General features: G+C 41.4%; 45 protein-coding genes and 3 tRNA genes (2 of these 48 cut by a window edge). 15 read left to right on the top strand and 33 right to left on the bottom strand.

What is annotated here, in order from left to right; genetic code table 11:
- From IQ13_RS09505 to IQ13_RS09490, 4 genes are all read left to right on the top strand, one after another.
- Nucleotides 1-588: the 3' portion of a DNA adenine methylase gene (locus IQ13_RS09505; RefSeq protein WP_144886106.1), read on the top strand. The gene continues 336 nt to the left of window position 1, outside the view; only the last 588 of its 924 coding nucleotides appear in the window; the start codon falls outside the window, past its left edge; its stop codon occupies nt 586-588.
- Nucleotides 589-700: 112 nt separating this feature from the next.
- Complete coding sequence (locus tag IQ13_RS09500; protein WP_144886105.1) at nt 701-1,084, top strand: hypothetical protein; 384 nt, start codon at nt 701-703, stop codon at nt 1,082-1,084.
- A gap of 130 nt (nt 1,085-1,214) precedes the next feature.
- Nucleotides 1,215-1,409, top strand: a complete 195-nt coding sequence (locus IQ13_RS09495; RefSeq protein ID WP_144886104.1) for a hypothetical protein — start codon at nt 1,215-1,217, stop codon at nt 1,407-1,409.
- Between the two features lie 10 nt (nt 1,410-1,419).
- The gene (locus IQ13_RS09490) at nt 1,420-1,704 is read left to right on the top strand and encodes a hypothetical protein (RefSeq protein WP_144886103.1); all 285 of its coding nucleotides are present in this window, start codon (nt 1,420-1,422) and stop codon (nt 1,702-1,704) included.
- A gap of 89 nt (nt 1,705-1,793) precedes the next feature.
- On the opposite strand, the gene IQ13_RS09485 is transcribed toward IQ13_RS09490, so the two are convergent.
- The 9 genes from IQ13_RS09485 to IQ13_RS09445 form a co-directional block, all read right to left on the bottom strand.
- Nucleotides 1,794-2,999 (bottom strand): hypothetical protein, encoded by a 1,206-nt coding sequence (locus tag IQ13_RS09485; protein WP_144886102.1) that lies wholly within the window; start codon nt 2,997-2,999, stop codon nt 1,794-1,796.
- Between the two features lie 4 nt (nt 3,000-3,003).
- Nucleotides 3,004-5,868 carry a glycoside hydrolase family 2 protein gene (locus tag IQ13_RS09480; protein ID WP_144886101.1) on the bottom strand — a complete coding sequence of 955 codons (2,865 nt, stop codon included), beginning with the start codon at nt 5,866-5,868 and terminating at the stop codon, nt 3,004-3,006.
- 321 nt (nt 5,869-6,189) lie between these two features.
- Nucleotides 6,190-7,752, bottom strand: coding sequence for a sulfatase family protein (locus IQ13_RS09475; protein ID WP_144886100.1), 1,563 nt, complete (start codon nt 7,750-7,752; stop codon nt 6,190-6,192).
- Nucleotides 7,753-7,947: 195 nt separating this feature from the next.
- The gene (locus IQ13_RS09470; protein ID WP_144886099.1) at nt 7,948-9,726 is read right to left on the bottom strand and encodes a RagB/SusD family nutrient uptake outer membrane protein; all 1,779 of its coding nucleotides are present in this window, start codon (nt 9,724-9,726) and stop codon (nt 7,948-7,950) included.
- A 10-nt stretch (nt 9,727-9,736) separates the two neighbouring features.
- Nucleotides 9,737-13,099: a TonB-dependent receptor gene (locus tag IQ13_RS09465; protein WP_158637361.1), complete on the bottom strand. Its 3,363-nt coding sequence runs from the start codon at nt 13,097-13,099 to the stop codon at nt 9,737-9,739.
- A 232-nt stretch (nt 13,100-13,331) separates the two neighbouring features.
- Nucleotides 13,332-14,534 (bottom strand): FecR family protein, encoded by a 1,203-nt coding sequence (locus IQ13_RS09460; RefSeq protein ID WP_144886097.1) that lies wholly within the window; start codon nt 14,532-14,534, stop codon nt 13,332-13,334.
- A gap of 88 nt (nt 14,535-14,622) precedes the next feature.
- Nucleotides 14,623-15,855 (bottom strand): hypothetical protein, encoded by a 1,233-nt coding sequence (locus IQ13_RS09455; protein ID WP_144886096.1) that lies wholly within the window; start codon nt 15,853-15,855, stop codon nt 14,623-14,625.
- Between the two features lie 61 nt (nt 15,856-15,916).
- Nucleotides 15,917-16,522: an RNA polymerase sigma factor gene (locus IQ13_RS09450; RefSeq protein WP_144886095.1), complete on the bottom strand. Its 606-nt coding sequence runs from the start codon at nt 16,520-16,522 to the stop codon at nt 15,917-15,919.
- Nucleotides 16,523-16,916: 394 nt separating this feature from the next.
- Nucleotides 16,917-17,315 carry a hypothetical protein gene (locus IQ13_RS09445; protein ID WP_144886094.1) on the bottom strand — a complete coding sequence of 133 codons (399 nt, stop codon included), beginning with the start codon at nt 17,313-17,315 and terminating at the stop codon, nt 16,917-16,919.
- Between the two features lie 433 nt (nt 17,316-17,748).
- Here IQ13_RS09445 and IQ13_RS09440 point away from each other — a divergent pair, with 433 nt between their 5' ends.
- The 4 genes from IQ13_RS09440 (at nt 17,749) to IQ13_RS09425 (ending at nt 24,089) form a co-directional block, all read left to right on the top strand.
- Nucleotides 17,749-18,210: a hypothetical protein gene (locus IQ13_RS09440; protein WP_144886093.1), complete on the top strand. Its 462-nt coding sequence runs from the start codon at nt 17,749-17,751 to the stop codon at nt 18,208-18,210.
- Between the two features lie 122 nt (nt 18,211-18,332).
- Nucleotides 18,333-19,418 carry an efflux RND transporter periplasmic adaptor subunit gene (locus IQ13_RS09435; protein ID WP_144886092.1) on the top strand — a complete coding sequence of 362 codons (1,086 nt, stop codon included), beginning with the start codon at nt 18,333-18,335 and terminating at the stop codon, nt 19,416-19,418.
- Nucleotides 19,419-19,444: 26 nt separating this feature from the next.
- Nucleotides 19,445-22,684, top strand: coding sequence for an efflux RND transporter permease subunit (locus IQ13_RS09430; protein ID WP_144886091.1), 3,240 nt, complete (start codon nt 19,445-19,447; stop codon nt 22,682-22,684).
- A complete protein-coding gene (locus IQ13_RS09425; RefSeq protein WP_242009519.1) occupies nt 22,662-24,089 on the top strand; it encodes a TolC family protein in 1,428 nt (475 codons plus the stop codon). The genes IQ13_RS09430 and IQ13_RS09425 overlap by 23 nt, the downstream gene beginning before the upstream one ends.
- 58 nt (nt 24,090-24,147) lie before the next feature.
- Here the strand turns inward: IQ13_RS09425 and IQ13_RS09420 are convergent, their stop codons facing one another.
- From IQ13_RS09420 to IQ13_RS09405, 4 genes are read right to left on the bottom strand one after another with little or no spacing between them, the layout of a single operon-like run.
- On the bottom strand, nt 24,148-25,812 hold the full coding sequence (locus IQ13_RS09420; protein WP_144886090.1) for a SulP family inorganic anion transporter: 1,665 nt from the start codon (nt 25,810-25,812) through the stop codon (nt 24,148-24,150).
- Nucleotides 25,813-25,822: 10 nt separating this feature from the next.
- Nucleotides 25,823-26,107 (bottom strand): hypothetical protein, encoded by a 285-nt coding sequence (locus tag IQ13_RS09415; protein WP_144886089.1) that lies wholly within the window; start codon nt 26,105-26,107, stop codon nt 25,823-25,825.
- A gap of 18 nt (nt 26,108-26,125) precedes the next feature.
- Nucleotides 26,126-26,761 (bottom strand): class I SAM-dependent methyltransferase, encoded by a 636-nt coding sequence (locus tag IQ13_RS09410; RefSeq protein WP_144886088.1) that lies wholly within the window; start codon nt 26,759-26,761, stop codon nt 26,126-26,128.
- Nucleotides 26,758-27,156, bottom strand: a complete 399-nt coding sequence (locus IQ13_RS09405; protein ID WP_144886087.1) for a biotin/lipoyl attachment domain-containing protein — start codon at nt 27,154-27,156, stop codon at nt 26,758-26,760. Before IQ13_RS09405 ends, IQ13_RS09410 begins: the two co-directional genes overlap by 4 nt.
- A 96-nt stretch (nt 27,157-27,252) precedes the next feature.
- Here IQ13_RS09405 and IQ13_RS09400 point away from each other — a divergent pair, with 96 nt between their 5' ends.
- From IQ13_RS09400 to trxA, 3 genes are all read left to right on the top strand, one after another.
- Nucleotides 27,253-27,960 carry a Crp/Fnr family transcriptional regulator gene (locus tag IQ13_RS09400; RefSeq protein ID WP_144886086.1) on the top strand — a complete coding sequence of 236 codons (708 nt, stop codon included), beginning with the start codon at nt 27,253-27,255 and terminating at the stop codon, nt 27,958-27,960.
- Nucleotides 27,961-28,108: 148 nt separating this feature from the next.
- A complete protein-coding gene (locus IQ13_RS09395) occupies nt 28,109-28,876 on the top strand; it encodes an SDR family oxidoreductase (RefSeq protein ID WP_144886085.1) in 768 nt (255 codons plus the stop codon).
- 66 nt (nt 28,877-28,942) lie between these two features.
- A complete protein-coding gene (trxA, locus tag IQ13_RS09390; RefSeq protein WP_144886084.1) occupies nt 28,943-29,323 on the top strand; it encodes a thioredoxin in 381 nt (126 codons plus the stop codon).
- 38 nt (nt 29,324-29,361) lie between these two features.
- On the opposite strand, the gene IQ13_RS09385 is transcribed toward trxA, so the two are convergent.
- Genes IQ13_RS09385 through IQ13_RS09375 form a run of 3 tightly spaced genes read right to left on the bottom strand, consistent with a single transcriptional unit; the run spans nt 29,362 to nt 35,024 of the window.
- Entirely contained in the window at nt 29,362-33,117 is a 3,756-nt protein-coding gene (locus IQ13_RS09385) for a sensor histidine kinase (protein WP_144886083.1), read from the bottom strand.
- A 2-nt stretch (nt 33,118-33,119) separates the two neighbouring features.
- Nucleotides 33,120-33,902, bottom strand: a complete 783-nt coding sequence (gene mazG / locus IQ13_RS09380) for a nucleoside triphosphate pyrophosphohydrolase (protein WP_144886082.1) — start codon at nt 33,900-33,902, stop codon at nt 33,120-33,122.
- A 3-nt stretch (nt 33,903-33,905) separates the two neighbouring features.
- Nucleotides 33,906-35,024 carry a DUF3667 domain-containing protein gene (locus IQ13_RS09375; protein WP_144886081.1) on the bottom strand — a complete coding sequence of 373 codons (1,119 nt, stop codon included), beginning with the start codon at nt 35,022-35,024 and terminating at the stop codon, nt 33,906-33,908.
- A gap of 192 nt (nt 35,025-35,216) precedes the next feature.
- On the opposite strand from IQ13_RS09375, the gene IQ13_RS09370 reads away from it, so the two are divergent.
- Entirely contained in the window at nt 35,217-36,053 is an 837-nt protein-coding gene (locus IQ13_RS09370) for a hypothetical protein (protein WP_144886080.1), read from the top strand.
- Between the two features lie 58 nt (nt 36,054-36,111).
- Here IQ13_RS09370 and IQ13_RS09365 read toward each other — a convergent pair.
- The 4 genes from IQ13_RS09365 to IQ13_RS09350 all read right to left on the bottom strand — a co-directional run bounded on the left by IQ13_RS09365 (nt 36,112) and on the right by IQ13_RS09350 (nt 37,738).
- Nucleotides 36,112-36,197 (bottom strand) — tRNA-Leu (locus IQ13_RS09365).
- Nucleotides 36,198-36,240: 43 nt separating this feature from the next.
- Nucleotides 36,241-36,313: transfer RNA gene (locus IQ13_RS09360), tRNA-Gly, on the bottom strand.
- A gap of 148 nt (nt 36,314-36,461) precedes the next feature.
- Nucleotides 36,462-36,665 carry a hypothetical protein gene (locus IQ13_RS09355; RefSeq protein WP_144886079.1) on the bottom strand — a complete coding sequence of 68 codons (204 nt, stop codon included), beginning with the start codon at nt 36,663-36,665 and terminating at the stop codon, nt 36,462-36,464.
- 53 nt (nt 36,666-36,718) lie between these two features.
- Nucleotides 36,719-37,738, bottom strand: a complete 1,020-nt coding sequence (locus IQ13_RS09350; RefSeq protein WP_144886078.1) for a glycosyltransferase family 2 protein — start codon at nt 37,736-37,738, stop codon at nt 36,719-36,721.
- 60 nt (nt 37,739-37,798) lie between these two features.
- Here IQ13_RS09350 and IQ13_RS09345 point away from each other — a divergent pair, with 60 nt between their 5' ends.
- Both IQ13_RS09345 and IQ13_RS09340 read left to right on the top strand, forming a co-directional pair.
- A complete protein-coding gene (locus IQ13_RS09345) occupies nt 37,799-38,947 on the top strand; it encodes a sensor histidine kinase (RefSeq protein ID WP_144886077.1) in 1,149 nt (382 codons plus the stop codon).
- 111 nt (nt 38,948-39,058) lie between these two features.
- Nucleotides 39,059-39,142 (top strand) — tRNA-Leu (locus IQ13_RS09340).
- 59 nt (nt 39,143-39,201) lie between these two features.
- Here the strand turns inward: IQ13_RS09340 and IQ13_RS09335 are convergent.
- The 3 genes from IQ13_RS09335 to IQ13_RS09325 form a co-directional block, all read right to left on the bottom strand.
- Nucleotides 39,202-40,719: a glycoside hydrolase family 32 protein gene (locus IQ13_RS09335; RefSeq protein WP_144886076.1), complete on the bottom strand. Its 1,518-nt coding sequence runs from the start codon at nt 40,717-40,719 to the stop codon at nt 39,202-39,204.
- A 117-nt stretch (nt 40,720-40,836) separates the two neighbouring features.
- Nucleotides 40,837-41,676: a hypothetical protein gene (locus tag IQ13_RS09330; RefSeq protein WP_144886075.1), complete on the bottom strand. Its 840-nt coding sequence runs from the start codon at nt 41,674-41,676 to the stop codon at nt 40,837-40,839.
- A gap of 135 nt (nt 41,677-41,811) precedes the next feature.
- Entirely contained in the window at nt 41,812-42,549 is a 738-nt protein-coding gene (locus tag IQ13_RS09325; protein WP_144886074.1) for a hypothetical protein, read from the bottom strand.
- A gap of 464 nt (nt 42,550-43,013) precedes the next feature.
- Between IQ13_RS09325 and IQ13_RS09320 the strand changes: the two genes are divergently transcribed.
- Nucleotides 43,014-43,421 carry a hypothetical protein gene (locus IQ13_RS09320; protein ID WP_144886073.1) on the top strand — a complete coding sequence of 136 codons (408 nt, stop codon included), beginning with the start codon at nt 43,014-43,016 and terminating at the stop codon, nt 43,419-43,421.
- Nucleotides 43,422-43,565: 144 nt separating this feature from the next.
- Here IQ13_RS09320 and ftsZ read toward each other — a convergent pair whose 3' ends face one another.
- The 10 genes from ftsZ to IQ13_RS09270 all read right to left on the bottom strand — a co-directional run.
- Complete coding sequence (gene ftsZ / locus IQ13_RS09315; RefSeq protein ID WP_144886072.1) at nt 43,566-45,446, bottom strand: cell division protein FtsZ; 1,881 nt, start codon at nt 45,444-45,446, stop codon at nt 43,566-43,568.
- A gap of 110 nt (nt 45,447-45,556) precedes the next feature.
- A complete protein-coding gene (ftsA, locus tag IQ13_RS09310) occupies nt 45,557-46,957 on the bottom strand; it encodes a cell division protein FtsA (RefSeq protein ID WP_144886071.1) in 1,401 nt (466 codons plus the stop codon).
- Nucleotides 46,958-47,137: 180 nt separating this feature from the next.
- Complete coding sequence (locus IQ13_RS09305) at nt 47,138-48,295, bottom strand: cell division protein FtsQ/DivIB (protein WP_144886070.1); 1,158 nt, start codon at nt 48,293-48,295, stop codon at nt 47,138-47,140.
- 7 nt (nt 48,296-48,302) lie between these two features.
- Nucleotides 48,303-49,673 carry a UDP-N-acetylmuramate--L-alanine ligase gene (murC, locus tag IQ13_RS09300; protein ID WP_144886069.1) on the bottom strand — a complete coding sequence of 457 codons (1,371 nt, stop codon included), beginning with the start codon at nt 49,671-49,673 and terminating at the stop codon, nt 48,303-48,305.
- On the bottom strand, nt 49,670-50,764 hold the full coding sequence (gene murG, locus IQ13_RS09295) for an undecaprenyldiphospho-muramoylpentapeptide beta-N-acetylglucosaminyltransferase (protein ID WP_144886068.1): 1,095 nt from the start codon (nt 50,762-50,764) through the stop codon (nt 49,670-49,672). Before murG ends, murC begins: the two co-directional genes overlap by 4 nt.
- Nucleotides 50,761-52,002 carry an FtsW/RodA/SpoVE family cell cycle protein gene (locus tag IQ13_RS09290; protein WP_144886067.1) on the bottom strand — a complete coding sequence of 414 codons (1,242 nt, stop codon included), beginning with the start codon at nt 52,000-52,002 and terminating at the stop codon, nt 50,761-50,763. The genes murG and IQ13_RS09290 overlap by 4 nt, the downstream gene beginning before the upstream one ends.
- A 33-nt stretch (nt 52,003-52,035) precedes the next feature.
- Complete coding sequence (gene murD / locus IQ13_RS09285; protein ID WP_144886066.1) at nt 52,036-53,376, bottom strand: UDP-N-acetylmuramoyl-L-alanine--D-glutamate ligase; 1,341 nt, start codon at nt 53,374-53,376, stop codon at nt 52,036-52,038.
- A 234-nt stretch (nt 53,377-53,610) separates the two neighbouring features.
- Nucleotides 53,611-54,888, bottom strand: coding sequence for a phospho-N-acetylmuramoyl-pentapeptide-transferase (mraY, locus tag IQ13_RS09280; protein ID WP_144886065.1), 1,278 nt, complete (start codon nt 54,886-54,888; stop codon nt 53,611-53,613).
- A gap of 69 nt (nt 54,889-54,957) precedes the next feature.
- Complete coding sequence (locus IQ13_RS09275; RefSeq protein WP_144886064.1) at nt 54,958-56,424, bottom strand: UDP-N-acetylmuramoyl-L-alanyl-D-glutamate--2,6-diaminopimelate ligase; 1,467 nt, start codon at nt 56,422-56,424, stop codon at nt 54,958-54,960.
- Nucleotides 56,424-57,671, bottom strand: the 3' portion of a protein-coding gene (locus IQ13_RS09270; protein WP_144886063.1) for a PASTA domain-containing penicillin-binding protein. It continues 858 nt past the right edge of the window; the window shows 1,248 of its 2,106 coding nt (coding positions 859-2,106); its start codon lies off the right edge, out of view; it ends in the stop codon at nt 56,424-56,426. The genes IQ13_RS09275 and IQ13_RS09270 overlap by 1 nt, the downstream gene beginning before the upstream one ends.

Below are 57,671 nucleotides of genomic sequence, written 5' to 3'. Positions count from 1 at the left end.
CCCTACGATTTTATTTTCCTTTCAAGAGCGGGTTTCAACGGAATGATGCGATTTGGCAGCAAGGGAAATTGGAACATTCCATTTTGCAAAAAACCAGACCGTTTTGCACAAGCGTACATCACTAAAATAACAAATCAGGTTTCGACAGTTTCACAAGTCATACAGCCAGAACCAAAATGGACTTTTCACAATAAATCGTTTGCTAACATTATTCCTCTTGCGACAGGGAACGACATTATCTATTGCGACCCACCGTATTTCGGCAGACATGTTGACTACTATAACGGCTGGACAGAACAAGACGAAGAACTTTTATTCAATTTACTTTCCGAAACAAAAGCAAAATTTATTCTTTCTACTTGGCATCACAACGACTGGAGAGAGAACGAAATGATAAATAAGTTTTGGAGCCGGTTCAACATTGTAACTAAAGACCATTTTTATCATAACGGTGGCAACATTGAGAACAGGCGGACAGTTGTTGAAGCTTTAGTTTGCAATTTCGATACTGATAATTTTGAAACCCACAATCACGGAATGAAAGTGCAAACCCCACCTGAACAATTAGCAATACACTGGGGCGAATGAGAAGAAGAGCTACCTCCAACATAAACTGTTTAAAAAAGCAAGTGAAATCTTGTTTTTTCCTTCGCAGGCGAGTCTGGTACAACCGACTCGCCTTTTGACAAACAAAAAGTAAATGAAAAGCAAAAAGAGCATCTACCTCATTGTAGCCATCTCATTGTTCGTGGGGCTTTTGCATTTTGTGACCGGGCCCGGTTACCAGGGGCCTTTCAAACAATTTGTGCACGGTTATTTAATTGATCTGTTACTTCCCCTCAATCTTTACCTGTTACTGCAGCTGTCGTTACGGAAAAAACTTTCTGTTCTTCACTCCAGAGCTATTGCAGCAGTTGCTACTTTTTCATTCGGTGTTTTTGTTGAGTTGCTGCAATTGAACAATATTCATTTGTTTGGAAACACGTACGATCCATTGGATATTTTCATGTACGGAGCCGGCGTGGGCCTTGGTCTTCTTCTTGATCTCACAATTACCAGCAGGTTTGAAAAACTGGAAAAATAACTGACCTGTTTTTACACTGCAGCGTCTCCCCAGCAGTACAGCTGCATCTTTTGTCCCTCAACTAAAAATATTTTGAAATTCAGCTTCTATGCATTTACTTTGTATTTCAAAGTACTTTTAATTTAAATTCATGCAATCGAAAATTCTTTCCAGGCTAAAAACATTCAGGTTGCTTTCCATCATCTTATTGCTGCTGGGCGCCGCCCTGTTAGCATTTATGGTTACAGTGGAAGGAGAACCCGGAGCAATCCCTTTGTTTTTATGCTTAACAGGAATTCTATCCTTTCTATTTATTCAAAAGAAAATCAACGCTCATGCCGGTTAATTCTGCCATAATGAAACACAAAAGATTACTTATCATTTTCACCACTGCAGCAATACTGTTAACAATTCCGTTTATCGGTATGCAGTTTACAAACGAAGTCAACTGGAGCATCGCCGATTTCGCCCTTATGGGTGTAATGTTATTTGGAACGGGAGCACTCATTGAACTTACATTGAGAATGGTAAAGACAACGAGAAACAGATTGATTGTTTGTGCAGTTCTTGTCATCCTGTTTTTACTCACCTGGGCAGAACTGGCAGTGGGTATTTTCGGGTCGCCGTTTGCAGGTAATTAAAGCTACCGGTTGCACAGTCATCATGTTGATGTGCTGACTAAGAGCAGGTTTAAAAACCGTCCACAATAAAGCGCAAGCCGCAAAAAAAATCACAACGCATCCAATACTTCCAATGCTTTTTTGCGGAACACTTCTGTAGAAGGGGCAGACTTGTTGCTTGCTTTATAGTTGATCAAAAAGCGATTCATCTGCTGATAATATGTTTGATGCAGAAAGTACAAGGGCATTCTTTCGCCCTGCTCGTTAATGAGCGACATTTGTTTGGACTCACCGTTGGTTTCGTATTCGTTGTTATACATCTGCCAATGCAAGGCGAAGGGCAAGTTGAGTTCCAATGAAATCTTCATGATCTCTTTTGTTTCATTGTACTGCTTGGTAAATGATTCGGGCTTATTGCTGTTGGCATGATAACCGTATTCGCCGATATACACTCTGCGTGAAAACGGCAGTCCTTCTTTCGGCTGCAATTGTTTTTCGAGGTAGTTGAAAATACTCTTCAACTGTTCTTGCTTTTCACTGTAGGTTCTGTTCTTGATGGCTTCGTAACTGCTGTACGAAACCAGGTCCACATTTACATACGGCAATACGCTGCTGGCAATGCAAGGCTCACCTTTCATACCTTTCAGCACCAGGTTTACTTCGATGTAGTGATAGAGCTGAACATTTTTTGATGCAACTGCTTTCTTTGCATCATCAACTGATTTTTGTCTTATCTGAAACCACTTCGTCATGTTTTGCAGGTGCTCCTGTGGTGGAGCTGCTGTGCGGTTGTAATCGGGCAATAAAAGCCAATCGCCTTCCCAGTTGCCGATCAAAAATGTTTTACCGGAATTGTTGTAGGTCTTCAACAGGTAGGTAGCAAAATCAAACATCTCATCATACAAACGTTTCTCCTGTTCGGCATTAATACCTTTCTTCCAATTGATACCGGTGATGGTATGTACCCACATAAAAATGTATTTGAAATCCATATCAACTACTTTCTTATATTCCGGCGAAGCATTGAATAACTGTAATGTAGTAGACGGTTGCTGATCGATGGTTAATCCATAACTTTTCGGAGAGTTGGCGCCCAACGAAATTTTCAGCATATTCGAACCCATACCCCGCACATGCTTTGCCTGTTCCAGCAGTTTAGAGTCGTTTGTAAACTGGTACTTGCCGCCAATGGTATTCGTGCCCAAAATAAAATTATAAGGCTCCATCGGTTTAATGCTATCGTATTGAATTGTCTTCTGGGCTTGTGTAACAGTAAACAGCAATACGAAAAGAGAAGTTATAACAGACTTGATCATGTGATTAGTTTTTAATGGATACAGTTCCTGTAAGATTATAACCGGCTACTTTTATTTCTTTGATTGCTTTTGTATCAACAGGTGCAAGCAAAATGGTTTTCTTTTCGCCGGGGAGTAATGTAAAATATCCGTCGCTGAAATAAGCCGGCAGTACAATTTGTGCTGCGTTATCCAGTGCATCCAACTTGATACCAACAGCAGGATGTTTGGTTTTATTTTCCAGTTCAATTTTGATTTGTCCGTTTGCAAGACGTGTTGCTTTCGATGAAAGCGTTACAACAGGCAACTGGTTGAATGCTTTAAAATGACCTGTTGCTGTATTGGCTTTCCAGTATTCATTGGCAGCAAGCACATTTCCCTTTTTGTCTGTTATGGAAAGACGTACCAAATAATTAGCAGGCAAGCTGGCTTCATCCAATGTTGCTGTAAACACATCGGCTTTTGCATTTGTCTGAATAGCAAGAGGAGCAGTTTTGTTTTGCAACAGTTTTCCATCCATTGTGTATACCTGCATCACAGCCATTGCATCTTTCACGTTGTTTAACGAAGTATTCACGGCAATTACCTGGTTGTTGTGCAGGTTCAGTTGAATATGCAAAGGCTCGCATCCTTTTTTTGAACCGTAAAACGAACCATGCGTTTGAAAATCCCATGAATAGGTTTGCCAGATCATGCTTGGCCATGCAGGATGACTCATCCACAGCAATACGCCACTACTGTTGTTCCATAATTTGTTATTCCATGCTTCAAAGATGGATCTGTGACTGTCGTAATTAATGAGTTGAATCTTGCGGTTAAAATCATCAAGACTATTCGACACTCCATACAAACTGTCTGCTGTATGCAGATAGCCCTCGAGATTTTGATTATTGGTGTGCAGATCATGGTAGTGCCACACATCATTGATGGGCCATTGATCTTCCGGTGCTATAAACTTGCGAATGGTACTAGCTTCAGGAACAGAGAACGTACCGATCTCCGTTGTAAAACCATCGCCTTGTTTGCTGAAATAATCTTTGTTGTTGACGAAGAAATGCCAGGGACCACTTTGCCGCAGATTGATTTCTCTTGAATTACCAATGTAATGCCGTGTACCATCTTCTTTTGCAACTTGTGTTGCCAGATCGTTTTCAATACCTGCCGGTGCATAGCCTTCGTTTCTCGGACACCAGATCGCAATAGATGGATGATTGCGGTAACGCTTAATCATGTCTAAACTGTTGTCTAAAAACAATTGATCATCGCTTGGATTGAGATTGAAGCCTTCGGTACTTAACCAGAAATCATTCCACACCAACATACCGTATTCATCAGCCAGATCAAAGAAAACAGGTTCAGTGCTTTCACCTGTCCAGTTACGGATCATGTTGAAGTTTGCTTCACGATGCAAACGAAAAGCTGGTTCCAGATTTTCCCGGCTTACTTTTTTCATGGCATCATCTATACCCCAGTTGCCACCTTTGCAATACACGGCAACGCCGTTCACTTTAATCACCAAAAATGGATTGTCATTATCTGACAGCACTTGCATTTTTTCCGATGGAAATTCTTTACGCAGTGTAGGTATAAAAATTTTGTCCTTGAATGCACGGCGTTTTGTATAGTCTATGATGGGTTTATCTGTTCTACTATCTGTTGGGCTATATGCAAAACGCACCGCTTGCTTCTCTTCTGTATCGGCCATCAATTCATACGCATATTCCCTGATGCCAAAACGAAACTGTTTGATTTCTTCCAAGCCTTTTGCATCTGTTACTTTAATGGTAGCATTGTATAAATTCGGTAAGCCATAACCATTGGGCCACCACAAGCGTGGATTTTTTACGTTGAGTTGTGCCGCATCAGCAGGCGTAAATACAACAGGCAATGTTTGTCCCGGTGCCAGCTTTACTTTTTTAGATACAGCCACTCCTTCAAACGAAAAATGAATGGTTGCTTCCTGTGTTGTTGCGCTGTTGTTGATTACGGTTGTACGCAGTGTAACATTAGCGCTGGTTGTATTAGGCAACGGCAGATCAGTGATTACCTGCGGATCGGAAGAAGTGACACTGCCGGTGAATGAAAGTTGAACATCTTGCCAGATGCCCATGTTACGGTCTCTGATGCCGGGTATCCAATCCCATCCTTCTGTTGCAAAAAACGTGGGACCATCCAATGTATGTACACCGCCATTTTTCCCCATGCCGGATAATGCAGATTGTTCATCGGGTATGCCCGGATTATGCGGCGGTAATATTTGCACCAGCAACACATTGCGTCCGTTTGTTTTTAAATGATCTGTTACCTGAAACTTACCCCGGGTGAATGCGCCTTTGATATCGCCAAGCAAATGACCATTCAGCCAAACACGTGCTTTGTAGTTGATGCCGTTAAAACAAAGCCAAGCCAGCTTTCCATTTTCATTTTTTGGTGTTTCAAATGTTGTACGATACCACCACTCTTTGCGGCACAAAGAATCGGTGATAGCCATGTTGTTCAAACCGAAATAAGGATCGGGAAATTTTCCGGCTGCTACTAACGATGTTAACACTGTTCCCGGCACAACTGCATCGTACCAACCTTTGCTGTTAATGACTTCAGTAAACACAGATGGTGAACCTAACAGATTCGTCAGATCATCCGTTAACTCCCATCCACTGGCAAGACGATAGTTTGCATTACCCAACGCTGTTGCTTCACCTGCTTTTCCCGATCTTGGTTTTTCAACTGCAGTTTGAAACGGTGCTTTACCTTTTGGCAAAGTTTCTACCGGCTGTTTTTTGGTTAATCCAAAGTTGAGTTGCTTTTGTGCGAACAAATAACTCTTGCCAAACAGCAACAACACAATAAGAACAGCAACTCTTTTATTAGTAATCGCAAATAGTTTCATGAAAGAATGGTTCGATTTTTAAAGAATAATCATCAGATGACGATGCCTGATGGCTACGATACAACTATCGGAAGAATAGATTTTTGCTTTACCCTACGACAAAAAAACATACTCCTGAAAACAGCGAGTGAGAATATTCACGCATCATCGGTTGTGCGTTTACTAACAAGGTTTATGAACGCTTATTTAAACTACTACTGTTACTTTCGTTATTGGCGATCTGTGGCCGGTGTTTCCACCGACCATCCGGACCGCCGTCGTTGCTATATAACTCACCAAATGCTTGCCAGAAGAATCGACGTTTTATTTTTAAGCTTGCTGTTAATACAATCCTTTGTTGCCATAATCACCTCTCTTTTCATTGATTGGTTTTAGCGGAATTTGTAAGCCCCCGGTTTCAAAGAGCCATTGCCATAATTCCTTACGCATGCGGCCAATCTCATTTTGCCATGCCGGATGACGATAGAGATTTTTCTTTTCTTCAGGATCAGTGCTCAGATCATAAAATTCAGATACATCCCAAAGACCGGGGTAGAAAATAAATTTGTGTGAGCCTTCTCTAACGCCCAACGTTGTTGGTGTTTGCGGATAAGAAAACTCCCAGTAATATTCATAAAATGCTTTGTTACGCCATTCTACAGTTTTATCCTGCAGCAATGGTAAGAACGATTGTCCCTGCATATTGGCAGGTTTTGTTACACCTGCAACTTCAAGCACAGTAGGGGCAATATCAACGCCCTGGATAATCTGATCGAGTGGTTTACCATTGTGCGACATGCCCGGTGCATACACCAGTAAAGGCACTTTCTGGCTTTCTTCGTACATATTGCGTTTGTCGATGAGTCCATGTTCACCCATTAAGAAGCCATTATCACCCATGTAAATGATCATGGTATTCTCAGCAATGCCTAACTCTTCAACTGATTTACGGATGCTGGCAATACTTTCATCAATCGCCAATAACGTTTCACAATAGCGATAATAAAAATCATCGAACTGCACACGACCGTCATACATAAAATCTACACCGTGCCAGCTGTCACGCTGTGCCCATACCCATTGCGGAATATCTTTTACATTGTAATTGGTATCATTCTTCACCATCGCCGCAATCGGGCTTTTACAAACATCGCCATGCAGCTTACTTTTTTCTGTTGCTGTTAAGTTGATGGTAGAAGGATAGTTGATGGGCTTGCCATGATACTTGTTACGATGACGTGGTGCAGGCATAAATTCATCGTGCACACCTTTATGCGATACATACATGAAGAAGGGTTTATTCTTCGGTTGCTGACGCATCCATGTAGTTGCATGCTCAGTTAACAGATCGGTAATGTAGGTACTGTCTTTGTATTGTACATGCTGTCCATTAATGTTGAGCAAGGGATTGAAATACACACCCTGCCCTTTGAAACTCTCCCAATGATTGAAGCCTTTTTGCGGATCATCACCTGCATGACCCATATGCCATTTGCCGAAGAATGCAGTGCGGTAACCAACTTTCTGCAGGTACTCCGGAAAGAAATTCAGATTAGCAGGCAGTGGCGAAAAATTATCAACCACCTTATGCGTGTGTGCATACTGCCCGGTAAGAATGGATGCACGTGATGGAGAACAAAGAGAGGTTGTTACTGTTGCATTGCGCACCCATACGCCCTGCTTTGCTAACTGATCCATTGCCGGAGTTTCCAGCCAGGGAACTTTACCGGTGAAACCCATAAAATCAAACCTGTGATCATCGGTTAAAATGAAAATCACATTCATGGGCTTTTGCGCTTTTGTTTCCTGCTTCTCACGAAACGCAAACAGCGTTACAACTGTTGCGGCAAACAAACCGATGATGACGAACTTCCGGCTATCCTTTTTTTTCTTACGGCTTTGCATACGATCATTTTTCAATGCCTTTTAACTGAATCATTTTTCAGGTTAAAAAGCTGTAAATTATTTTCAAGTAGTAATAAAGGCGCTTAAATAATTATTTAAGCACCTTTATTGATAATTATCAGGTAAAACTTTACAATGATGGCTTTTTCATAAAGAAGGGTATGCTTTCAAAGCATACAACCTTCGTTAAACACATCAGTATCCGGGATTCTCAACCAAACTTGGATTGTCGGCAATTCTGTCTATACCCAATGGTAAGTAGTAGTGACGAGGCTGGAATACCCTTGCTACGCCTTCTGCATTTTTTAAGGTGATGATGTATTTTTTTGCATCAAAATCATACACATAGTTTAAGCCCTGGAAGCGCTTTCCGTTCAACTCCTGTTCAGCAATACGCCATCTGCGTAAATCCCAATATCTGTGCTCTTCAAAAGCCAGTTCCACTTGTCTTTCCTGGCGGATGTTGGCTTCTGTTAAGGCTGTACGTTGTGGCATAGCAGCCCTTGTTCTGATGCGGTTGATGGCAGTAAGTGCTTCGGTCGTTTTATTCAGATAGAATGCTGCCTCTGCATAGTTAAGCAGAATTTCACCCAGCCTGAACACAATGAAATCAGTGCTTGATTGTGCGCTTGCTGCAGGCGTCAATGCTTCATCGCAACGCTTTCGTAAATACACACCTGTTTTTTGCGTATTGCGGTCGGGTGCTTTGGCATAAAAACCATCGGGGAATTGTGCAGATACTGAATTTGGAATCATGAATGTTGCGCTGGAACTTGTAACCACCTGGCCACTGGCATTTTTATACCTGGTACTGGAATGGAAGAATACTTTCTTGCCTTGCCAGATACATTCAGGATAAAAAGTGGATGCTCTGAAACGGGGATCACGTTTGCCGAACAACGAATCGATATCATGCAGTCTTGAGCTTGTAAGCAAGGTGCGGTTCATTACACCGGATCTTCCATCCTGGTAATCGAACAGATCCACAAACTCGAGAAACACATTAAAGTTCGAGTTCCAACCCGATGTAAAACCTGCCGGTGTACATAACGCATCCCACGAATGGCCTTTGAGGAGTTTTGCATCCCATTTAACACCGAAGATAATTTCCGGATTATTATTCTCATCGGTAAATAACTGCGTAAAGTTTTTTACAGGATCAGTAGGCACCTTGTTGTATAAACTAAATGCAGGATTATCCATAATTGCTTTTGAAGCATCCATGGCAGCAGTAAAATATCTATCTGCTTCGCTTGCAGGAATACCCACTACACCATCCAGTGCTACTGTACCAAATTTTGCAATACTGCCTGCATAAAGCATAGCTCTGCTTTTGAGTGCCAATGCAGCAAATTTTGTTGGTCTGCCATAATCATTACCCGGATATGCAGCCGGCAACAATGGAACTATTTCATCCATTTCTTTAGCGATGAAATCATATACTTCTGCTTCTTTATTGCGAACAGGGTATAATTCTTCTTTAGGATCTGTTAACTGCTGTACTTTGGTAATAATGGGTACACCACCAAAACGCTTCACCATTTGGTGATAGATAAACCCACGAAGGAAACGTGCTTCACTAATTTTTTGATCTTTATACGTTTGTTCAAATGAAGAACCTTTTACACCTTCGATAAATTCATTGATTTGACGGATGGCAGTATAGGCCCAATAATCGAGCAAACCTGAACCAGTGTTGTCGTAAATTTTAATGGAAGCGATGTAAGGATCCTGCCAGTCGCCAAACGCCCGGCATTCCCCTCCAGGACCTGCTAATAAACCCATTCTGAAATTTTCCTGGTTGCCGAGTTCCTGGAACTTCGTGCGGTCGTATAAGCTAAGCAAATTTGCTTCAATGAGATTTTTATCTTTAAATACGGTTGTTCCGGCAATCATATCGAGTGGTTGTATGTCCAATACTTTGGTACAACCTATCAAGCCTGTTACAATGAAAGCAATGATTATATTTCTCATAAACTTTTATTTAAAATGTTAAGCGTACTCCGCCTGCAATGTTTTTGTGAATCGGATAGTTGCGTCCTTCACCACTTAAGTTCGCATCAGGATCAAATGTGTTCTTGTAAAATCCAAGTCTGCTGAATGTTAGCAGGTTGGTAGCAGATGCAAATACCTGCAGATTTTTGAATCCTAATTTTTTGGTCCAGTTACCACTGAAGCTGTACGATAAGTTGACGTTACGCAAACGAATGAATGTGGCGTCTTTCATCCAGAAATCGGAACGCTTGATATTATTGGGGTTTAAGCCCAATGAAGCCGCAGGCAATTGTGCCTTTGGATTGATGTTCTGCGTTGGATTTGCAGGATCTGGCTGCCAACGATAGGTATAATGATAATCGTACGGAATGGATTCGTTGGAGAACATCGAAGCAGCGGCACCGGTTACATAGAAGTTAAAGCCTGTTGAACCTTGCCATAACATTTCTAACGACAGGCCTTTGTATGTTGCGCCCAGCACTAAACTATATACAACTTCGGGGAATGTTCCTTTACCAATTTTATCCTGATCACGCCAATCGAGAATACCATCTTTATTTAAATCAACATAACGGATATCGCCGGGACGCAATGTTGTGTTACCTACACCATCCTGGTTAAATGTGAGTTTGTCAATCTCAGCCTGCGACATGAAAATACCATCTGACTTATAGCCCCAAGAGAGGTTGGTTGATTTACCCGTTAACTTGTAAATTCTGATTTGATCAGGATCGGTATACGCTGTTTCATCTCTGTACTCCCACTTGTTTTGTGTAAACGTAAACGTAGGCATAATGGAAAGCTGTACACCTCTGATCTTTGGACGGTAATCGATCATGAGTTCGAAACCTCTGTTACTTTGCTTATTAAGATTTACCGGAGGTAAGGTTGCGCCAAAAGTTGAAGGCACAGCTCTTTGCTGCGAAGCAAGGATACCATCTCTTAATCTGTAAAACACGTTTCCTTCAAATACCAGTTTGCCTTTCCACAGTGTTAAATCAATACCTGCATTGTAGTTGGTTATACTCTCCCAGGTAATGTCGGGGTTTGGAAGACCTGTGGTTGTGATGGTTTTGTAATAGGTACTTCCCATAATATATCCACCGGCATTAATATCGTAGCCTGTGAGGTAACTGAACTGGCTGGTACCATCGTTACCCGACTGTCCGTAAGAAAGCCGCAGTTTACCATTCGTAAGCCATGATGATGCGTTATCCATAAATTTCTCTTTCGAGAAAACCCAGCCAACAGAAACGCCCGGGAAATAACCCCATCTTGAATTCTTCGGGAAATTCGCACTGGCGTCTGCTCTTAAAATAAATTCTGCCAGGTACTTACCTGCATAATCATAATTTACTTTACCGATGTATGCCACTCTCGACATTTGACTTTGTGTGCCGGTATTATCCTGGAAATCCTGGCCACCGGAATAAAGTTGCTGTACAGATGGCGACAACAGATCACGACGGAAAGCCATTAACGAATTACCACCATTCTGCAGTTGTTCGGCAATACCCATTGCACTGATGCGATGGTTACCAAAGTCACGATCGTAATTCACTTTCAGCATTGGGTAAACCTGGAAGTAACGTGCATTGGTTTCTCTGAGTGTAATAAAATTACCCATGTTGGCCATGTAGGTATAAACCTTTGTATCATAGTCGTAATCATATACCTCTGCAGGCGTATTAAATACTTTCGTATAATCTGCAGACTGGCTCACCAATAAATCGGCACCAAGACGCAAGCCTTCTACGAAAGGTATTTTATAGTTCAGGCCAATTTGTCCGTTGAAAAAATTAGAGCTTGTGCGGTTGTATCCTTTCCTTTCTGCATCAATACGCAACAATGGATTGCGGGACTGGAAACCGGTGTATGCATTTTTTGTAGGATCTGGCAGGTAAGGATTGTAACGGGGTTGTGCTGTACTGAAATCAACCATTACATCTTCAATAGAACCCACCTGTTGATCCTGACCAAAACGATACTGCATATCAAAACGCAAGGAGAGGTTCTTGGCAATGGTCGCATCTACGTTTAAGCGTGAGTTATAACGCTTGTAATAATAATCACCTGATGTAAATACACTCTGCTGATTGGTAATACCCAGCGAACCAAAATATTTTAACGTTGGTGTACCACCGCTAACCGTAATACTTTGCTGCATCATGGGTGCACCGGTACGAAAGATGGCATCACGCCAGTTGTATGATTTATAGTTGGCTTCGTTGCCAGCTTTGTATTTCTGTACTACATCTTCTGTAAACTCGCCGGGGTTTAAACCGTAGTTAAGTGCAGCTTCTCTACGTAACTCAGCCCAATCGCCTGCATTTACTGTTTTCTGAAAAGCAGATGGCATCTGGTAAGTGTACGTACCAGAGTAAGTAATTTGTGGTGCACCTGTTTTACCACGCTTGGTTGTAACGAGTATTACACCGTTACCGGCTCTTGCACCATAAATGGCGGCAGATGCATCTTTTAATATTGAAACCGATTCAATATCGTTGGGATCGATACGGTTAAAGGGAGTTGGCAAACCATCCACAATTACCAATGCTGTACCATAGCCTCGTATCTGCAGGCTGGCATTGTCCTCACCAGGTAAGCCACCGGCAGTTTTTGCCAATAAACCGGGCATTCTACCCACAAGTAACTGTGAGGTATTCGGCACCGGTGCAGACTGTAAAACTTTGGCTCCTACCTGTGCTACAGCACCTGTAACAGTTGCTTTCTTTTGTGTACCGTAACCTACTACTACAATTTCCTGTTGCTGAATTTCCTGTTTACTTAAAGTAACCTGTACGCTTGTCAATCCTTTCACACTAATTTCTTTTGTTTCCATACCCACAAAAGAAATTACCAGAATCATTGCTGAATTGTCTGGTACACTGATTGAAAAGTCGCCGTTGCTATCCGTATTAACTCCTTTGCCGGTTCCTTTTACATTTACAGATGCACCCGGAAGCGGCGTTCCGCTTTCATCTGTTACTTTTCCTTTTACCGTAATGTCGGCAGGAGGCGGTGATTCTTTTGTAACAGTTGCAGTGGGTACTGCTGTTACCTTCCGCTTAATTACGATTGTATTTTCTACAATGGTAAACGTAAGCGGCGTTTTTTGCAGGCATTCTTCCAGTGCCTGCTGCAAGGAAACATTTTTGGCATCTACGCTTACATTGCCCACCAGTTCCATCATTTCAACAGTGCATATATAGTTATAGCCTGTTTGTTTTCTGATTTCCTTTAATACTTTCTGGAAGGGCGCATTCTTTACTGAAAGCGTTACCGTTTGTGAATGGGCTTCTGCAAATACCTGCATGCAGGCTGCAAAGAGAAAGACAGCAATAAGTTTCATAATCAATAGTGCCTTCCTGACAGGAGGGCATGTTTTGGTTAGTTTTCGCTCGTGCTGAAAACTAAAAGCAGTAAATGGCATAACTTCGTTTTTGGGGGTTTAACGATAAACAGTCTCAATTGGTTTGATTGCTTGTTGAAGAGCCCTGATCTTTCGCCGGGAGTGTTGCAACCACTTCCGGCTTTTTTATACGCTCTTGCCTACGATACTCGGTTTACATTGTTCTGATTTTTTACGGCATAACAATTATTTTTTTGCCTTCAATAATAAATCGCACTTCACCTGTTTGCTGCAGCATTGAAAGCACCTGCGACAGCTTTACATTACGGGAAATGCCACCAATAAAATGTTTGCTGATGTTGCTGCCCTGGTAACTTACCTCTACATCGTACCAGCGGGCCAGTTGTCTCATCACCGATTTAATATCACTGTTTTCAAACTGAAAATTTCCATCCTTCCACGCCACTGTTTCTTCCAGGTTTACATCATTAACAATCTTCATGTTGCCCGATGGTTTCAGTTGTGCCTGCTGACCGGGTTGCAAAAAATTACTTTCGCCGGCGGTAGTTACTTTTACTTTTCCTTCCAGCAAGGTGGTGCGTACAGTTTCTTCATCAGTATAACTGTTGATGTTGAAATGTGTACCCAGCACTTCCACTTCCATTCGATTCAATTGTACTTTGAATGGTCTTGTTGCATCTTTCGCAATTTCAAAGTAAGCTTCACCTGTTATTTCCACACGGCGTTCTTTACCGCTGAATACTACCGGATACTTCAAAGAAGATGCGGCATTGAGCCATACTTTACTGCCATCCGGTAAAGTAATTTTATATTGTCCGCCACGTGGTGTTTGTAATAAATTGTACGCAACCGCATCTGTTGCAGCGCCCGAACTGTTGTACAACAGTTGTCCATCTTCTTTCTTGATAATCTCTGTTGTTCCCTGCTGTGCAAGCATTCCATTACCTGCACTGTCCAGTACAATAGAACTACCATCTGCCAATGTGAGTATGGCTCTATCGCCGCCGGGCAACCTGTCTTGCTTCGGTTGAGTTTGTATATTTTTTGCTACAGCTGTACGCTTCTCTTTTTGATTCGTTAAAAGAAACACAGAAGAAACGATCAATAAAAGAACTGCTGCCGCAGCTACCCAACGGTAACGTGCAAAGCGGCCAATGACTGGTTGTTCTTCTGTTTGAGTAGTTGCTGCAAGTTTTTGCTTCGCTTCCTGTATTTTTTGGTCCCACTCGGCAGCTGCTATCAGCGGGGTTACCGTTTTAGCAGATTGCCAGAGTTGTTTTAGCTCTTCATTCAAGGCAGTTTCATCAGGTTCTTCGTTCAATAACCGCCACAGCTCTGCATATTCTGCAGAAGTTAACCGGTTATTCAGGTATTTACTTATAAGATCGGAGAGGTTCTCCTTGTTATTATTCATGTGGTGAAATGAAATGTGCTAAATAAATTGACGAACGAAAAGAAAACATGTACCAATGCGCCTTCAACTTTTTTAATAAAAACTGGTCCTAAAGCGATGATAAAACCTGCAATGCTTTTGTTCTGTATTCTTCTGTTGTTGGATACTTGTTATTTTTTTGCATTTCGTCTTTCAGGTAAGTATTCATAGCTTTGTAAAAGTTGTTGTGCAGCCCATATTGGCGAGTTTTTGCACCGGCTTCGTTGATCAACGACATTTGCTTCGATACTCCGTTCTCGTACTCATTATTGTACATCTGCCAATGTAATGCAAACGGAAGGTTCAGCTCAAAAGCAATCCGCATAATTTCCTTTGTTTCGTCGTACTGCTTTTGAAAAGTTTCAGGCTTGGAAGCATTGGCCTGGTAACCATATTCACCAATGAAAACCCGTCTGCTGAAGGGCAGTCCTGTTTTTGGTTTCAGTTTCGACTCCAGGTACGTGAAAATAGCCTGCAGATCTGCTTTTTTCTGTGCAGCAGTTTTATCCTTGATCGCTTCATAGCTGGAGTAAGAGATGAGATCAATATCAACATTTGGTATCACACTTTCTGCCACGCAAGGCTCGCCATTCATTCCTTTCAATACCAGGTTTGCTTCGATGTAATGATACACGGAAACATTCTTAGCTGTTGATGCCAGTTTTGCATCATCAATCGCTTTTTGTCTTATCTGAAACCACTTGGTCATATTTGCAAGCAACTCAGGAGCGGGCGTAACCGTTCTGTCGTAGTTGGGAATCAAGAGCCAATCGCCTTCCCAGTTACCAATTAAAAATGTTTTCCCGGAGTTATCATACGTTGTAAGTAAATAAGAAACGAAGTTGAACATTTCATCATATAATACTTTTTCTTCGGCAGCAGTTAAGGTTTTCTTCCAATCCACATTGGTAAGCGTATGCACCCAAAAAAAGATGTATTTAAAATCCATGTTACATACCGCTTTATACGGCAGGTTATTCGTGAACAACGCTAATGTGGTAGTGCTTTTTGTAACCTCGTTGATGCCATAAATATCTGCTGAGTTTTTACCCAAAGTAATTTTCAGGATGTTCGAGCCCATTTCCCGCACTTTCTTGGCCTGCTCCACCAGTTTATTTTCTGAAGTAAATTGGTAACTGCCCGATATGGCGTGTGTACCCAGTACAAAATTATACTGCTCCAGTTGTTGAAGCGTATTGGTTGGTACTTCGGGAGTTGTGTTGTTTACAGAGCCTTTTTTGCCACAGGAAAATAAAAAGACGATGAAAACCGATAACAGCTGGAGTGGTATTCTTTTCTTCATGTTAATTTGGTATGTGCCAGATTACAGACGAAGGAAAAGAAAGCGTGTACTAATGCTGAACTTACTTTTTTTGAAAATAGATGGCAAGCAGCAGAACCAGTGCGTTATTTTTTTCCAGGTAATCCCGGATAAACTGCAGTGATGCAGCAAGGTGGTTACGCACGGTATTGGATGATAAGTTGAGGGTTGCAGCTATCTCTGCATAGCTCAGATCTTCGTAGTGGCGCAGCTCAAACACTTTTTTTCGTTGAGGTGATAATTGATTGATAGCCTCTTTAATTAATGCATCGGTGTTTTTAAAAATCAGCCGGTTATCGGCATTATCTACAGCGGGGGTTTCGGTAATTGCTTCCCATAAAGCCTGCTGCAAAGCCTGGCTGCGTTTGGCCGAACGAAAGAAATCAATGGCTTTGTTGTGCGCTACCTTATACAAAAAGGCCTCGAAGTTTTGTATTTCGGTGATCGCATCCCGTCCATGCCAGAGCTTTAAGAATACATCCAGCACTATTTCCTCGGCCAGATCTTTTGATTTGGTGACTTTGTACAAATAGGCAAACAGCTGATTGCGGTACTTCCCGAATATGAGGTTAAAAAAATGCTCATCGCCCTCCTTGATTTTTGCAAGGCAATATCCGTCATCATATAATGGCTTAGCGTAATCGTTCATGAGCAATCAATAGCATCCCTGTCGTTCAAAATAACAGGAAAATAATGACATAAAGCATGGTTAATCAGGTCATATATGTCCTTAGCATAAAATTCTCAATTAATAACAACAACCAGCCTGCTCTGGTTCAAAATCTGTTGAAAGAAAAATAAAAAATAAGAGTAAACCTTAAACGACTGAATTTATGACCAGACATTCCCGGAATATAGTCGTGACTGAAGCATTTACATATAAAAAGAAAATATCATCGGACTATACTCGAAACGGGTTGCTGAAAACCGTCCTTCGTTTTTAGAAACATCTATCATTCGCTTTGACCATAACCTGTAGCTGTTACCAAATAAAAAAAGCCGCCCGTTAAAGGCGGCTCATCTAAAATGTTTCCTCAGGTTAATTATTTCTTCACGATCAACGTTTCTTCGTTGATGGTTACATTACTTTCTACTGTAAATACAACAGGCTTTTCATTGCTCTTACCTACAATTTCAAAACTTAAACCTGTAGCACCCAGTTCTTCTGTGTTCAACTGGTATTTACGTTTAATGTTTACGCCGCTTACTGTTTCCTGGTAAACGATTGCACCGGTTTCATCCTTTACTACAACCAGGAATTTTGCATATTGTGTGTTGTTGAGCGAAAGCTGAAATACTGGCTGGTTATCTAAATGTGCAACTACTTTTAATTCTGCTGAAGGAAGTACTTCCTCCGTTGTTGTTGCGTTTGCAAAGTTTACTGTAATAATTGCTGCGAAGGTTAATAAACCGATCAGGGTGTTTTTAATTGTTGTTTTCATCTTGCTTTGTTTATGCGTTTATAATTTTTTACTGTTTCTTTTCGCAGGCAAGTAATCGGGGAAAATCTGTTTCGTTTGCAGACTGTCGATTGTTTGATGTTGGAGTGTTTTTTGGTTCTCTTATTTCCGTTAGCATCATCGACAGTACAAAAGTAAACCGCTGCTAACTGCCCCACAAGTCAAATAACAGCTGCTTTTATGGCCTTAAATTTTAAAATGTTTTGCAAAAACCCTTTACAGCAAAGGGTTCCAGCCAATCCTGCACATGATGTCCAATAGCCAAAATGGATAAAAAACAGTGGAAAAAATAAAACAAATGCACTCACAACAGTTAGCAAAAAGGCGTTTACAGCAGAATTTAACAGAAGAGTGACGATTTGAGAACATCTGTTCTTTTTCGATAATTTAATCTGTTGTACTTTCGCTCACCGGAATGCACATAAAAAAGCATAATAAAAAACAACCCTCATCGCAAAGACCGTTTTTAAAAACGGTGATCAACTATTGCTTTGTTTTTTTATTGGCTTTCGTCTTCTTCCTGCAGCAGCTTTCTGCGTTTACTGTTTTAAAAATAGGTAGCCGTACTGCCAAAACAAATTTTACTGCAGCATCGTACAAAACAAATTCTTTCGCCAATACACAACTTTCAGTTCATCTACCCTACGAGTCTTCGCCGCTGGGTTTTGAAATGGAAGTGGAAGTTGCCGAAGAAGATGATACCAAAAACGATCTTGAAGCCTACTGCAATAATCTTGCAGCTATCCATGCTGTAGAAGAACAGGTGTATACTTCTTTTTTACGAAGCCGCTATTTACAATTGGCATCGTCTGTTCAAAACCAACCTACAGTTCCGTTCTTCATCCTCTACCATTCCTGGAAAAACTACCTCGCTTAATTTCTTTTTCCATCAACAAGGTTTGCAACACCCGCTAGTGCCGGGTAAACCTCATTTCTAATACGCATGTGGCTGTATGTCCACTGCAGCGTTCATTTTTCATCAACTAAACAACTAATTTAATGAAGAGGATCTTTATTCTCGCCATTGTGGCAACCGTATTTATTTTCTCCTCCTGCAAACACAAAGAGGAAGAAAAACAGGAAGACTTGAAATTTTTAGTAACAAGTCCGTTAGAAAGAGACACCATTATTTACAAAGAATATGTTGGCCAGGTACAATCTGCCAGTCATATCGAATTGCGGTCTCAGGAAAAAGGTTATCTCGAAAAGATTTTTGTAGACGAAGGACAGTTTGTAAAAAAGGGGCAACTCATGTTCAAGATTATGCCGCTTATTTACCAGGCCGAAGTAGAAAAGGCAAAAGCAGAAATGAATTTTGCTGAAATTGAATACCGCAATACAAAAAGCCTTACCGATAACAACGTTGTATCGCCCAACGAACTGGCATTGGCCAAAGCAAAGCTGGATAAAGCAAAAGCCGAACTGGCGTTGGCACAGGCACATTTAAGCTTTACAGAAATTCGTGCGCCGTTCGACGGCATTATGGATCGTTTCCAAAAACGTTTAGGCAGTCTTATAGACGAAGGCGAGCTGCTTTCTACGCTTTCAGATAACAGCAGAATGTGGGTATACTTTAATGTACCCGAAGCAGAATACCTCGACTATATTAAGAAAGCAAAAGCAAAGAATGCACAGAATGTGTTGCTGCAAATGGCAAACAAAGAACTGTTTGATGTGCCTGGTGTAGTTGAAACCATTGAAGCAGATTTCAACAACGAAACAGGTAACATTGCTTTCAGAGCCACTTTCCCTAATCCGAAAGGTATTCTCCGCCATGGCGAAACAGGAAATATCCTGATGCCTGTTACACTTAAGAACGCCATTCTTATTCCGCAAAAAGCAACCTTCGATGTGCTTGATAAAAAATATGTGTACGTGGTAGATGAGAACAACGTGCTCAAAGCAAAACAAATCACCATTGCACAGGAGTTGCCGCACGTTTATGTAGTTGGTTCCGGCTTAAGTGCAAAAGATAAAATTCTTGCAGAAGGTTTAGGTAAAGTAAAAAACAACGAGAAGATCAAATACGAGTTTGTTCCTTTTGAAAAAGAATTAGCTGAGTTAAACAATTTACACGCCGAATAAGGCAGGAACAAAAAAACAATCGAACAATGTTTAATAAGTTTATAAAACGGCCGGTTCTTGCCATTGCTCTCTCTGTGGTTATTGTGTTCATGGGGCTTTTGGCAATCAACTCATCGCCGGTAGCACAGTTTCCCGAAATAGCACCGCCAAGGGTAAATATCTTTATTGAGTTTCCCGGATCGAATGCCGATGTATTGGTAAAATCAACACTTACGATTCTTGAACGTGCCATCAACGGTGTGCAGGGTATGCAATACATGTTGAGTGATGCGACGAGTGCAAGTGAAGCAAGTATTGAAGTAATATTTGAACCAGGTACCGATCCTACGCTTGCAGCAGTAAGGGTAAAATCGAGGGTAGACCAGGTAATGACCAACCTGCCTCCATTGGTGCAACGTGAGGGTGTAATTATTTCGCCTTTGCAACCAAGTATGTTGATGTATCTGAACCTTTACAGTAAGGAAAAGAACATCGATGAAAAATTTCTCTTTAACTATGCCAACACCTACATCTTACCCGAATTACAACGTATTAAAGGGATGGGTTTTGCACAAGCGATCGGTAGCCGTGCATTCGCCATTCGTGTTTGGTTAAACCCCGAGCGTATGCGGGCGTACAGCATTTCTGCTGATGAAGTGCTGAAAGCAATTGATGAGCAAAGTGTATTGGCAAGGCCAGGTCGTGTTGGTCTCAGCTCCGGTAAAACTGCACAATCGCAGGAATATGTATTTACCTACAAAGGCTGGTACAATACTCCCGAGCAATACCAGGATATTGTGATCAGGGCAAACTCCAGTGGTGAAATATTGAAGTTGAAAGATATTGCTGAAGTAGAAGTAGGTAGTGAGTTCGTGGATATTTATTCAAATAAAGATGGTCATCCTTCTGCATCGCTTGTACTGAAACAAAACCCGGGCAGTAACGCTAATACGGTTATTGAAGATGTAAAAGCAAAACTGCAGGAGCTGAAAAAAGATTTCCCTCCGGGTATTGATTACGAGATCAACTACGACGTATCGAAATTTGTGGATGCATCGATTGAGAAAGTAATACACACCTTGATAGAAGCATTTATTCTTGTGGCCATTGTGGTATTTATCTTCCTTGGCGACTGGCGATCGACGTTTATTCCAATCCTTGCAGTACCGGTATCGCTTATTGGTGCATTTACACTCATGAAGTTTTTCGGGCTAAGCATCAACCTCATTACGTTGTTTGCATTAGTGTTAGCAATTGGTGTGGTGGTGGATGATGCCATTGTGGTGGTAGAAGCCGTGCACGTGAAGATGGAAGAAGAACATCTTTCACCATTTGCTGCTGTGAAGAAAGTAATACGTGAAATCAGTGGTGCCATCATTGCCATTACTTTAGTTATGATCTCGGTGTTTGTACCGGTTGCATTCATGAGCGGACCTGTTGGTGTACTCTACCGCCAATTCTCGTTAACGATGGCAAGTGCAATCTTCATCTCCGGTTTTGTGGCGCTTACGCTTACACCGGTATTATGTGCCATCTTACTTAAAAACACACACGGCAAACCAAAACGTAAAACACCCATCAGTATGTTTATTGATTGGTTTAACCGCACGTTTGAACGTGTTACCGGCCGATACACAAAGTTCTTAACGTTGATTGTAGACCGCAGGGTTGTTACGTTTGGAATTTTAATTGCATTTGCATTTGGTATTATGGGTGTAAACAAAGTGTTGCCTGCAGGTTTTATTCCAAGTGAAGACCAGGGACAGATTTACGCCATCATTCAAACACCTCCCGGTACAACACTGGAACGTACGAATGAAATTTCAAGAAAGCTGCAGCTCTTGGCAAAAGAAGTTGACGGTGTTTCATCGGTTACTTCATTGGCTGGTTACGAAATTTTAACAGAAGGTCGTGGTTCAAACGCTGGTACCTGTCTCATCAACCTGAAAGATTGGTCGCAACGCAAGCACTCCGTAAAACAGATTGTTGAAGAGTTGGAAGAAAAATCAAAAGACCTTCCTGCCAACATTGAATACTTTGAACCACCAGCTGTACCGGGTTATGGATCGTCTGATGGTTTCTCGTTACGTTTACTTGATAAAAGCAGTGATGTAGATTACCAGGAGTTTGACAGAGTGAATGCCGAGTTTCTTGCAGCATTGAAAAAACGAAAAGAACTCACCGGTTTGTTTGCGTTCTACTCTGCCAAGTATCCGCAATACGAGATAACAGTAGACAATGAGCTGGCAATGCAGAAAGGTGTTTCTGTTGGCGATGCCATGGAAAACCTCAACATCATGGTAGGTAGTACCTACGAACAGGGCTTTATTCGTTTCAACAACTATTATAAAGTGTACACACAGGCAGGTCCCGAATTCAGGAAACAGCCTTCCGACATTTTAAATATGTTCATTAAAAACGATCATGGTGAAATGGTGCCTTACTCTGCGTTTATGAAGATTAAGAAAACGCAGGGGCCGAATGAAATTTCCCGTTACAACTTATACATTTCATCGCTCATTAATGGTTTGCCTGCAAAAGGTTATTCATCGGGTGATGCGATTAATGCAATTAAAGAAGTAGCAGCACAATCGTTGCCACGTGGTTACGATATTGCATGGGAAGGTCTTTCGTACGATGAAGCAAGAAGAGGAAACGAAGCGTTGTATTTGTTCCTTGTGGTACTCTTCTTTGTGTACCTCATCCTGGCAGCACAGTACGAAAGCTTTATTCTGCCGTTGGCAGTGTTGTTGTCGTTACCTCCGGGCATCTTCGGTTCGTTCCTGTTATTAAAAGGTATGGGGCTTGCCAATGATGTGTATGCACAGGTTGGTTTGATTATGCTTGTTGGTTTGCTTGGAAAGAATGCGGTATTGATTGTTGAGTTTGCTGTACAGAAACACAACCAGGGTGCAACAGTATTGCAAGCAGCTATCGAAGGAGCGAAAGCACGTTTCCGCCCCATCTTAATGACATCGTTTGCCTTTATTGCCGGTTTGATTCCGTTGGTAATTGCTACAGGTCCCGGTGCGGTGGGTAACCACACCATTGGTGCATCTGCATTAGGTGGTATGTTATTCGGTACAGTGTTCGGGGTTATTGTGGTACCGGGTCTCTATTTCATCTTCGGCAAACTGCAGGAAGGTAAACACCTCATCAGAGATGAAGATGAAAATCCGTTGAGTGAAGACTTTGTTGAAAGCCGTTCTGATGCAGCATTGAGCAAGCGCATTTCAAAAATTATCAAACGAATCAGAAATAAAAATGAAGATGAAAATAACAGCTAAATACGTTGTACTTGTTCTCTGCATTGTATGGCTTGGTGCCTGTAAAATACCGGCCATCAGCAGTAAACAGGAAAACAAATCTACTCCTGCGGGTTATACCAACTCGCAGGATACAACCAATTCGGTAAAGCTACAATGGCGACAATACTTTACCGATCCATATCTTATTGCACTCATCGATACTGCACTCCTCAACAACCAGGAGCTGAACATTACGTTGCAGGAAATTGAGATGACGAAGAATGAGATCATGGCACGAAAAGGGGAATACATGCCTTTCCTGAATTTAAAAGCAGGCGCAGGTGCAGACAGATCCGGTAAGTATACATGGGATGGTATTTCGGAAGAGGACTGGAAAACCAGACCTGATAAAGGCCATAAATACATTGGTGATTTTATGGTGGGCACCTACTTTACCTGGGAGCTCGACGTGTGGAAGAAATTACGCAATGCAAAAAAATCAGCAGTGCTGAAGTATTTGTCAACCATCGAAGGCAAAAACTTTATGGTTACAAACATCATTGCAGAAATTGCTTCTTCTTACTACGAACTTACAGCACTGGATAACCTGCTGGCTATTGTGCAGCAGAACATTGAGTTGCAAACAAGTGCTTTGCAGGTAGTGAAGCTGGAAAAAGATGCAGCAAAAGTTTCGCAGTTGGCTGTTAACCGTTTTGAAGCACAGTTGCTCAACACAAAAAATCTGCAATTCGAAATTCAGCAGAAGATTGTTGAAACAGAAAACAGAATCAATTTCCTCGCAGGGCGTTTTCCGCAACCTGTTGCACGCAATGCAGCTTCGTTCAATAACATGATCCTCGATCCTATTTTTGCTGGTGTACCATCGCAACTGCTCTCCTATCGTCCGGATATTCGCCAGGCAGAATTAGAACTTGCAGCCGCAAAACTGGATGTGCAGGTAGCTAAGGCAAATTTCTATCCATCGTTTAGTTTAAACGCAGGTGTGGGGCTACAAGGATTCAATCCTGTGTATTTGATCAAACCGGAATCGATCCTGTATAATTTAGCAGGCGATATGATTGCGCCGTTGGTTAATAAGAATGCAATCAAAGCAACCTACTTTAATGCCAACGCCAAACAAATACAGGCAGTTTACAATTATGAACGTTCTATTTTGAATGCGCACATTGAAGTGGTGAACCAGCTTTCCCGCATGGATAACTTTACAAAGAGTTATGAGACAAAAGCGAAGGAAGTAGACATTCTCACACAATCCATTACCATTTCCAACAATCTCTTCCGTTCTGCAAGAGCAGATTATATAGAAGTGTTGCTTACACAACGTGAAGCATTGGATTCGAAGATTGAACTGATTGAAATTAAACTGAAACAACTCGATGCCAAAGTAAATATTTACAGGGCATTGGGCGGTGGCTGGAATTAATTGCAACTACAGTTATAGCAAAAGGCTTCATCGAACGAAAGTTTGGTGAAGCCTTTTCTTATATGCTTACTTCGTTCATGATTGTTTTGCCCCTTTCTAAGGCTTCAGCAAACGTATCGGTAACATTTGCTTTACCAACTGCAAACAGCAAACGTGCTTTCTTTAATTCATCCAGTACCTGGTTGCTGTGTACTTCGCTTAAAATAAGTTTTGTGCCCCGGTGTTTCGATTCTTTGTAAACTTCTTCAATGGTTTTAATGCCGGTTGCATCAATGATGGGCACCTGCCGCATACGGATGATCAATACTTTGGGAGGTCGTTCAATAAACTTAATCGCATCTTTAAATTTATACGCTGCACCAAAAAATAACGGGCCGGTAATTTCAAATACTTCTACATTGGCAGGAATGCTGTAGTTAATAATCGCTTCGTTATCGGTTGTACTATTCCTGTCGTCAATTTCCTTTGTGAGCATCTTTACATCACTAAACTGAATCATCTTTCGCATAAACAGAAATACAGCCAGCACCATTCCAATTTCAATGGCAACAGTCAAATCAATAATTACTGTCAGAAAAAAAGTGGTCAGCATCACTGCAATATCACTTCGTGGACCTTTCAACACCGTAAGAAAACTTTCCCACTCACTCATATTGTAAGCTACCACCACCAAGATGCCTGCCAATGTCGGCATCGGAATCAACGCCGCCCATTTACCGGCAAACAACATGATGAGCAATAACACAACAGCATGCGTCATACCTGCTACCGGAGTGCGGCCACCGTTTTTAATATTCGTTACCGTACGTGCAATAGCGCCTGTTGCAGGTATACCGCCAAACAATGAAGAAAAGATATTGGCTGTTCCCTGTGCAATTAACTCCATGTTCGATTTATGATTACCGCCAATCATACCATCGGCTACAACAGCCGACAACAACGATTCTATACCACCCAGCAATGCAATGGTAAATGCAGGTTGTATTAAACTTTTAATGATTGCAATATCCAACGCCGGCATTACAGGTGCAGGAAAAGCAGAAGAAATGGTTCCAAATCTGCTGCCGATTGTTTCTACCGGCAAATGCGCCAGCTGCACAACCAGTGCAGTAAGTACAATGGCAATTAACGAACCGGGTACTTTGTGCGAAACCTTTGGCCACAACAAAATGATGACGACTGTTGCAGCTGCAATTGCAAACGCTGCATAATTTACAGAAGCAGCATGTTGCAAATAGGTTGTCCATTTTGTAAGAAAGTCTGCAGGCACGACTCCCATCTGCAAACCAAAAAAATCTTTTAACTGCGAAGAAAAGATGAGTACAGCAATACCGCTGGTAAAACCAATAATGAGTGAATGTGGGATGAATTTAATAACTGCACCCAGCCGAGCAAAGCCCATTATCATCAGCATTATACCTGCCATAAACGTAGCAATAATTAAACCATTCACACCATAGGTTTGTACAATGCCATACACAATAACGATGAACGCACCGGTAGGTCCGCCAATCTGCACCCGGCTGCCGCCCATTGCTGAAATAATAAAACCTGCAATAACAGCGGTGTATAATCCCTTCTCCGGTGATACGCCGCTTGCAATAGCAAATGCAATGGCAAGTGGTAAGGCCACAATACCTACAATTAAACCGGCCATCAGGTCTTTCACCAGCTTTTGCCTGCTGTATTGTTGAAGTGTATCGAATAGTTTGGGACGGAACATTGCCAACTGTTTATTCTTCGGTTATAACAACACTTTGTTCCTGTAAATAACGGTTGAGCAGAATTTTTGCCAGCTTAATATTGCTCCACTGCTGTGCATCTTTGTTAAACGGATTAAAGAGGCTCAACTCCTCTTTCAACCGTTCAACAATCGTATTGCGTTTTTGCTGATCTGCTTCTTTCTGTTCAATAATAATAATTGTTGCAGCCATCAAATCGCTTATCTCCTGCTGCGAAGAAGCCCATAAAATATCGTTTACAAGGCTTGTAATGTGTGCATCAAATGTATGTGGCATGATTATCTTTTTTTCGGGTTAAATTTTAATCCAGAATTTCAACAAATCGTTCATCTCTGTTTTTACAACATGATAGCTGGGAGGTATCTCATCTTCCAGGCTGTGATAAGTAGCCAGCCTTGTACCCTCGGTTTTTTGTTCGAGTTGCTTGTACAAATAGCGATTGTAGTAATAGTATAGTTCTGCAGAGTAATCAATACTGTTATCAATCTTACTGGTACCATTCAGGTTTTCGTAAAACGAGTTGTAGAAATAAAAATGATTGTACCTGCTGAAATCGAGTTGTGTAAAATTGCCGCAGATGAATTTTACATTGGTAATACCAACAGCCTGCTGCACTTCGTTGGCAATTGCTACCAGGTTTCTGCGCTGCTCAATACCATAAAAAAAAGCGGAGGGTTGATAATGTGCTGCTGTTAAACAGAACTTTCCTGTTCCGCTGCCGATATCCAGAATACGCATACCGGGCTCGGCTGCCAAAAACTCTGCAGCACGTTTTGCTACTGCAACATTTGTAAAATGCTGCTGAGCCAACTTTTGTATTGCAGGCGGATACATGCGGTCGAGCGCTGCATCGGAACCATACCAGTTTTCAATATCTGTTGTTGTGTTTATCAACTGTATCTGCTTTTGTTGTGTGTTAGCCGAAATCATTTACCAGTTTTAGCAAACCTGTATTGCTCTGGCGATAGTAAGTGCGACCGTTCCTTTGGTTCGGACGGAATTATTAACGCAACCCATCCGTTGTGCTCGGGCTGCTCTGCAAGAAGAGTATAATTGCCTGCAAGTAAATGATCGTTCAGCTGTACTATTTTTCCATCAACCGGCATACAGGCATCAATACTATAATCCTTGTAGCGTATCGATGCAATCACTTCGCCCTTCACTTTAAAACCTAAAGGTTCGTTTACAACCAGCTGCTCCACTTGCTTAAACCCTGTAAGCTTAAAGCTGCAAACACCTACATAAGCAACCTTGCCCTGGAAGTCGATCCATTCGTGATCGTTTGTGTAATACAGATCTCTGGCAGGAATCTTCTCTATTTGCATATTGCAAAGTTATTTTACCTTGTTGCCGGCAGCGGTAAACCTTTGCAGCGTAAAAAGTAAGTTTTATCAGTTTTTAAAAAAGGTATTTTTGCTACCATGAGCATCAAAGGCATTTTTTCAATTGACAAATGGGACTTTAAAAGCGAGTCTGTACTTGCAGATTTGCCGGCAGAAGAATTTGCCTTGCTCACTGCCAATAAAACAGAAAGGGAATACAAAAAAGGAGAAATCATTTTCTGGGAAGGCGCTGCTCCGTCGGGTATTTTTTACATCGTTGAAGGAAAAGTAAAAAAGTACAAGCTCGATAAAGATGGGAAGGAACATATTATTTATGTAGCCAATACCGGCGAGTTACTCGGCTATCATGCTATACTTGCCGAAAGCCGCTACCCCGATTCTGCTGCAGCACTGGAAGCCAGCCGTATTGCCTTTGTGCCAAAAGAAGATTTTCTGAATGCGCTACACCGATCGGAATTATTAAACAGACGCTTGCTGAAAACATTAAGTCATGAGTTTGAAGTACTCGCCAACAGTCTTACATTGTTTGCGCAAAAATCGGTAAGAGAACGATTGGCACTACAGCTCATTGTTTTGCGTGAAAAATACAAGGTGAATTTTAAGCCGGGCATGCCTGTAGAAATCAACATGGGGCGTGATGATTTGGCAAATCTTGTTGGTACTGCAAGAGAAAATGTGATCCGCCTGTTATCCGAATTTAAAGACGATGCTATTCTTGAAACCAAGGGCAGAAAAATTATTGTGCTGGATGTAAACAAGCTCATCAAAATAGCCAACTACAACTGATTATATATTTACCGTAAATAAAGTTCATCAACAGCTTTGCTGCAATCATATCCTTTTATTTTACCTAACAACAATCATTACGGCCGTCATTGTTTTTTACTGTTGTACAGGATTACCTTACATGCTTGTCTACTAAACAGAAAAACGTATGAAAAAGTTATCAGGCAAAACTGCAGTTGTAACCGGCGCAGGTTCCGGTATGGGTAAAGCCATTGCCCTTTTGTTTGCTGCCGAAGGCTGCAAAGTTGTAGCAACCGATATTAACCAGCAACGGCTCGATGCATTGCAAACAGAAATCAAAGCAGGCGGCGGAGAAGCTACCACACTCCTTGCAAACATGGCAGCAGAAGAAGATATTGAACGGATGATTTCCACAACAGTATCAACCTATGGTACATTGGATATACTCGTTAACAATGCCGGCATTATGGATCACTTTGCACCTGTTGCGGAATTAGATAATAACATGTGGGAAAAAGTGATGAACATCAATGTTACCGGCCCCATGAAAGCCATGCGTGCAGCAGTAAAAATCTTTCTGGCAAAAGGAAGCGGCTGTATTGTCAACATCGCCTCGATAGGAGGTTTGTATGGTGCAAGGGCTGGTGCTGCTTATACAGCGAGTAAACATGCACTTATTGGTCTTACCAAAAACACAGGTTTTATGTATGCGAAAGCAGGCATCCGTTGCAATGCCATTGCACCCGGAGCCGTAGCAACCAATATTGGCGATACGATTGATATGAGCAAGATTACGCCACTCGTTAACGACCGTATTATGGCCGGTATGGTGTTGAATGCCAAAACAGGCGAACCTGCAGATATTGCCAAAGCCGCACTGTTTCTTGCAAGCGATGATGCCGGGTTTATTAATGGCACAGTACTTACTGCAGACGGCGCTTGGACAGCCTATTAAACAACGTAATTTTTATCACATAACAACAAGGCATGTTCAACTACCTTTGTTTTAAAATTAACAGATATGCCTACAGTAAAACTCACCACGCAGGATTTTAAAGACAAGGTTTTTAATTACGATACAGAGAAAGAATGGAAATACAAGGGAACAGCTCCTGCTATCATTGATTTTTATGCCGATTGGTGCGGCCCCTGTAAAGCTGTTGCACCTGTACTGGAAGAATTGTCGAACGAATACAAAGACGAACTGGTAATTTATAAAGTTGACACGGATGCTGAAATGGAATTAGCAGCGGTATTTGGTATTCGCAGCATCCCCACATTTTTATTTATTCCAATGGATGCAGACCCGATGATGCAGCCCGGCGCATTTCCGAAAAAAGTATTCAAAGAAATTATTGATACGCAGCTGGTGAAGAAAGAAGAAGCAGGGAAAAGCGAGTAGTCAGTGGCGAGTGATAAGCGTGTGCCGTAGTTCATTCATTACTCATGACTCATTAACAAAGGCAGTTCCACAAAAAAGGTACTGCCTTTTTGTTGTTCGGTAGTAAACCAAATTTCGCCTTTTATTTGCTCTACAATACTCTTACACATAGCCAAGCCTAAACCTGTGCCCGAAGTTTTGGTAGTAAAGTTGGGATAGAAAATTTTCTGCTGCAGCTCTGCCGGTATACCCTGCCCGTTATCACGCACAGCAACCACAGCTTTATCAGCACGCAGATCAATGTGTACTTCTACAACAGCTTCTTCCTCTCCTGCTGCTTCAATAGCATTGCGGATGAGATTTGTAAACAAACGGTTGAGTTGTGTTTTATCGGCCATCAGGTAAGCTTCGTTGATAGTAGTGGTAAATGCCACCTGTGCATTTTCCTGCATATTAAATAACTCCACCACCGAACGTACCGATGCAATAAGATTCACACGCTCCATACGAGGGTTACCAATATTGGCAAAGCTCGAAAAGTCAGATGCAATATTGGAGAGATAATCAATTTGCTCTACCAGTGTTTTAGCAACATTTTGCGAAATCTGTTTCGTATCTGCAGAATTGGAATCCACCGCTTTTTGCAGGTACTGAATACTCAGCTTCATTGGTGTAAGCGGATTCTTAATTTCATGTGCTACCTGCCGGGCCATTTCACGCCATGCACCTTCCCTTTCGCTTCGTGCAAGCAGGTTGGCACTTTCTTCCAGCTGTTTTACCATTCGGTTGTATTCTTGCACCAGCTCACCAATTTCATCGTTCCTGTGCCATACAATTGCTTCGTTTGTTTTTCCCAATTTAATCTCCTTCATTTTTTCGCTGATGATGGCAAACGAGTTGGTAATACGGCTTGTAACAAAGAAGGCAATCAAACCTGCAATTAAAAAGATGAATGCATTCAGGTTAATCAACGTAACAAGGAAGTTCGAAATTTCCTGCTTCAGTTCGTTTTGCGAAGTAAAGTAGGGAATGTTGAGGTAGGCATAGGTTTTACCGTCTTCATCACGCACCGGCACATAAATACTCATGTACGAGAGTGTACCCACTTTTTCGTTTTCAATTGTTTGTACAAGATATTCTTTTGAAAGCTTATAATAAGCCAGCGGATCTGTTTTACGGCTCAGCAATCCTTTGTTGTAATAATAAGGCTGCGATGATATCTGCAGGTTACCATTCGGATCGTAGATGTTTACATCCACACCATGTATTTCAGAAATACGGTTGATCTTTCCCTGCAACTCTGCCTTAGCTACTTCATCGTACAGCTTCAACACATCATCAAACATCGCATGGTTACTCAACGCCGTTTCTACTTCTGCTTTCATAATAGCAATGGATCTCGACAGGCGTTCTTTATTAATCCGGCTATGCCTGTTAATAAAGAAAAAGATAGTAGATGCACCGATGATCAGAAATGAAAAGATACTGATGCCGATGATGGTGGTATGTACCTGCGTACGGAATGTTAACTGCAGATGTGCTTTCCAATCGGCAGGACGCAACCCTAACTGTAAGAAATACTGTACCATTCTGAATGCAGCAAGCATGAGCAGGAACACACAGAACAGGTACGCAAACAAAGTGATTGTTTCCAATAACCTGTTTTGCGATTTGGCAATCACAACCGTAAGATTATTTGCTGAAGTATACCACAATTCTGTATACCCTTTCTTACTCACTTTACGTTCTATTTTTTCGCTCCTGGTTTTATTATCCAGGTGAATAGGAAAAGGATAGTCGTTTGCACTGCTGATAAGTTCGTTGCCTTTGTAAATGGCAAATGCATAGGAAAGTGTATTGTCAGCCACTTTTGTATCGGACCGGTAGAAAATATCTGCGTTAAACTTTTGATCAGCATAACGTTTGGGACGTGATATGACAAACACATAACCTTGTGTGCGGTTTTCGGTTGTGTCTACAACAATTTTCCTGGCGATGTAATAAAACTTGTCGTACGATTCTTCATAGTAACGCCATTCAGCAGAACTGGTGCGCTTGCTCTGCAGGTTGTAAACTGTACTTAAGGTATTGAAGGAAACAGAATCAACATTGAACAGCGGTTGTTCATTTCCGTCGAATGTATAAATTTCAGTATCGTATACATTCAGGTAGCCGCTGAAGTTTTCGCTGATGAGACTGTCTTTTAACAACTGATTTTCTGCAGATGTTGCAAAACGGTAAAACTCCCGCTGCAGAAATTCGCTTCTGAAATTGCGCATGGCAATATTCAATAAACTTTCGGCAGAAGGATCGGTTTGCAAGCTGAGCTTATCGGCCGTACGTATACGATCATTCCATTCCCGTTTGCCATTTTCACTTATCAGTAAAAATGTAAGTGAGAGTGAAAAGAAAAACAACCAGAAAATTGTTTTGCCGTTTGACGAGAGAAAGTTAAGCCGCATTTGCCTGTTGTTCAGCAACATTACCAGTAACAGCAACCAGCCAAGCAAAAACAATTGGTATATAACCGAAGAAGAGTTGATGTTAAAGCTGAGATACACGAGCCCCGTAACTGTAATGGCCAGCAGTTGAATCGGAATCCTTCGGTGACTGTAATGTTTCAGATATCCTGCCAGCCAGTCGGCAATAATAAAATAATTCAATGCAAGAGAGCCCAATACAAAGAAACCGGCAAAGCTGAAAATAGTCAGCTTGAAAATATTAATCACATCAAATGATATCTGCGAATCGGATACCAGGCTCTTAATAATACTGCCGAAAAGAATAGTTGTACCAAACAACAGGATTGTAATTGTTACGAGCCCTGCATTGTGTTTTAACCTCAACGGAATTTTTCTTGCCAGTTTTCCATAGCGTCGTATAAAAAGCAAAACCCACAACAACAAAAAGGAGTTAATGAGCAAATCGCCCAGCGATCTTAATATTTTATTTGAACCGTAAACAGCCGGATTAAACAATTCGAACTGGCGAAGGTTAAACGGTATAGGAAAATAATAACTCGAAATTCGTACTAAGAGAATAACGGCCACCAGGAACGATAATCCGGCTGCAAACGAATAACGTTCTGTAACCATTGCTGCCAGCTTATGCAAAAACATCAGTATGCACAACATTGCCAGTAGCCTGAAAAATATGGTTGTGCTGTTTAATGGCTGTGGAAGATTGTTTAACTCCTTTAACCAAAACAATGCTGTGCCGTCGGTGCTCTGCACCTTTAATCTTGTTTGTTCTATATCGCTAAGGCCATAATATTTTTCGATGCCGCCCAGGTAAGCAAAATCATTACTGATATAGTTAGCTGTAACAAAGAAATTCCATTTAACCGGAATCAATGCCATTACCTGGCAAATACTTCCATCGCCCAGTTTTTTTGTTTTCTTATAAACCGTGTAATACCCGTTAATCAACTGTTCGAACCAGATACCATCAGCTCTTTGCCATAAACTGTAATCGGGTAAAATAGCCTGCGTATTCCAGAAGCGTGTTTGAAAACCATCTGCACCATCGCTTGCAACAAAAATGAAGTAATCTTTATCAACCAGTTTTTCAACGGTTTTCAAATCGGCTTTACCCGTCTTCAATTGCAACAGCAGCGAAGAGTCTGTTAGTAGTTTTGCAAAATCTTTCTCCCGTTTGTTGATGGCCTTTTGCAAGGTTTTTTTAACCTGTTCGGGCGCAGAGGTGTACGACCAATAATATTGAAACAGGTAGGAAAACGTAAGCAACCAACCTGCTAAAATAAGCAGGTAGCCATTGCGGTAAGCAAAACGGCGGATGGTTAAAATGTGGTTCAAAATTATGCTTGTGCTTCCCTGTTTTTCTGTTTAATACGGTTCCAGATGCTATCCATTTCTTCCAGCGTCATGTGTGTAAGCTGCTTGCCTTCACTAAGTGCTTCCTGTTCCATCTGTACAAACCGTTTTATAAACTTCTGATTGGTACGTTCCAATGCATGGTCTGCATCAATCTGCAAAAACCGTGCATAATTCACCAACGAAAAAAATACATCGCCCAGCTCCTCTTCTATTTTATCCTGTTCGGCTGTATTTACCACCTCCTTCAGCTCGTTCATCTCTTCTTCAATTTTAGCAAATACCTGCTCCTTGTTTTCCCATTCAAAACCAACCTGCTTTGCTTTTTCCTGTATGCGGATGGCTTTTACCATCGATGGCAAACCTTTGGGAACACCACTTAAAACGGAGGTTTTGCCTTCTTTCATCTTCAGCTTTTCCCAGTTACGTTTTACATCTTCCTCATCAGCTACTTTTACATCGCCGTAAATATGCGGATGACGGGAAATTAATTTTTCACAAATGCCATTCAAAACGTCGGGTAAAGTAAACTGTTGCTGCTCTGTACCAATTTTTGCATAGAACACCAAATGTAGCATCAAGTCGCCCAGTTCTTCTTTAATATGCTTCCAGTTTTCTTCCGAAATAGCATCGGTTAGTTCATACGTTTCTTCAATGGTCAGCTGGCGAAGTGTGTGGATGGTTTGCTTTTTATCCCACGGGCATTGTTCCCGGAGTTCATCCATAATTTTCACTAACCGTAAAAAGCTGTCTGCTGTTGCTTGCATAGTTTAAATATTTAAAGCCGAGAAAATAAAGAACCCGGCAAACAGGAAAATGATGACAAATAAAAACACGAAGTTCAGGAACAAAAATTTCAAAATTGTTTTAGCACGGCCCTGCAGGTAATAATGGCGCATGGCTTTATACAGGTACACATAAAACAAAAGCACCAATACAATTTCAATGAACGAGAAAATGCTCCAATGTGTAAGTTCCGAAAGTTTATCGTTGCCGAAATAAAGAAGCAATGCCAGGAAACAAAAAATGTAATAATAAATAGCGAAGATGGCATGATTTACATAATTGTACTGTCGCCGGCGTATGTACAGCAATGATAGGATGAGTGCAAATAATGGTAATGATATAAACAGGATTGTTGGGAGCTTATGCAAAAACACATCAAAAATGCGGGAAAAAGCAAGGCCCGGACTTTTAGCATATTTATTATTGAGGTATGTGGCTTTCCTGTTCAGCTTTTGCATGATCCACCCATCTCGCTTTTCAGCCGGTAAGGCTTGTTGAACAGAATCGTACTGCTGTATGCTTCGGTAACGAGTGCCGAAGTTGAAGATTGTAAAATCAGACTCTACTGAGCTGTCTGCTACAACTGATGAATCTTTTTTCAGGGACGATAATTTTGTAATTGAATCAATCAGCCGTTCATTCAACCGATCCATTTCGTTGATGTTACCTACCACTACTTTGTCTACTGTAATTTTGCCCGTAAGAAAGTTCACATTAAAGTCGGCGTTGGTATTTTTTAAACGTTCTTCGAGTTTACTATAACTATCCGCCACTTTTTCATCCGATACTTTAAACAAGGAAAAGAACACAATAAAGAAAAATGCCGAGGTGAACACGTACATCCGTACCGGATTCATGTAGCTTGCCCTGCGTCCCCGCTCGTATTCTTTCGCTAAAAAACCGGGACGGAAAAGAATGTATCGTAAGGATGTAAGAAACTTCCCTTCGAAGTGCGTGATATCGTTAAAGAAATGGGTAATCAATCCAAATGCCGACTCTTTGGGTTCAATATTCTCCTGACCGCATATATGACAGTAACGGCCAAATACCCGTGCATTACAGTTTAAACAATTCTTTTCTTTCCGTTCGTGCCCGTGCGACATACCCTTTAGCTTTTGCTAAAAATAAAAAGATTACCCCATACGTTTCATGTGTGTGTTATTATTGTTTTCGAGCCACACAGAATAAGGATGCTTTTTGCAGCATACGGCTGCTGAACCAATCATCAGCTATGCTGCAAAGGGCAATCTTTTGAATGGTTATTTCTTATTTCGGGAATATCTTTGAACAACCATATGCGTAAACTCTATTTTCAGCTCCTTACAGTTATGCTGTTGCCGGTAACAGTCTGCAGCCAGTATTACCAGAAAGACATAACAGGCACAAAGCAGGCCATGGACCAGGTGAAGCAGTACAAGGCCAATAAAGTAAGAAAAGTTGTACTGCAATCGTTCGAAGCAACCGGCGAACCTGTAGATCAGTTTATCTGTTTCCAGGAAATAACGCCTGCTTACAACATCATTAAAACCTACACACAAACGATTGCCACGATGCAATCGATTTTGGTAAGCCAGTTTAATACAAAGGGACAATTGATACGTAGTGCCGACAGTTCAAACACCACCTTAAATGTATCGAGTTATGTGTACGATGCTGCGGGCCGTTTGCTTGTTGTTGAAAATGTATCGCAGGCATATGCATATAAAACAAAAGAAACCGTACGGCACGAATACAAATACGATACAACAGGATTTCCGGTATCGATGCTGCGGATAAAAAATGGCACTGATACCAGCTTTGTACAATTTAAGCCCGATGAAAAAGGGAATGTAGGTGAAGAAATTATTACAGGCCGTAACAAACAAACAGAAACCTGGTATTACTACTACGATGATAAAAACCGCTTAACGGATGTTGTACGTTACAACGAACGTGCAAGGCGTTTGCTGCCTGATTATATCTATGAATACAACGAACAATCTTTGTTAACACAAATGATTTCGGTGCAAAGCGGCAGCAGCGATTACGTTACCTGGCGCTACCAGTACAATGAGCAGGGTTTGAAAATAAAAGAAAGCTGTTTCAGCAAACAGAAACAATTGATGGGCTATGTGACGTACAGATATGAGTGATGAATGATGAGTAATGAGTATAAAAAAAAGCGACGATGAACGTCGCTTTTTTTTATTGTGCCCCGGAACGGAGTTGAACCGTTACTCGCATTGCTGCGAACAGGATTTTAAGTCCTGCGTGTCTACCAATTCCACCACCGGGGCTCCAAAGAGGTGAAAAAAAATCCCGCTTTAAGCGGGATCGTTGAGCGGAAGACCGGGCTCGAACCGGCCACCCCGACCTTGGCAAGGTCGTGCTCTACCAAATGAGCTACTTCCGCTGATGTGTTAAAGAACGATTGGGGTGCAAATGTAAGGGACGTTTTAATATTGACAAAAAAGTTGAAGAAAAATTTCAAAAAAAATATCAAGTACCAACAAATAAAAATCCCCTCATGCAGAGGGGATAAATTTATCAGTTGTAATAACTTATTTATACTTTGGATTGTACAAAGTGCTTTCAGGCACTTCTACTTTTGGTTTACCCTGGTAACGTGAGTTGTACAGTTTATAACAACCGCCCAGTAAAAAAGCGGCTACACAAAACAATTGTACATAAAACAGAAAACGAGATGATGTTACCCAGTTGCTGGTAATGTCTTTTTGCTTTGTATCGTTAGTTTCGTGTGCCATATATGCGTCAGTTTTTTAACGTTGCAAATGTAAGGGATGATCGCAACATCTGTTTACCCTTGCTTTACAATTTCGGAAAATTTCTTCTTTTTTTTGAGGAAGTATTGCCACACCACCGAACCTTTATAAACAGTTTGCAAAGCCGGATAACCCAATACATCGTGCTTCTGCCTGCTTAATGCCCACTCGCAAAAAGCCATGTGTGCATTATAAACAGCCATAAAATAGCCCCCTTTACCCGCAAAAAGCTCTTTCCAGGCCGATAAGCCATCCAACGCCAGGCGCAAAGGCAGCTTCCACCAGAGCTGGCTCCAGGGCATATTTTTGGTGAGCATGATGAGGTTGTTACGAAAATTGAGATACACTTTGCGGCTGCTGCCTGTTGGCAAAGTGCCGCCCCCAACATGGTACACCACCGATTGCGGACATACATAAATTTTATAGCCAGCTCTTTGCAGGCGCCAGCACAAATCAATTTCTTCCTGGTGGGCAAAAAAGAACCCATCGAATCCACCCATTTCATGATAACGTTCTGCTCTTACAAAAAAAGCCGCACCACTTGCCCAAAAAACAGGAATGGATGTGTTGTACTGTCCTTCATCTTTCTCGAGTACATCAAATACTCTTCCACGGGAAAAAGGATAACCCAGCATATCTATCCAACCACCGCCTGCACCGGCATATTCAAATTCCTTTTTGTTGTGATATGCCAGCAACTTAGGCTGACAGGCAGCAATGCTTGCATCGCTTTCCATTAAAGCAATCACAGGTTCAATCCAACCCGGCTGTACTTCCACATCGCTGTTGAGCAACACATAATAATCCGATTGTATTTGCTGGAGAAAATAATTATACCCTTTTGCAAAACCATAATTCTCGTTACTCACCAATATTTCTACTGATGGAAATGTTTGCTGTACATACTGCACCGAATCGTCTGTTGACGCATTATCGGCAACAATGATGCGCAGGTTGGAATAGGTTGACGCCAGTACAGATGGGAGAAATTGCTGCAGGAAATTTTTTCCATTCCAGTTGAGGATTACAACAGCTACTGCAGGTTGTGTTTGCAAGGGCAATAAATATTTTATCAAAAATAGCTTAACAGAGCCAAACCTTCTCTAAATTAGGGCATGCTTGGTCAATATTTTAACTGGCGTACCCTTTTGGCACTGATAGCAATCCTTATTGTTACCGGAACCATTTTCTATTCGAACTATTTGGCCGGAAAAATTGCAGTAGAAGAACGCTTGAAAGTGGAGCAATGGGTTGAAGCCGGTCGTTTTTTGATTTATGCCCCTGTTGATGCCGATACCAAACTGCCTTCACTTATTCGGAATGAACAGAAATCAATACCCATTATTGAAACGGATGAAAAAGACAGCATTGTCAGTTACATCAATATCGACAGTACAAAAATTGCGGCCAATCCACAGTACCTGCAAAAACAACTGAAGTTGTTTAAAGCGCAAAACCAACCCATCATACTTGAAATAAGCAAAGAACCCCTGCTCATCAACAAATATTACTACGGACATTCAACACTGCTGCAACAGGTAAAATATTACCCAATGGTGCAGTTGTTTATTGTAGCGCTGTTTATCATCATTACTATTTTCTCTTTACAGATCCGTAACAAATCAACACAAAACCAGGTATGGGCGGGTATGGCTAAAGAAACAGCCCATCAGCTGGGTACACCGGTATCATCGTTGCAGGGCTGGGTTGAAATGTTGAAAGAAGTGGATGGCAGCCGGCAAATTGCCACCGAAATTGAAAAAGATGTGCAACGTTTACGGCTTGTGAGCGATCGCTTTGGAAAAATAGGCAGCACTCCTCAACTGGAAATGCACGATGTGGTAGTACAGGTAGAAGAGATGGTTGAATACATTCGTAAGCGTGCTACCGGAAAAGTTCTTCTTGAAGTAAAGAAAAACGCCAACGAAATGTCTGCAAAAATATCGCCTCCCCTCTTCGATTGGGTAATTGAAAACCTGTTGAAGAATGCACTGGATGCGATGGATGGAAAAGGCAGTATTACGGTTGATATGCATAACGAAGACCGCAACATCATCATTGATGTTACCGATACGGGCAAAGGCATTGCTTCACAAAACATCAACCGTGTATTTAAGCCGGGCTTTACCACCAAAAAGCGTGGCTGGGGCTTGGGTCTGTCGCTGAGCAAACGCATTATTGAGCAGTACCATAAAGGCCAGTTGTATGTAAAACATTCGGAGCCGGGCAAGGGTACTACTTTCCGCATTGTATTAAAAAAATAAGCTACACCGCTTTGGCCAAGGTCTTCATGTAAAACGACACTGCATTTTTACAATCGTCAAAAAAAAATTTGATGGGGTCGGGCAAGCACTTTACATTTGCTGCCCTATTGAGCCCAGGTGTTGAAATTGGTAGACAAGCCACTTTGAGGTGGTGGTGCCCGAAAGGGCGTGCTGGTTCGAATCCAGTCCTGGGCACAAAAAAGCAGTTCAAATGAACTGCTTTTTTGCTTTAGTGCCTTACGTACTCAAACCGTTTATTTCGCTTGCTTGTAGGTGAAGTAGGCGACCTCCTTAACGATTGCTTTTGTAGCGCTCAACAATTCTACATGGGTATATTTTTCTGTTGGAAAGAACAGTGCGGTCATAACCGAAAGACCATTATCGGCAAACAACTCTACCGAAGAGGCGTCGAACAAAAGCCGGAGTTTTATTTCTTTACTTGTGCTGATGCGTGGCACGGTATGCTTTGCTGTAAAACCGGAATGGAAATTTACAATACCCGAACGGGAACGATCGATGAAATAATTGTTCGCTTTCTTATCGTATCCAATCTTCAACTCCTCCCCTGTTGCTTTATTATAAAACCGAATAGTAAAATCGGCATCGGCAGTTGTTGTTAAATTAAACCCGGAAGGAAAATGCAGGATGCCTATTTTAGCAATAACTGCAGCCCTTTCATCAATCGTTATATTTTTTAATGAAGCCTGCTGTGTTTCATATTTTGTTAATTCTCCTACAGGCAATGATGCGAGGTACAATTCATTTCCCTCCTTTGCAAGATGCAACTCCCGTGCAATCGTCATAGCATTGCGCCACGATTGTGTTGGCAGTTGGTTGGCATAATTCCAGTTGCTCATCCAGCCGATAAACAGTTTCCGTTTTCCTGTATTCGACCATGTAACGCCTGCGTAGTTATCCGGACCATAATCGATCCAGCGTGTATCTTTTTGTTTCGTTGTGAAAGTATGTCCATCAAAATCGCCAATAAAATATTGTGTTGCCGATCCTCCATTTGGAGCTCCGGGATTGATGCTTACAAGCAATACCCATACTTTCTTTCCTTCAAACTCCATTTCAATCAAATCAGGACACTCCCATACTCCACCATGTGCTCCATTCTCTTTACCAAACGTAGATTCTTTTGTCCAGTTTTTTAAATCGGGTGAAGAATAAAACGTAACACAATCTTTTGTTGCCAACGTCATAATCCATTTCTGTGTTGCAGTATGCCACATTACTTTCGGGTCTCTGAAGTCTGCAATGCCGGGATTTTTTATCACCGGATTACCATCATACTTCGTCCATGTTTTTCCGTTATCGTTACTGTAAGCAATGCTTTGTGTTTGAAAATCGATGCGCTCTTTTTCTGTTCTGCTGTTGTGGTGTGTAAACACTGCAACCAATGGAGCTTTTCCATTTTTTCCAAAGCCAGAACTGTTGTTTACATCAACAACTGCACTGCCTGAAAAAATATAGCCAAGACTATCAGGATACAATGCAATGGGTTCTTCTTGCCAGCGTATTAAATCTTTACTGGTTGCATGCCCCCAATGCATTGGCCCCCAAACGGAACTGTAAGGATGGTATTGGAAAAAAAGATGATACACTCCATTTACATAGACCATTCCATTGGGATCGTTTATCCAATGTGCTGCCGGTGAAAAATGAATTTTCGGTCTGTACGCATTATCAGCAGCAACAGTTTGTGCAAAAGAATGTAAGCAGGAAAAGACAGCAACCAAAAGAAAAAGAAAGTTCTGTTTTTGTTTCATACAGCAGCTTATTACAGAAGTGAAATTCTACTTTAAAAATACGTTTATCTGTTTACTTAAACGAAAAAGCTCCGGATACAAATCCAGAGCCGTATATATGTAAGGGAATAAGATTTGTTAGAAACGAACACCCACACTTGCTGTTACATAAAAGCGGTTACGTCCGTACTCGCCATTCGCTGCAAGAATATTTTGCGGCATTACATACGATGGACTGAGTACTGCATTAAACTTTCCAACTACCAGTACCAACGGCATGGTATATTCATATGCGAGGATTGAAAATGTATTTACATTTTTTGTTTGCGTGGTTGTTTGTGGCGGACCAACCGGAATACCTCCAACGGTAGGGCTTTGCTTTTGCTGATATGTTTCGGTAAAACGCTGCGTGCCGCCGTATGCTGTAAGCGTAGGATTAATTGCGAAGGCTCTTGGTTTACCCTCGGCCAGTTTAATAATAAACAGATGATCGATACCTACTGTTGCACCAACATCTGTTTTATTGCTGAACTTTAAATCGGCGCCAAGATTTACATTGATGATTTTATTTTGAAAACTGGTATTAATACCTGTCTGGTATTTTAAAGCCGACTGCACCAATACCGATTCATCTTTGTACAAAAAACGAGACACAAAAATGTTTCCTGAAAACTTATCGCTCTGCGGAAAACGATAACCCATTTCCACACTCGAACCGGTATATTGAAAAGGAGTAGCACTGTTTGCAATAAAAATAGCTGCACCTTGCGCATACAATCCGTTTTTAAGCTGATAACTTATAATCGGCAAAGTAGCATTACTGCTCAGGCTATCCGATCGTCCAAGAAAATGTACATAACTCTGGTGAGAAATATTCGCAGCAAACACAGGTTTTCTTGTATCGGTACTGTCTTGTGCCTGCGTAGCGAAAATGATCGATAAGAGAAATACAAACAGTAACTGAATATGCTTTTTCATGTGTTCCGTTTTAATGTGAATGAAGGGCACATTTCATAGTTTCTATCGCATCGTAGAAATAAAAAAGGAGTCCCGCCGTGCAGGACTCCTGTGTCCGGTCACTAATCACCAATCACACAACTGAAACTGTTCTAATTAATTATTACCGGTACTTGCTGTTGTAGTGCTGCTGGCCGACACATCAGCCTTTGCTTCTACTTTTGTTTTCTTTACTTTTTCAACCGATGATTTTGTTTTTTGCTTTGCTTCTGCTGCATTTTGTTTTGCCGCATCGGCCTTTTGCTTAGCCGTATCTGTTTTTACTTTTACGTCAGCATCAGCATTTGTACTGCTGTTAATGCCACCATTTAAAGCGCCATTTTCAGAGCTGATTTCACCTTGCGTTGTGCTGTTGGTATTACTGCTGATGTTTAAACCTGGCTTTACATCTTTACGCAATTCTTTTGCTGTTGTACGTATACCTTTTGCTTCAGTAACTACTTCTTCTTTTACTTCTGCAGCCATACCATTTGCCTGTTCTTTTACATTCGTTTCTGCTTTTACTTTCGCATCAACTGCTGTTTCGTTTTTTACAGCAGCATTGTTGCTTTTTGCTGTAGCATTGGCTGCTGCATTTGTTTTCGCTGTAACACTCGCTGTTGTTTTTGTTGCAACATTAGCAGTTGTTTGCACAACTTTGCCGGTTGCGTTCACCACCCGTGTTGTAGCCTGTGTTGTTTTACTTACGACATCAGCAACTTTTGTTGTACTGACTGTTGCTTTTGTAACTGCACTTGCAGTACTGTTAAGATTTACATTCACCTGCGCCATTACTGCGTTTCCAATTACGAATGCAGCAAATGCAAGCATTCCTTTTTTCATACTGTTCTTCATACAGAGTTGTTTTTAGATGATTAAAATTTAAAAGCTTATTGCTTTTAACGGATTAATTGACGAGTGTTGTAATACGAGGTTTAAATCTGTTGATAAAAAAATAAACACTTCATTTTGGCATTTGCATAAAGCATGCCAATTGATTTTTCACAACGAACATCACAACAAAAGCTATTCAGTTTCAATCAATAAGAATTATATAATCACCGGAAGAACAGATCGAAAAGAGAAAAGAAGTTGCATGAAAAAAAATAAAAAAAAGAAAATGATCCTTTTTAAAATCCGGAGATCAAACCCTTTCGTAAATATCAGGTTTTACCTATAAAAAATGTTGCAGCGCCTCCTATTCCGGAAGAGGAGATATGTTTATTTACATAACATATGATTACGATCAGCTATCACTCTTACCATCGTTAGTACAGAACCCTACACCGGGGAGTATTTTCGTTGTTAAATCATCACGTATGAAAAAAATCATCAGCTCCGGTCTTGTAGCCAGCGTTGCATTACTGGCTTATGCTTACATATGTATTTTGATTATGCCAGTACTTTTACCCAAAGTAGCGGAAGAATATTATAACCCTTCGTTTGTAAACGATGAAAGCCGCAATATGCTGTACTATGTGCACCCGATTGTTTTGGCATTTGGCTTGGCCTGGTTCTGGAACAGATTTAAAAAATTATTAAAAGGGAACGCATTAGTGCAGGGAATTGAAATGGCGTTGATTTATGCAGCCATTGCAACACTTCCCTCATTACTGATATTATACAGTGCTATCAATGTTTCATTGTTAACAGTAGGTTCGTGGTTATTGTATGGATTTTTCCAGGCGTTGATTGCAGGTATTATTTTCTCCCGTATGCATGTTTAGTATTTTCTCTGTTTAAGGTTTATGAACAACAAAGCCCCTCCAAAAGAGGGGCTTTAACACAACTAATAAAACGCAAAGGGTCTAAAATTCACCTTACAACTATAAAACTAAACTCCTCTCCATACTGAAGCATGGAGCAAATCATTAATCCGGTTTTTTACCATCTAAAAATGTATTGATGGTATTGATCTGCGCCTGGTTATTTTCATCGCTCTGAACAGTATAATTGCTGTAGAAATTTTCTGCAGGCGAAATGGTATTATACAGTTCTAAATTACGGCGGAGGTATGCCGGCACAGTTTCAAACTCATTGTTCGGATCAGCAGCATGGATGTTAAATGAGAGGTTTCTCAACTTCTGTAAACGATCTGCCGCTTTTTTCCGTTGCTCTTCTGCCTCATCCGTTACCGGAGGCTCTTCCGAAAAAGCAAGATGAACATTTTGATCGGCCCGAGGCTCTTTCTCCGCCGTTGGTTGTTCTTTTTTCTCCACCAGCTGCATATCGAACGATTCTTCTTCGTCCTTAACAATATTCAACTGTACGGGAGCTGCAACCGGTTTTTCTTCGGCCTTTATTTCCGGAATGGATTCTTCTTCTTTTTCAACATAAATGATCGATGGCTTTTTCAAAAAGCTACCTGATGATGGCTGCTTTGTTTCAACAGCTGGCTGCTGCATAACAGGTTCGGCTGTAACAACTGGTGCAGGCTGTACCGGCTCTTCCATCTTTACCACAGGTTGTACTGTTTGTACAGGAGCTACAACCGGCTCCAGCACAAACTCGATCTTTTCTGTTTCAATAACAGGCGCAGGTTTTTCTTCAACTTTTGCTACAGGCATTTCAGTTGATAATACCGGCTGCAGATTGACCTGCTCTGCTACCGGAGCTGCAACATTTTCAACAGGAGCCGGAGCAGGCGCTGGAGCTGGCTTCGGCTCTTCCGTAAAAAGAGCGGGTTGTGTGTATGCTTTTTTCTCTGGCTCAGCCAAAGTCATCACGATCTTTTCAACCTTCGGTTTTACTTCTTCAACTACTGCAGGCTTTTTATCAAATGGATTCTTTGATTCAAAACCTGTTGCAATGAGTGTAATACCAATTTTATCGCCCAACGTGTTATCGTAACCTAAACCAAGAATTACATCGGTGTTTTCACCTGCTTGTGATAATAAATGGTTTTGAATGATCTCTACTTCATCCATCGTAAACTCGTGCTCATTCTCTGCACTATTGATGTTGATGAGTATCCATTTTGCACCACGGATATCATTATCATTCAGCAATGGTGAGTTGAGGGCTTCTTCAATAGCACGTTGTGCACGGTTATCGCCATTAGCACTTGCATTACCAAGGATGGCTACACCACCGTTTTTCATGACGGTACATACATCGGCAAAATCCACGTTAATCTGGCCGGTACTGTTAATTACATCGGTTATACATTTTGCTGCTGTTGCCAACACGTTATCGGCTTTTGAAAATGCTTCTTTCATTTTCAAATTACCAAACTGGTGACGCAGTTTATCGTTGCTGATCACCAGTAATGTATCAACATATTCTTTTAAACGGTTAATACCATCTTCTGCCTGCTGTATACGTTTCTTCCCTTCGTAGCTGAAAGGTGTGGTAACAATACCCACAGTAAGTATGCCCAGATCCTTACAGATTTTTGCAATGATGGGGGCACCACCTGTACCTGTACCACCACCCATACCGGCAGTGATAAACGCCATCTTGGTGTTTACCTCCAGCATCGCTTTTAATTCTTCTAAACTTTCTTCTGTTGCCTGCCTTCCAATTTCGGGATTGGCACCGGCACCAAGGCCCTGTGTTAAATGCGGACCTAACTGCACTTTGTTTGGCACCATGCTCGTAGCAATTGCCTGTGCATCTGTATTACAAATAATAAAATTTACGCCTTCAATAATTTGCGCATGCATGTGATTTACTGCATTGCTTCCGCCTCCACCAACACCAATTACTTTGATGATGGATGACTTTTCCTTTGGCAGATCAAAATGTATCATAACTTTCCGGGTTTGCTGGGTTAGTAAGTTTTTTCTCGAAGCCGGTAGCCGATAGATGTTAGTTGATAGCCCTATACTTCATACTAAAGACTATCGGCTGCGGACTGTATTTAAAGCTTGCGATCTTCTTCTTCGTTAAACAAATCGATCAATCCGTCTTTAATGCTGTCCATGAATCCTTTTAAGCTTTTACGTTTCTTAACACGAACAACATGTGTTTCGGTTTGCTCGTCGTATTCTTTTACAACTTCTGTAACAGGCTCATCTTTCACTTCAATACCCTTCAGTTTATTCTCTGTATTTTCAAATACATTGTATCCTTTCAGAATTAAACCGATACAGGTTGAATACATTGGTTTCGCCAGTTCATCAATATGCCCCGGAGCAAGATGCTCGTTCGGAAAACCGATACGTGCATTTAAACCCGTTACGTATTCTGTTAACTGAATTAAATGTTTCAGTTGCGAACCACCACCGGTTAATACAATACCACCGTTAAGCATACGGTTATCTAAACCAACCTGCTTTAAATGATAGGTAACAAAATCCATGATCTCACTCATGCGTGCCTGGATGATATGCGCCAGATTTTTTACACTGATCTCCTTCGGCTGCATACCACGAATACCCGGAATGGTGATGAATGCATTTGATTTTGCTTCATCGGCCAATGCACTGCCAAACTGCACTTTCATTTGCTCGGCTTGTGTACGCAATACACCCAATCCCATTTTAATATCGTTGGTAATGTTTTCACCACCGAATGGAATAACAGCAGTATGTTTCAAAATACCTTCATAGAATACTGCAAGATCCGTTGTACCACCACCAATATCCACAATGGCAACACCTGCTTCCAGATCGTGTTCGCACATTACAGCTGCTGCAGATGCCAACGGTTGTAACACGAGATCCTTCACCTTCAGGTTACTCTTCTCCACACTGCGATTAATATTGCGGATCGCATTTTTATCGCCGGTGATGATGTGGAAGTTTGCTCCAACTTTCACGCCACTATAGCCAATCGGGTTAGGAATATTCTGAAAGTTATCCACCGTAAACTCCTGCGGTATTACATCAATGATCTGATCGCCTGCAGGAATATAGGTTTTATATTGATCGCCGATGAGCTGATCAATTTCACGCTGCGAAATTTCTTCTTCGTTTTGCTGACGCACAATATCGCCACGTGTTTGTAATGATTTAATATGATGGCCTGCAATACCTACATACACTTCGTTAATTTCAAGGTTTGGATTGCTTGCATAGCAATTTTGTAAAGCCTGTTCAATGGCTTTAATGGTTTGATCGATGTTTAACACCATACCGTGTTGCACACCGCTGGAGTTAGCACGGCCAAAGCCGAGAATTTCTAATTTGCCGAATTCATTCTTACGTCCGGCAATGGCTGCAATCTTGGTTGTACCAATATCCAAACCCACAATGATGGGATTGTTATTGACAGCCTGTGCGTTCGTTGCTGTTCCGTTTGTGGAAGATTCCGTTGTCATAGTTGTATGTTGTTTTTTAGTTGTGTGAAACGTTTGTTTTTTATGGTTATCAACTGTTGTGCGTTTTTCATCTTCGTTGTGTCACTCACTTCATCGTTCATCTATACTTCTTCCCCCCCCTTTCATTACTCCTTAGTGCTACACTCTGTGGCCCCTCCAGGGAGGGGATTTACCCCCTCATCACTCATCTTTCTTCTTCATCACTGCTTTCGGTTGCTTTTTCACAGGTTGGCTTTTAGCTTCAATTAGTACGTTGTCTTCTTCGGTCTTTGGTTTTTGGACATTGGGCTTTTTTTCTTGTGCCTTGTCTCCATGCACCTTGCTGTTTGCAGAGGGGGTAGGGAGTTGGTTTTTCAAAGCATTGCGATTTTCGCTTTGTGGTTTCACAGTAGCGGACTTTAAAACGGGCTCTGTAGGTGTTGGTTCACTCTTATAGATCCCAGAGGTAAGCAAACTGTCTGGTTGTATATTGGTTGCTGCTGCACCATAGCTTGTATCAACAGCAGTATTCACCTGGTAATTATTCTGCTCAACTGTAAAACTTGCAAACAAGCTCGAACTATCTCTGCGTACAGCCACCAGTTGTTTATCGAAGCGTACATCCAAAGCGCTGTAGTAATTCCAGCCTGTTTTATTCATGATCTGCTTATAGAACAACAGCAAGCGGTTAAACTTGGGTTCCATTTTTTCTGCTGCACCAAACTGAATAATATGATTGCCAAGTTTCGGTACCAATTCAAATTCATAGTTATTGATATTTACCTGGTCTACCTGTGCCATCCAGAAATCGTTACGCAAAATGTAGCGTCCCATTTCTTTTACCTGCTGTTGCAGCACGCTATCTTTTTTACGTGCAGCAGTTGTTTCAGTTGGGAACGATGTGAATACCGGCACCCGTGCCACCTGATCGTTGGTAACAGGTAATTGCTCACCCATATCATCAATATAAAACGATTGACCATTGGTGCGGAATACCCTTGCTACCGGTTCACGTTCGGTAATGTCTACATGCAACACATCATTGTTATCAAAGAACAGTTCGGCGTTGCGGATCCAAAGATTGCGTTCCAGCAATTCTTCCAATTGTTGCAGATCGAATGTTTTAACCAGCTGACCTTTCATTAAATCAGGTCGTCCGCCGGAAATCGTTTTCAGAATTTGCTTTTTACTTACATACTCAATGCCATCAACACCTTTAATTTTTACCAATACATCTTTACACCTTTTCCCGTTTTGATTGCGGGCAGCAGCAACCAGCAACACAATGGTGCATGCACCAACTGTTGTCCACAGCATGGCCAGCATCAACTTTTTCCACGAAAACTTTTTACTGCTCATTGTATAATTATGCTTCGATCTTCTTTTTTAACTCCTGCAGCATAGCATCAATATCGCCTGCTCCTGCAGTTACAAATACAGTATTGCTGTCAACTTTCTCCTTTACACTGTTCAGCAACTCTTCTTTTGTCAACACCTGCTTCTTCTCCAGCTTCATCTTGTTTAAGATGAGTTCACTTGTTACAGCTTCAATCGGTAATTCACGTGCCGGGTAAATCGGCAACAGGATTACTTCATCTGCCATATCCAGACTTGCTGCAAAACCATCAGCTAAATCTCTTGTTCTTGTAAACAGGTGTGGTTGAAATACCAGCACCAGTTTCTTCTCTGCAAACAAACTTCTTGCACCGGTAATCAACGCTCTCAATTCTTCAGGATGATGGGCATAATCATCTACAAAAACTACTTCTCCTTCACCTGGTGCAATCACATATTCAAATCTTCTCTTCACTCCTTTAAAGGCTGCAACAGCTGCTTTTATCTTTTCATCATCGATTTGCAGTACATGTGCCACTGCAATTGCAGCCAATGCATTTTCAACGTTGTGCAAACCACCCACATTCAGCAATACATCTTTCAACAACCAATCACCAAACACCACATCAAATACATAGCTGCCGTTCTGTACTTTCAGGTTGGTTGCATGAACCGTTGCGTTCACATCGTTGAGATGATACGTGATGTGATTGTCTGCAACCAAATCGCTGTATCGTGTCAATCCATGTTTGCTGATAAGCCATCCACCGGGTTTAATTTTTCTTGTAAACTCAATGAATGCCTCTTCCATTGCTTCAGCTGTACCGTAGATATCTAAATGATCAGGATCCATTGCGGTGATCACTGCTACATCGGGACTCAGCTTATGAAAAGAACGATCATATTCATCGGCTTCTACCACACACACATTGTTATCACTTGCCCAAAAGTTGCGATTATAGTTAACCGCAATTCCACCAAGAAATGCATTGCAACCAAAACCACTATGGCGCAACAAATGTCCCGTCATGGTGCTGATGGTTGTTTTACCATGAGTACCTGCTACGCAGATGTTCAAAGAACTTTGTGTAATAATCTGCAATACATCACTCCGCTTTACCACACTGTACCCGTTCTGCAGATAATACTGATACTCTTTATGCTCCTTTGGAATAGCAGGCGTATAAACAACTAACTGCACATCCTTCGGAATCAAGTCTACTTCTTCGCTGTAATGAATCGCAATTCCTTCAGCTTCCAGTTGTGCTGTAAGCGGCGTTACTGTTTTATCGTACCCACTTACCCGCACTCCTTTTTCATTAAAGAACCTTGCCAGTGCACTCATGCCGATGCCACCGATGCCTACGAAGTACACTGCTTTTATATCGTTCAACTGAATCATTTCTTTATCAACTTCAATACTTCTGTTGCAATTACGGTGTCAGCATCTGCCACACCCAGCTTTGCAATCTGTTGTTTCAATTCGTTTTGTTTTACTTCATCTTTTGCCAAAGCAATAATGCTGCTTAGCAATTTTTCTTTTGCTTCACTATCCTTCACCATCAGTCCGGCATGCTTTTCTACCAAATGTTGTGCATTCACTGTCTGATGATCTTCTGCTGCATGTGGGTAAGGCACAAACAAAGCAGGCTTTGCAACCAAACAGATCTCAGCAATCGCCATGGCACCTGCTCTTGAAATCACCACATCAGCAGCGGCATACGCATGCTCCATCTCCTTAATAAAATCATTCACCCACACATTGGTTTTTCCGTTTGCGCTGGCTTTGCCTTGTGCTACATACGGTTTACCTGTTTGCCAAATGAGTTGCAGATCATTTTGTTGAAACTGATCAATGCCTGCATCAATGGCTTCGTTGATACTTTTGGCGCCAAGACTGCCACCAACCACCAGTACTGTTTTCTTATCAGTATTCAAACCAAAAAACTTCAACCCTTCTTCCCTGCTTACTGTTGCATGTGCAATAGCAGCACGAACAGGATTACCAGTGATCATCAGTTTATCGGCAGGAAAAAACTTTTCCATCTTATCACTTGCCACAAATACTTTCGTTGCCTTCTTTCCTAACAGGATATTACTCTTGCCCGCAAACGAATTGCTTTCGTGAATGAACGTTGCAATACCCTTGCTTTGTGCAAAACGCAACACCGGAAAACTGGAATAACCACCCACGCCGATGACTGCATCGGGTTTAAAACTGTTAATGATGGTACGCACCTGAAAAAAACTCTTTACCAACTTAAACGGTAAACCGATGTTTTTTATCAAAGAACTTCTGTTAAAACCTGCAATATCCAGTCCCTCTATTTTGTAACCGGCCTGCGGTACCTTTTCCATTTCCATTTTACCCTTCGCACCTACAAACAATATCTCGGCATCGGGTTGTTGTTTCTTAATAGCATTGGCAATTGCAATGGCGGGAAAAATATGTCCGCCTGTACCACCACCTGCCAAAATCACTTTTACACTCATGCCAGCTCCTCCTTTGCCGGTTCCAACGAACCTTCTGCATCTTCCACATTTCTTGCAACACTTAAAATAATTCCGATTGCCAGACAGGTAAACAAAAAGCTACTACCACCCATACTCACCAAGGGAAGTGTTACACCTGTTACTGGAAACAATCCCACATTCACCGCCATATTCGTCATTGCCTGAATAACCAACGTAAAGCTTAAGGCCAATGCCAGAAATGCACCGAACGCATACGGACATTTTCTGAACAACCGTATACTTCTGAATAAAAACACCATGTAGATAAACACAATGAACGAAGCACCAATCAATCCATACTCTTCAATAATAATGGCATAGATATAATCGGAATAAGGATGTGGTAAAAAGTTGCGTTGCTCACTGTTACCCGGACCCAAACCAAACATGCCACCTTTTGCCACAGCAATTTTCGCTTGCAATACCTGGTAAGGCGCTTCACTTTTTTCAGCATACATAAAATCCTGCACACGTTTGATCCACGTGGGAATACGACCTGCAGAAAGTACAGCCGGCAATTCTTTTGTCTTGCCTTCTGCTTTATCGTAATACGCACCGGCAATTGCAATAAGTATAATCACCGGCACTGCAACAGCTGCGCCAACCAATGCAATGTGTTTAAAACTTACACGACCAATGAACAGTAATAACATACTTGTTGCACCGGTAAGTAATGCTGTAGACAGGTTTGCAGGAGCAATCAATCCGCAAATGATCACAATCGGCATCATCAACGGAAGAAAGCCTTTCTTAAAATCTTTGATGACATCCTGTTTCTTCGATAACAATCTCGACAGGTACATGAACAAAGCAAGTTTTGCAATGTCGGATGTTTGCACGGTGAGATTAATGATGGGCAACTTGATCCATCGGCTGCCATCGTTAATTTTTGCACCAAAGAATAAGGTGTAAATGAGCAGCACAATGGAGATGTAGAACAACATCTTGGCTACCCGTGAATAAATCGTATAGTTTACACGATGGGCAAAATAAACAATGATGATGCCAAGTGTAATAAAGGCAATCTGTTTAAACAAATAAACAAACGTATTGCCCTTGTATAATTTATACGCCAATGAGTTAGTAGCACTGTACACCACCAATAAACTCACCAGCGACAATACAACCACGATTGCCCAGATTACTTTATCGCCACGGGTTTTATCCCGCAGCCCTGCCGGTGAAAATTTAGATGATATGTTTGCGATTTGACTCATTTCGTTTTCTTACTTCGTACGTCGTGCTTGTGCTTACAGATTTCTTACCGCTTGCTTAAACTGGTTTCCTCTGTCTTCGTAATTTTTAAACAGATCGAAACTTGCACAAGCCGGGCTCAGCAATACAGCATCTCCTTTTTCTGCAAAGTGATACGCAGCTTTCACTGCATCTTCTGCACTGGTTGTATTCACCATCAATGCTACTGTATCGCCAAATGCTTCATGAATTTTTCTGTTGTCCAAACCAAGGCAAACAATTGCTTTTACTTTTTCCTTCACCAGTTCTTTCAACACTTCGTAATCATTACCCTTATCCACACCACCTAAAATCAAAATAGTTGGGCGGCTCATGCTCTCCAAAGCATACCAAGTAGAATTGATATTTGTTGCCTTACTGTCGTTGATGTACTCAACGCCTTTTACCAGTGCCACCATTTCCATGCGATGCTCCAGGCTTTCGAATGTTGTAACGGCTTCCCTGATTTTCTCCTTGCGGATACCTAATGTAGCCGCTGCAATACCTGCTGCCATGGTGTTGTACTGGTTGTGTTTACCCTTAATCTTAAAATCATCGACACTCATCGTGAGCTTATCGTCGTTTACTGCAATCGTCATTGTTCCGTCTTTAATAAATGCGCCTTTTTGTGGTTCCTGTTTCATGGTGAATGGTAATGGGTTTGATTGGAGAGTAAGTTTTTTTAAATACTTTGCTGTTACCGGATCGTCCGGACAGTATATGAAAGAATCGTTTGCCGTTTGGTTTTTCGTGATCTTGAATTTTGCGTTGATATAATTTTCAAACTTGTAATCGTATCGGTCTAAATGATCTTCGGTGATGTTGGTGAGTACAGCAATATCTGCCCTGAACTCTTGAATATCATCGAGCTGAAAACTGCTTATTTCAGCGATGTACACTTCCTTCGGATCGAGTGCTACCTGTTTGGCAATACTGATGCCGATATTACCAACCAACGCACAATCCAAACCCGCATGTTTACAAATATGATAAGCTAAAGAGGTAGTGGTTGTTTTTCCGTTGCTGCCGGTAATAGCAACAATTTTGCTATCGCCTTTAAAACGATAAGCCAACTCTACTTCGCTGATAACAGGAATTCCCTGCTTGCGGATCTTCTTCATCATCTCACTCTTCTCCGGAATACCCGGGCTCTTCACAATTTCATCTGCACTTAAAATTCTTTCTTCGCTGTGCATGCTTTCCTCAAACTCAATTCCGTACTCTTTCAGCTCTTCTTTGTAAATGTTTTTAATTGGGCCGGCATCACTCACAAATACATCATACCCTTGCTTCTTTGCAAGAATAGCAGCGCCTGCTCCACTTTCGCCGCCTCCAAGTATGTAACATTTGTGTGCCATAATTCTGTTACAGGTTGCCTGTTACCAGTAACCGGTAACCTGTAACCGGAAACTGTTTGTTGATTTTGGTTTTTCGCCTTTCTTTATTTCAGTAAGAAATAAAAAGAAGGTTCTTCACAAGTATGGGTTAGTACTCGATCCTCTTGGTGGTTCACAGACATTGGACACTGTTGGTCTTACACAGGATTGGATGGGTAAGGATTGAAAACCAGGGGTGGTTTTTCAATAACCTCTTTATCGGATTTTGAGTGTAACAATCGCAAATGCTACGCACAGGATTGTTACAATCCAGAAGCGTGTTACGATCTTACTCTCATGAAATCCTTTTTTCTGATAGTGATGGTGCAAAGGGCTCATTAAAAAAATCCTTCTTCCTTCACCATATTTCTTTTTCGTATACTTGAAATAACTCACCTGCAGCGTTACACTCAGTGTTTCTACAAAAAACACGGCGCATAAAATGGGAATGAGTAATTCCTTACGTACTAAAAATGCTAACGATGCTATTACACCTCCGAGCATTAAACTTCCTGTATCGCCCATGAATACCTGTGCAGGATAAGAGTTGTACCAGAGGAATCCGATACAGGCTCCAATCATCGCTGCAATAAAAATGGATAACTCACCAATGCCCGGCACATATAAGATGTTGAGATAATCGGCTAAACGTACGTTACCACTTGCATAAGCAAAAATGCCGAGGCCAATACCGATAATGGCCGAAACACCTGTCGCCAAACCATCAATACCATCGGTTAAGTTGGAAGCATTCGATACTGCTGTAACAATAAAGATCACTGCCAATACATATATCAACCAGGTTATACCACGCATTGCCTTTGGTAACAGCTTTGCATAATTAAACTCATGACTTTTTACAAACGGAATAGTTGTAACCGGTTCGTTTGCTTTTACCATGATGCGTTCTTTTCCGTCAAGCTTCACAACAAACGTATCGGCTCCTGCAGGTATGTTTGTACCTGTAAACTCACGGTAAGCACTAACCGAATCATTAAACATTAAGGTGGTTGCGACAGCAATACCTAACACCACCTGACCTAATACTTTAAACCAACCTGCCAAACCATCTTTATCACCTTTCTTATACGCAATACCCTGTTCCTGTGCAATACGCTTGGCTCTTATCTTCAAGTAATCATCAATAAAACCAATCAACCCCATCCATACTGTTGCAAACAACATGAGCAAAATGTACACTTTGCTTACATCAGCAAGCAATAATGTAGGAACTACAATTGCAAGGATGATGATAAGACCACCCATTGTTGGTGTACCTTTCTTTTGCTGCTCACCAGCCAATCCTAAATCACGAACGGTTTCGCCTACCTGCTTTTTACGCAGATAGTTGATGAGCTTTTTACCAAACACAGTTGAAATGATCAGCGATAACAATACCGCCAGCATCACCCTGCTGGTGATAAACTGAAACAGATTGTCGCCCGGAAATTTGATCCCGATGCTGTTCAACCAATCAAATAAGTTTTTTAACATGTGTTTCGTTTTATCGTGAATCGTCAGTAGTGAGTCGTGAATACATACTCATCACTGATTACTCATCATTCATCGTTCTAATAATTCAAACATTTGTTCCAATACCTGCTTATCATCAAAAGGATACTTTATACCTTTGATCTCCTGGTACTTTTCATGTCCCTTGCCGGCAATCAGAATAATGTCTTCGTTTTTTGCCAGACTTACTGCTGTTTTAATGGCTTCCTTGCGATCGGCAATGGAAATAAATTTTCTTCTTGCTGCACTGCTCAATCCATATTCCATATCGGCCAGGATTTCCAACGGATCTTCACTCCGTGGATTATCGCTGGTGAAAATCACTTTATCGCTTAACTCACAAGCCACTTCACCCATTACCGGGCGCTTGGTTTTATCTCTGTCGCCACCACAACCAACAACTGCGATGATCTGTTCGTGTCCTCTTCTTAATTTCTTAATCGTCCCCAACACATTTTCCAACGCATCAGGCGTGTGTGCATAATCAATAATGCCAAGGATGAGATGGTTGCGTGAAATGATGTATTCAAATCTTCCTTCTGCACCGGTAATGCTGCTTAATACCTGCAGCACTTTGTGTTTGTCTTCGCCCATCGAAACAGCTGCACCATAAACAGCTAACAGATTATACGCATTAAACTCACCGATCAAACGAAAATGCACTTCATCATTATTCACCATCATCTGCAAACCGGTGAGGCTGTTTTCTAATATCTTTCCTTTGAAGTCGGCAAGATTTTTCAACCCGTAATACAACTTCCTTGCTTTTGTATTCTGCAACATCACTTCACCCCGCTTATCATCTTTGTTGCTGATTGCAAATGCATCTTTCCCTAATCCATCAAAAAAGCTCTTTTTTACTTTGATATACTCATCAAATGTTTTGTGATAGTCGAGGTGATCGTGTGTGATATTGCTGAATAACGCACCGGTAAAATGAATACCGGTAATACGATGCTGGTGAATGGCATGACTGCTGCACTCCATAAACACATAGGTGCAACCTGCATCATACATTTCTTTTAATAAACTGTTGAGGTTAATGACATCAGGTGTAGTATGTGTTGATGGATAAACCTTACCACCTACATGATACTGCACGGTAGAAATTAATCCGCAGCGGTAACCTAAACCGCTGAACAGTTTATATAATAATGTTGCAATGGTTGTTTTACCGTTTGTGCCGGTAACACCCACTACTTTCATTTGTGTTGTAACATTTCCGAAGAACTCGTTGGCCATATAACCGGCCGCTTCTGCACTGTTGGCTACCTGTACATAGGTAACAGCATCACTTAACTGCTCCGGCAACTGTTCGCAGATAATTGCTGCTGCACCTTGCTCTACTGCTTTTGCGATGTACGCATGTCCATCAACCGACACACCTTTTACGGCAATAAAACAAGTGCCTGCTTTCACATGGCGGGAGTCGATCTGCAGATCTTTCACTTCAACAGTTGTTGAACCGTGAACGCTGCGCAAATGCACTTTGTACAATATGTCTTTTAACTCCGCCATTAATTGAGATACAACATTATTTCCTGTCCTTTTGCTACCGGCGAACCTGCAGCTACAGACGTGTTTACAATTCTTCCCTTACCTGTTACCTGTACTTTCATACCGGCTGTTTCCAACACATACAGAGCATCTTTCAAACCCATACCTTTTACATCGGGCATTACTGCATTCGATGTTTGTACTGTTTGTGATTGCACTGTTTTATTTTTCAAATACGAACGACGCCAGTTACCAGCTAACTGATCGGCGTATGTAAAACCAAACTGTGAAGCAATCGTGTTTACTTCTTTCTTCATGCCTGCAAATGTGTACAGCATTGAATCCTGTACAGGTAGTTGCAAAGGCTGCTGCTTATCGATACTGTATTTATATAAGTGATCGGCAATTTCTCTAAACACCGGTGCTGCTACCGAACCACCATAGTAGTTTGCTGCATGTGGTTTGTTTTTTACAACTACAATAATGGAGTACTTCGGTGCATCAACCGGGAAATAACCTGCAAATGCAGATTGATATACACCATCACGGTATTTGAACTTGCCGTCATTCACTTTTGCTGTACCTGTTTTACCGGCTGCTTTGTACGGTGCTGTTTCAAACTGTTTGCGTGCAGTACCTTCTGTACAAACAGCAGCCAAACATTCCTGCAACTGCTTAATGGTTGCTTCACTGGCAATGGCTTCGTTTAAAACAATTGGTTTGTTTTTGCGAATAACTGTTCCGTAACTTTTTATTTCATTCAACAGGTAAGGCTTCATCATCTTACCGTTGTTGGCAACAGCATTGTACACCATCAACATTTGCAGAGGCGATACCATCAACTCATAACCAAAGCCCCACGATGCCAATGTTTGCGGATGCCATTGCTTTGGCTTTACCTTATTGGGGTTTCTGATGAGCGGACTGAATTCTTCATTTAATTCAATACCGGTTTTACCGGTAAGATGAAGTGCTGTAAAATGTTTGTAATACTCTTTCGGCTTACCAGTATAGTATTGATAAGCCAGTTTACTCATCGCCACATTCGAGCTTTGTGTAAAGGCCGTTTTAATGGTTGTTACTTCCGGACCATGGTGATCATCCACAATGGTTCTTCCGTTTAAATTCCAACGGCCGCCATGGATAGCAATATTATCATTGATGGTTACATGCTTATCTTCCAAAGCTGCAAGGAGTGTAACCAATTTAATGGTTGAACCGGGTTCTGATGTACGCAGTGCGTAGTTATCTGTTTCAAAGTAGGTGCC

The sequence above is a fragment of the Lacibacter cauensis genome (assembly GCF_007830055.1).
In the GTDB taxonomy this organism is placed as follows: domain Bacteria; phylum Bacteroidota; class Bacteroidia; order Chitinophagales; family Chitinophagaceae; genus Lacibacter; species Lacibacter cauensis.
This window is presented reverse-complemented; position numbering and strand designations above follow the sequence as displayed.

Bases quoted from the DNA above. Each gene is read 5' to 3' on its own strand.
- IQ13_RS09500 (WP_144886105.1), top strand. From the start codon at position 701: ATGAAAAGCAAAAAGAGCATCTACCTCATTGTAGCCATCTCATTGTTC.
- IQ13_RS09495 (WP_144886104.1), top strand. From the start codon at position 1,215: ATGCAATCGAAAATTCTTTCCAGGCTAAAAACATTCAGGTTGCTTTCC.
- IQ13_RS09490 (WP_144886103.1), top strand. From the start codon at position 1,420: ATGAAACACAAAAGATTACTTATCATTTTCACCACTGCAGCAATACTG.
- IQ13_RS09485 (WP_144886102.1), bottom strand. From the start codon at position 2,999: ATGATCAAGTCTGTTATAACTTCTCTTTTCGTATTGCTGTTTACTGTT.
- IQ13_RS09480 (WP_144886101.1), bottom strand. From the start codon at position 5,868: ATGAAACTATTTGCGATTACTAATAAAAGAGTTGCTGTTCTTATTGTG.
- IQ13_RS09475 (WP_144886100.1), bottom strand. From the start codon at position 7,752: ATGCAAAGCCGTAAGAAAAAAAAGGATAGCCGGAAGTTCGTCATCATC.
- IQ13_RS09470 (WP_144886099.1), bottom strand. From the start codon at position 9,726: ATGAGAAATATAATCATTGCTTTCATTGTAACAGGCTTGATAGGTTGT.
- IQ13_RS09465 (WP_158637361.1), bottom strand. From the start codon at position 13,099: ATGAAACTTATTGCTGTCTTTCTCTTTGCAGCCTGCATGCAGGTATTT.
- IQ13_RS09460 (WP_144886097.1), bottom strand. From the start codon at position 14,534: ATGAATAATAACAAGGAGAACCTCTCCGATCTTATAAGTAAATACCTG.
- IQ13_RS09455 (WP_144886096.1), bottom strand. From the start codon at position 15,855: ATGAAGAAAAGAATACCACTCCAGCTGTTATCGGTTTTCATCGTCTTT.
- IQ13_RS09450 (WP_144886095.1), bottom strand. From the start codon at position 16,522: ATGAACGATTACGCTAAGCCATTATATGATGACGGATATTGCCTTGCA.
- IQ13_RS09445 (WP_144886094.1), bottom strand. From the start codon at position 17,315: ATGAAAACAACAATTAAAAACACCCTGATCGGTTTATTAACCTTCGCA.
- IQ13_RS09440 (WP_144886093.1), top strand. From the start codon at position 17,749: ATGCACATAAAAAAGCATAATAAAAAACAACCCTCATCGCAAAGACCG.
- IQ13_RS09435 (WP_144886092.1), top strand. From the start codon at position 18,333: ATGAAGAGGATCTTTATTCTCGCCATTGTGGCAACCGTATTTATTTTC.
- IQ13_RS09430 (WP_144886091.1), top strand. From the start codon at position 19,445: ATGTTTAATAAGTTTATAAAACGGCCGGTTCTTGCCATTGCTCTCTCT.
- IQ13_RS09425 (WP_242009519.1), top strand. From the start codon at position 22,662: ATGAAGATGAAAATAACAGCTAAATACGTTGTACTTGTTCTCTGCATT.
- IQ13_RS09420 (WP_144886090.1), bottom strand. From the start codon at position 25,812: ATGTTCCGTCCCAAACTATTCGATACACTTCAACAATACAGCAGGCAA.
- IQ13_RS09415 (WP_144886089.1), bottom strand. From the start codon at position 26,107: ATGCCACATACATTTGATGCACACATTACAAGCCTTGTAAACGATATT.
- IQ13_RS09410 (WP_144886088.1), bottom strand. From the start codon at position 26,761: ATGATTTCGGCTAACACACAACAAAAGCAGATACAGTTGATAAACACA.
- IQ13_RS09405 (WP_144886087.1), bottom strand. From the start codon at position 27,156: ATGCAAATAGAGAAGATTCCTGCCAGAGATCTGTATTACACAAACGAT.
- IQ13_RS09400 (WP_144886086.1), top strand. From the start codon at position 27,253: ATGAGCATCAAAGGCATTTTTTCAATTGACAAATGGGACTTTAAAAGC.
- IQ13_RS09395 (WP_144886085.1), top strand. From the start codon at position 28,109: ATGAAAAAGTTATCAGGCAAAACTGCAGTTGTAACCGGCGCAGGTTCC.
- trxA (WP_144886084.1), top strand. From the start codon at position 28,943: ATGCCTACAGTAAAACTCACCACGCAGGATTTTAAAGACAAGGTTTTT.
- mazG (WP_144886082.1), bottom strand. From the start codon at position 33,902: ATGCAAGCAACAGCAGACAGCTTTTTACGGTTAGTGAAAATTATGGAT.
- IQ13_RS09375 (WP_144886081.1), bottom strand. From the start codon at position 35,024: ATGTCGCACGGGCACGAACGGAAAGAAAAGAATTGTTTAAACTGTAAT.
- IQ13_RS09370 (WP_144886080.1), top strand. From the start codon at position 35,217: ATGCGTAAACTCTATTTTCAGCTCCTTACAGTTATGCTGTTGCCGGTA.
- IQ13_RS09355 (WP_144886079.1), bottom strand. From the start codon at position 36,665: ATGGCACACGAAACTAACGATACAAAGCAAAAAGACATTACCAGCAAC.
- IQ13_RS09345 (WP_144886077.1), top strand. From the start codon at position 37,799: ATGCTTGGTCAATATTTTAACTGGCGTACCCTTTTGGCACTGATAGCA.
- IQ13_RS09335 (WP_144886076.1), bottom strand. From the start codon at position 40,719: ATGAAACAAAAACAGAACTTTCTTTTTCTTTTGGTTGCTGTCTTTTCC.
- IQ13_RS09330 (WP_144886075.1), bottom strand. From the start codon at position 41,676: ATGAAAAAGCATATTCAGTTACTGTTTGTATTTCTCTTATCGATCATT.
- IQ13_RS09325 (WP_144886074.1), bottom strand. From the start codon at position 42,549: ATGAAGAACAGTATGAAAAAAGGAATGCTTGCATTTGCTGCATTCGTA.
- IQ13_RS09320 (WP_144886073.1), top strand. From the start codon at position 43,014: ATGAAAAAAATCATCAGCTCCGGTCTTGTAGCCAGCGTTGCATTACTG.
- ftsZ (WP_144886072.1), bottom strand. From the start codon at position 45,446: ATGATACATTTTGATCTGCCAAAGGAAAAGTCATCCATCATCAAAGTA.
- ftsA (WP_144886071.1), bottom strand. From the start codon at position 46,957: ATGACAACGGAATCTTCCACAAACGGAACAGCAACGAACGCACAGGCT.
- IQ13_RS09305 (WP_144886070.1), bottom strand. From the start codon at position 48,295: ATGAGCAGTAAAAAGTTTTCGTGGAAAAAGTTGATGCTGGCCATGCTG.
- murC (WP_144886069.1), bottom strand. From the start codon at position 49,673: ATGATTCAGTTGAACGATATAAAAGCAGTGTACTTCGTAGGCATCGGT.
- murG (WP_144886068.1), bottom strand. From the start codon at position 50,764: ATGAGTGTAAAAGTGATTTTGGCAGGTGGTGGTACAGGCGGACATATT.
- IQ13_RS09290 (WP_144886067.1), bottom strand. From the start codon at position 52,002: ATGAGTCAAATCGCAAACATATCATCTAAATTTTCACCGGCAGGGCTG.
- murD (WP_144886066.1), bottom strand. From the start codon at position 53,376: ATGGCACACAAATGTTACATACTTGGAGGCGGCGAAAGTGGAGCAGGC.
- mraY (WP_144886065.1), bottom strand. From the start codon at position 54,888: ATGTTAAAAAACTTATTTGATTGGTTGAACAGCATCGGGATCAAATTT.
- IQ13_RS09275 (WP_144886064.1), bottom strand. From the start codon at position 56,424: ATGGCGGAGTTAAAAGACATATTGTACAAAGTGCATTTGCGCAGCGTT.